Source organism: Bacillus sp. F2HM, assembly GCF_019266135.1.
GTDB classification, from domain to species: Bacteria; Bacillota; Bacilli; order Bacillales; family Bacillaceae; genus Bacillus; species Bacillus safensis.
Genome location: NZ_LRMO01000021.1, coordinates 1 through 55,291 on the forward strand (window position 1 = coordinate 1; position 55,291 = coordinate 55,291).

Annotated in this window: 72 protein-coding genes, 2 pseudogenes and 2 other annotated features (1 of these 76 cut by a window edge); of the genes and pseudogenes, 8 read left to right on the forward strand and 66 right to left on the reverse strand. The window is 40.5% G+C overall.

The genetic code is table 11. The features are described 5' to 3' along the window. Positions 1-271: 271 nt before the first annotated feature. Positions 272-1,036: a polysaccharide deacetylase family sporulation protein PdaB gene (pdaB, locus tag AWT60_RS13535; protein WP_218677373.1), complete on the forward strand. Its 765-nt coding sequence runs from the start codon at positions 272-274 to the stop codon at positions 1,034-1,036. Here the strand turns inward: pdaB and AWT60_RS13540 are convergent. Further along, positions 1,029-1,631, reverse strand: coding sequence for a KinB-signaling pathway activation protein (locus AWT60_RS13540; protein WP_041105692.1), 603 nt, complete (start codon positions 1,629-1,631; stop codon positions 1,029-1,031). The genes pdaB and AWT60_RS13540 overlap by 8 nt on opposite strands. Before the next feature lie 90 nt (positions 1,632-1,721). On the opposite strand from AWT60_RS13540, the gene gerD reads away from it, so the two are divergent. After that, on the forward strand, positions 1,722-2,309 hold the full coding sequence (gerD, locus tag AWT60_RS13545) for a spore germination lipoprotein GerD (RefSeq protein WP_087975190.1): 588 nt from the start codon (positions 1,722-1,724) through the stop codon (positions 2,307-2,309). Positions 2,310-2,346: 37 nt separating this feature from the next. Here gerD and AWT60_RS13550 read toward each other — a convergent pair whose 3' ends face one another. From AWT60_RS13550 to AWT60_RS13560, 3 genes are all read right to left on the reverse strand, one after another. Beyond that, complete coding sequence (locus AWT60_RS13550; protein WP_024425873.1) at positions 2,347-3,405, reverse strand: Mrp/NBP35 family ATP-binding protein; 1,059 nt, start codon at positions 3,403-3,405, stop codon at positions 2,347-2,349. Between the two features lie 103 nt (positions 3,406-3,508). After that, positions 3,509-4,222: an N-acetylmuramoyl-L-alanine amidase CwlD gene (cwlD, locus tag AWT60_RS13555; RefSeq protein ID WP_034283867.1), complete on the reverse strand. Its 714-nt coding sequence runs from the start codon at positions 4,220-4,222 to the stop codon at positions 3,509-3,511. Between the two features lie 58 nt (positions 4,223-4,280). Further along, positions 4,281-4,724, reverse strand: a complete 444-nt coding sequence (locus AWT60_RS13560; RefSeq protein WP_044333888.1) for a DUF2521 family protein — start codon at positions 4,722-4,724, stop codon at positions 4,281-4,283. 331 nt (positions 4,725-5,055) lie between these two features. Here AWT60_RS13560 and AWT60_RS13565 point away from each other — a divergent pair, with 331 nt between their 5' ends. From AWT60_RS13565 to AWT60_RS13590, 6 genes are all read left to right on the forward strand, one after another. Further along, positions 5,056-5,535 (forward strand): hypothetical protein, encoded by a 480-nt coding sequence (locus tag AWT60_RS13565; protein WP_103132736.1) that lies wholly within the window; start codon positions 5,056-5,058, stop codon positions 5,533-5,535. Between the two features lie 87 nt (positions 5,536-5,622). After that, positions 5,623-7,368 carry a hypothetical protein gene (locus tag AWT60_RS13570; protein WP_218677374.1) on the forward strand — a complete coding sequence of 582 codons (1,746 nt, stop codon included), beginning with the start codon at positions 5,623-5,625 and terminating at the stop codon, positions 7,366-7,368. Next, positions 7,361-8,047, forward strand: coding sequence for an ABC transporter ATP-binding protein (locus tag AWT60_RS13575; protein ID WP_017366463.1), 687 nt, complete (start codon positions 7,361-7,363; stop codon positions 8,045-8,047). The genes AWT60_RS13570 and AWT60_RS13575 overlap by 8 nt, the downstream gene beginning before the upstream one ends. Before the next feature lies 1 nt (position 8,048). Beyond that, complete coding sequence (locus AWT60_RS13580; RefSeq protein WP_103132738.1) at positions 8,049-9,242, forward strand: ABC transporter permease; 1,194 nt, start codon at positions 8,049-8,051, stop codon at positions 9,240-9,242. After that, the gene (locus tag AWT60_RS13585) at positions 9,239-10,285 is read left to right on the forward strand and encodes a hypothetical protein (RefSeq protein ID WP_218677375.1); all 1,047 of its coding nucleotides are present in this window, start codon (positions 9,239-9,241) and stop codon (positions 10,283-10,285) included. The genes AWT60_RS13580 and AWT60_RS13585 overlap by 4 nt, the downstream gene beginning before the upstream one ends. Before the next feature lie 24 nt (positions 10,286-10,309). Then, a complete protein-coding gene (locus AWT60_RS13590) occupies positions 10,310-10,876 on the forward strand; it encodes a DUF4825 domain-containing protein (RefSeq protein WP_218677376.1) in 567 nt (188 codons plus the stop codon). Positions 10,877-11,350: 474 nt separating this feature from the next. Here the strand turns inward: AWT60_RS13590 and AWT60_RS13595 are convergent. The 62 genes and pseudogenes from AWT60_RS13595 to gltX form a co-directional block, all read right to left on the reverse strand. Further along, a pseudogene (locus tag AWT60_RS13595) lies at positions 11,351-12,053 on the reverse strand (amidohydrolase family protein). Between the two features lie 132 nt (positions 12,054-12,185). Beyond that, entirely contained in the window at positions 12,186-12,710 is a 525-nt protein-coding gene (locus AWT60_RS13600; protein WP_218677377.1) for a GNAT family N-acetyltransferase, read from the reverse strand. A 171-nt stretch (positions 12,711-12,881) separates the two neighbouring features. Further along, the gene (rpsI, locus tag AWT60_RS13605; protein ID WP_007496354.1) at positions 12,882-13,274 is read right to left on the reverse strand and encodes a 30S ribosomal protein S9; all 393 of its coding nucleotides are present in this window, start codon (positions 13,272-13,274) and stop codon (positions 12,882-12,884) included. Between the two features lie 20 nt (positions 13,275-13,294). After that, positions 13,295-13,732, reverse strand: coding sequence for a 50S ribosomal protein L13 (gene rplM, locus AWT60_RS13610; RefSeq protein WP_003217042.1), 438 nt, complete (start codon positions 13,730-13,732; stop codon positions 13,295-13,297). A gap of 165 nt (positions 13,733-13,897) precedes the next feature. Continuing rightward, positions 13,898-14,641, reverse strand: a complete 744-nt coding sequence (gene truA / locus AWT60_RS13615; RefSeq protein ID WP_218677378.1) for a tRNA pseudouridine(38-40) synthase TruA — start codon at positions 14,639-14,641, stop codon at positions 13,898-13,900. A gap of 11 nt (positions 14,642-14,652) precedes the next feature. After that, complete coding sequence (locus AWT60_RS13620) at positions 14,653-15,450, reverse strand: energy-coupling factor transporter transmembrane component T family protein (protein ID WP_024425607.1); 798 nt, start codon at positions 15,448-15,450, stop codon at positions 14,653-14,655. After that, positions 15,447-16,316: an energy-coupling factor ABC transporter ATP-binding protein gene (locus AWT60_RS13625; protein ID WP_218677379.1), complete on the reverse strand. Its 870-nt coding sequence runs from the start codon at positions 16,314-16,316 to the stop codon at positions 15,447-15,449. Before AWT60_RS13625 ends, AWT60_RS13620 begins: the two co-directional genes overlap by 4 nt. Then, positions 16,292-17,134 carry an energy-coupling factor ABC transporter ATP-binding protein gene (locus AWT60_RS13630; protein ID WP_008356549.1) on the reverse strand — a complete coding sequence of 281 codons (843 nt, stop codon included), beginning with the start codon at positions 17,132-17,134 and terminating at the stop codon, positions 16,292-16,294. The genes AWT60_RS13625 and AWT60_RS13630 overlap by 25 nt, the downstream gene beginning before the upstream one ends. 125 nt (positions 17,135-17,259) lie before the next feature. Next, on the reverse strand, positions 17,260-17,622 hold the full coding sequence (gene rplQ / locus AWT60_RS13635; protein ID WP_003216944.1) for a 50S ribosomal protein L17: 363 nt from the start codon (positions 17,620-17,622) through the stop codon (positions 17,260-17,262). A gap of 75 nt (positions 17,623-17,697) precedes the next feature. Then, entirely contained in the window at positions 17,698-18,642 is a 945-nt protein-coding gene (locus AWT60_RS13640) for a DNA-directed RNA polymerase subunit alpha (RefSeq protein WP_003217009.1), read from the reverse strand. 175 nt (positions 18,643-18,817) lie between these two features. Then, complete coding sequence (gene rpsK / locus AWT60_RS13645; RefSeq protein ID WP_003217231.1) at positions 18,818-19,213, reverse strand: 30S ribosomal protein S11; 396 nt, start codon at positions 19,211-19,213, stop codon at positions 18,818-18,820. Between the two features lie 20 nt (positions 19,214-19,233). Then, entirely contained in the window at positions 19,234-19,599 is a 366-nt protein-coding gene (rpsM, locus tag AWT60_RS13650; protein WP_003217023.1) for a 30S ribosomal protein S13, read from the reverse strand. A 21-nt stretch (positions 19,600-19,620) separates the two neighbouring features. After that, positions 19,621-19,734, reverse strand: a complete 114-nt coding sequence (rpmJ, locus tag AWT60_RS13655; protein ID WP_003156543.1) for a 50S ribosomal protein L36 — start codon at positions 19,732-19,734, stop codon at positions 19,621-19,623. Positions 19,735-19,765: 31 nt separating this feature from the next. After that, positions 19,766-19,984, reverse strand: a complete 219-nt coding sequence (infA, locus tag AWT60_RS13660) for a translation initiation factor IF-1 (RefSeq protein ID WP_003217190.1) — start codon at positions 19,982-19,984, stop codon at positions 19,766-19,768. Beyond that, a pseudogene (locus AWT60_RS18550) lies at positions 19,962-20,268 on the reverse strand (KOW domain-containing RNA-binding protein). Before AWT60_RS18550 ends, infA begins: the two are co-directional and overlap by 23 nt. A 27-nt stretch (positions 20,269-20,295) precedes the next feature. Next, the gene (gene map / locus AWT60_RS13665) at positions 20,296-21,042 is read right to left on the reverse strand and encodes a type I methionyl aminopeptidase (protein ID WP_003217210.1); all 747 of its coding nucleotides are present in this window, start codon (positions 21,040-21,042) and stop codon (positions 20,296-20,298) included. Continuing rightward, complete coding sequence (locus AWT60_RS13670) at positions 21,039-21,692, reverse strand: adenylate kinase (RefSeq protein ID WP_076839358.1); 654 nt, start codon at positions 21,690-21,692, stop codon at positions 21,039-21,041. The genes map and AWT60_RS13670 overlap by 4 nt, the downstream gene beginning before the upstream one ends. Positions 21,693-21,747: 55 nt before the next feature. Next, the gene (gene secY, locus AWT60_RS13675; protein WP_024425603.1) at positions 21,748-23,040 is read right to left on the reverse strand and encodes a preprotein translocase subunit SecY; all 1,293 of its coding nucleotides are present in this window, start codon (positions 23,038-23,040) and stop codon (positions 21,748-21,750) included. A 1-nt stretch (position 23,041) separates the two neighbouring features. After that, positions 23,042-23,482, reverse strand: a complete 441-nt coding sequence (gene rplO, locus AWT60_RS13680; protein ID WP_003216888.1) for a 50S ribosomal protein L15 — start codon at positions 23,480-23,482, stop codon at positions 23,042-23,044. A gap of 30 nt (positions 23,483-23,512) precedes the next feature. Then, positions 23,513-23,695: a 50S ribosomal protein L30 gene (gene rpmD / locus AWT60_RS13685; RefSeq protein WP_003217067.1), complete on the reverse strand. Its 183-nt coding sequence runs from the start codon at positions 23,693-23,695 to the stop codon at positions 23,513-23,515. 13 nt (positions 23,696-23,708) lie between these two features. Next, complete coding sequence (rpsE, locus tag AWT60_RS13690; protein ID WP_007496332.1) at positions 23,709-24,209, reverse strand: 30S ribosomal protein S5; 501 nt, start codon at positions 24,207-24,209, stop codon at positions 23,709-23,711. A 24-nt stretch (positions 24,210-24,233) separates the two neighbouring features. Then, the gene (gene rplR, locus AWT60_RS13695) at positions 24,234-24,596 is read right to left on the reverse strand and encodes a 50S ribosomal protein L18 (protein ID WP_008356544.1); all 363 of its coding nucleotides are present in this window, start codon (positions 24,594-24,596) and stop codon (positions 24,234-24,236) included. Positions 24,597-24,628: 32 nt separating this feature from the next. Beyond that, entirely contained in the window at positions 24,629-25,165 is a 537-nt protein-coding gene (gene rplF, locus AWT60_RS13700; protein WP_024425602.1) for a 50S ribosomal protein L6, read from the reverse strand. Between the two features lie 31 nt (positions 25,166-25,196). Continuing rightward, a complete protein-coding gene (gene rpsH / locus AWT60_RS13705; protein ID WP_007496327.1) occupies positions 25,197-25,595 on the reverse strand; it encodes a 30S ribosomal protein S8 in 399 nt (132 codons plus the stop codon). 31 nt (positions 25,596-25,626) lie between these two features. Then, positions 25,627-25,812: a 30S ribosomal protein S14 gene (rpsN, locus tag AWT60_RS13710; RefSeq protein ID WP_008356542.1), complete on the reverse strand. Its 186-nt coding sequence runs from the start codon at positions 25,810-25,812 to the stop codon at positions 25,627-25,629. Positions 25,813-25,834: 22 nt separating this feature from the next. After that, positions 25,835-26,374: a 50S ribosomal protein L5 gene (gene rplE, locus AWT60_RS13715; protein WP_003217159.1), complete on the reverse strand. Its 540-nt coding sequence runs from the start codon at positions 26,372-26,374 to the stop codon at positions 25,835-25,837. 25 nt (positions 26,375-26,399) lie between these two features. Beyond that, entirely contained in the window at positions 26,400-26,711 is a 312-nt protein-coding gene (gene rplX / locus AWT60_RS13720; RefSeq protein ID WP_008356538.1) for a 50S ribosomal protein L24, read from the reverse strand. A gap of 35 nt (positions 26,712-26,746) precedes the next feature. Then, positions 26,747-27,115 (reverse strand): 50S ribosomal protein L14, encoded by a 369-nt coding sequence (rplN, locus tag AWT60_RS13725; RefSeq protein ID WP_003216882.1) that lies wholly within the window; start codon positions 27,113-27,115, stop codon positions 26,747-26,749. A 39-nt stretch (positions 27,116-27,154) separates the two neighbouring features. Then, a complete protein-coding gene (gene rpsQ / locus AWT60_RS13730) occupies positions 27,155-27,418 on the reverse strand; it encodes a 30S ribosomal protein S17 (RefSeq protein ID WP_012008705.1) in 264 nt (87 codons plus the stop codon). 25 nt (positions 27,419-27,443) lie between these two features. Continuing rightward, positions 27,444-27,644, reverse strand: coding sequence for a 50S ribosomal protein L29 (gene rpmC / locus AWT60_RS13735; RefSeq protein WP_003217155.1), 201 nt, complete (start codon positions 27,642-27,644; stop codon positions 27,444-27,446). Next, positions 27,634-28,068: a 50S ribosomal protein L16 gene (gene rplP / locus AWT60_RS13740; RefSeq protein WP_003156478.1), complete on the reverse strand. Its 435-nt coding sequence runs from the start codon at positions 28,066-28,068 to the stop codon at positions 27,634-27,636. The genes rpmC and rplP overlap by 11 nt, the downstream gene beginning before the upstream one ends. A gap of 1 nt (position 28,069) precedes the next feature. Beyond that, complete coding sequence (gene rpsC, locus AWT60_RS13745; RefSeq protein WP_003217241.1) at positions 28,070-28,726, reverse strand: 30S ribosomal protein S3; 657 nt, start codon at positions 28,724-28,726, stop codon at positions 28,070-28,072. A gap of 3 nt (positions 28,727-28,729) precedes the next feature. Then, positions 28,730-29,071: a 50S ribosomal protein L22 gene (rplV, locus tag AWT60_RS13750; RefSeq protein WP_007496316.1), complete on the reverse strand. Its 342-nt coding sequence runs from the start codon at positions 29,069-29,071 to the stop codon at positions 28,730-28,732. 17 nt (positions 29,072-29,088) lie between these two features. Next, entirely contained in the window at positions 29,089-29,367 is a 279-nt protein-coding gene (gene rpsS / locus AWT60_RS13755; protein WP_003216920.1) for a 30S ribosomal protein S19, read from the reverse strand. A gap of 57 nt (positions 29,368-29,424) precedes the next feature. Next, positions 29,425-30,258, reverse strand: coding sequence for a 50S ribosomal protein L2 (rplB, locus tag AWT60_RS13760; RefSeq protein WP_024425599.1), 834 nt, complete (start codon positions 30,256-30,258; stop codon positions 29,425-29,427). 28 nt (positions 30,259-30,286) lie between these two features. Then, positions 30,287-30,574 carry a 50S ribosomal protein L23 gene (rplW, locus tag AWT60_RS13765; RefSeq protein WP_003217016.1) on the reverse strand — a complete coding sequence of 96 codons (288 nt, stop codon included), beginning with the start codon at positions 30,572-30,574 and terminating at the stop codon, positions 30,287-30,289. Continuing rightward, entirely contained in the window at positions 30,574-31,197 is a 624-nt protein-coding gene (rplD, locus tag AWT60_RS13770; protein ID WP_024425598.1) for a 50S ribosomal protein L4, read from the reverse strand. Before rplD ends, rplW begins: the two co-directional genes overlap by 1 nt. Positions 31,198-31,224: 27 nt before the next feature. Then, positions 31,225-31,854 carry a 50S ribosomal protein L3 gene (gene rplC, locus AWT60_RS13775; RefSeq protein ID WP_024425597.1) on the reverse strand — a complete coding sequence of 210 codons (630 nt, stop codon included), beginning with the start codon at positions 31,852-31,854 and terminating at the stop codon, positions 31,225-31,227. A 37-nt stretch (positions 31,855-31,891) separates the two neighbouring features. Next, complete coding sequence (gene rpsJ, locus AWT60_RS13780; protein WP_003156464.1) at positions 31,892-32,200, reverse strand: 30S ribosomal protein S10; 309 nt, start codon at positions 32,198-32,200, stop codon at positions 31,892-31,894. A gap of 218 nt (positions 32,201-32,418) precedes the next feature. Then, complete coding sequence (locus AWT60_RS13785) at positions 32,419-33,378, reverse strand: alpha/beta fold hydrolase (RefSeq protein WP_076839360.1); 960 nt, start codon at positions 33,376-33,378, stop codon at positions 32,419-32,421. A 109-nt stretch (positions 33,379-33,487) separates the two neighbouring features. Beyond that, positions 33,488-34,678 (reverse strand): elongation factor Tu, encoded by a 1,191-nt coding sequence (gene tuf, locus AWT60_RS13790; RefSeq protein WP_034283892.1) that lies wholly within the window; start codon positions 34,676-34,678, stop codon positions 33,488-33,490. Between the two features lie 118 nt (positions 34,679-34,796). Further along, positions 34,797-36,875 (reverse strand): elongation factor G, encoded by a 2,079-nt coding sequence (fusA, locus tag AWT60_RS13795; protein ID WP_041105661.1) that lies wholly within the window; start codon positions 36,873-36,875, stop codon positions 34,797-34,799. 54 nt (positions 36,876-36,929) lie between these two features. Next, positions 36,930-37,400, reverse strand: coding sequence for a 30S ribosomal protein S7 (rpsG, locus tag AWT60_RS13800; protein WP_008356520.1), 471 nt, complete (start codon positions 37,398-37,400; stop codon positions 36,930-36,932). Between the two features lie 121 nt (positions 37,401-37,521). Further along, positions 37,522-37,941 carry a 30S ribosomal protein S12 gene (rpsL, locus tag AWT60_RS13805; protein ID WP_008356518.1) on the reverse strand — a complete coding sequence of 140 codons (420 nt, stop codon included), beginning with the start codon at positions 37,939-37,941 and terminating at the stop codon, positions 37,522-37,524. Between the two features lie 113 nt (positions 37,942-38,054). Then, the gene (locus AWT60_RS13810) at positions 38,055-38,303 is read right to left on the reverse strand and encodes a 50S ribosomal protein L7ae-like protein (protein WP_024425593.1); all 249 of its coding nucleotides are present in this window, start codon (positions 38,301-38,303) and stop codon (positions 38,055-38,057) included. Between the two features lie 144 nt (positions 38,304-38,447). Next, on the reverse strand, positions 38,448-42,047 hold the full coding sequence (gene rpoC, locus AWT60_RS13815) for a DNA-directed RNA polymerase subunit beta' (protein ID WP_024425592.1): 3,600 nt from the start codon (positions 42,045-42,047) through the stop codon (positions 38,448-38,450). A 61-nt stretch (positions 42,048-42,108) separates the two neighbouring features. Beyond that, complete coding sequence (gene rpoB, locus AWT60_RS13820; protein WP_076839362.1) at positions 42,109-45,690, reverse strand: DNA-directed RNA polymerase subunit beta; 3,582 nt, start codon at positions 45,688-45,690, stop codon at positions 42,109-42,111. A 255-nt stretch (positions 45,691-45,945) separates the two neighbouring features. Further along, a complete protein-coding gene (locus AWT60_RS13825) occupies positions 45,946-46,551 on the reverse strand; it encodes a class I SAM-dependent methyltransferase (protein WP_024425591.1) in 606 nt (201 codons plus the stop codon). 96 nt (positions 46,552-46,647) lie between these two features. Continuing rightward, complete coding sequence (gene rplL / locus AWT60_RS13830) at positions 46,648-47,013, reverse strand: 50S ribosomal protein L7/L12 (RefSeq protein WP_008345418.1); 366 nt, start codon at positions 47,011-47,013, stop codon at positions 46,648-46,650. Between the two features lie 48 nt (positions 47,014-47,061). Then, positions 47,062-47,562, reverse strand: a complete 501-nt coding sequence (gene rplJ, locus AWT60_RS13835) for a 50S ribosomal protein L10 (protein WP_024425590.1) — start codon at positions 47,560-47,562, stop codon at positions 47,062-47,064. Between the two features lie 69 nt (positions 47,563-47,631). After that, positions 47,632-47,772 (reverse strand) — a sequence feature (ribosomal protein L10 leader region). 49 nt (positions 47,773-47,821) lie between these two features. After that, positions 47,822-48,520 carry a 50S ribosomal protein L1 gene (gene rplA, locus AWT60_RS13840; RefSeq protein ID WP_017359164.1) on the reverse strand — a complete coding sequence of 233 codons (699 nt, stop codon included), beginning with the start codon at positions 48,518-48,520 and terminating at the stop codon, positions 47,822-47,824. A gap of 99 nt (positions 48,521-48,619) precedes the next feature. Next, the gene (gene rplK, locus AWT60_RS13845) at positions 48,620-49,045 is read right to left on the reverse strand and encodes a 50S ribosomal protein L11 (protein WP_003216956.1); all 426 of its coding nucleotides are present in this window, start codon (positions 49,043-49,045) and stop codon (positions 48,620-48,622) included. Between the two features lie 171 nt (positions 49,046-49,216). Further along, a complete protein-coding gene (gene nusG / locus AWT60_RS13850; RefSeq protein ID WP_003217197.1) occupies positions 49,217-49,750 on the reverse strand; it encodes a transcription termination/antitermination protein NusG in 534 nt (177 codons plus the stop codon). Between the two features lie 171 nt (positions 49,751-49,921). Continuing rightward, a complete protein-coding gene (gene secE / locus AWT60_RS13855) occupies positions 49,922-50,098 on the reverse strand; it encodes a preprotein translocase subunit SecE (protein ID WP_008345422.1) in 177 nt (58 codons plus the stop codon). 34 nt (positions 50,099-50,132) lie between these two features. After that, the gene (rpmG, locus tag AWT60_RS13860) at positions 50,133-50,282 is read right to left on the reverse strand and encodes a 50S ribosomal protein L33 (RefSeq protein ID WP_008356502.1); all 150 of its coding nucleotides are present in this window, start codon (positions 50,280-50,282) and stop codon (positions 50,133-50,135) included. Positions 50,283-50,358: 76 nt separating this feature from the next. Further along, positions 50,359-51,015: an RNA polymerase sporulation sigma factor SigH gene (gene sigH, locus AWT60_RS13865; RefSeq protein ID WP_008345424.1), complete on the reverse strand. Its 657-nt coding sequence runs from the start codon at positions 51,013-51,015 to the stop codon at positions 50,359-50,361. Between the two features lie 63 nt (positions 51,016-51,078). Continuing rightward, positions 51,079-51,591: a ribosome-dependent mRNA decay endonuclease Rae1/YacP gene (gene rae1, locus AWT60_RS13870; RefSeq protein ID WP_024425589.1), complete on the reverse strand. Its 513-nt coding sequence runs from the start codon at positions 51,589-51,591 to the stop codon at positions 51,079-51,081. Between the two features lie 2 nt (positions 51,592-51,593). Further along, entirely contained in the window at positions 51,594-52,343 is a 750-nt protein-coding gene (gene rlmB, locus AWT60_RS13875) for a 23S rRNA (guanosine(2251)-2'-O)-methyltransferase RlmB (protein ID WP_024425588.1), read from the reverse strand. After that, on the reverse strand, positions 52,327-52,758 hold the full coding sequence (locus tag AWT60_RS13880; RefSeq protein WP_076839365.1) for a Mini-ribonuclease 3: 432 nt from the start codon (positions 52,756-52,758) through the stop codon (positions 52,327-52,329). Before AWT60_RS13880 ends, rlmB begins: the two co-directional genes overlap by 17 nt. A gap of 3 nt (positions 52,759-52,761) precedes the next feature. Next, positions 52,762-54,162: a cysteine--tRNA ligase gene (gene cysS / locus AWT60_RS13885; protein WP_041105656.1), complete on the reverse strand. Its 1,401-nt coding sequence runs from the start codon at positions 54,160-54,162 to the stop codon at positions 52,762-52,764. Then, positions 54,159-54,812, reverse strand: coding sequence for a serine O-acetyltransferase (cysE, locus tag AWT60_RS13890; protein ID WP_034283914.1), 654 nt, complete (start codon positions 54,810-54,812; stop codon positions 54,159-54,161). The genes cysS and cysE overlap by 4 nt, the downstream gene beginning before the upstream one ends. Positions 54,813-54,894: 82 nt before the next feature. Beyond that, positions 54,895-55,125, reverse strand: a binding site (T-box leader). After that, on the reverse strand, positions 55,125-55,291 hold the 3' portion of the coding sequence (gene gltX, locus AWT60_RS13895; protein WP_218677380.1) for a glutamate--tRNA ligase. The gene runs 1,285 nt beyond the window's last position; 167 of the gene's 1,452 nt are visible here — the last part of the coding sequence; its start codon lies beyond the right edge, outside the window; it ends in the stop codon at positions 55,125-55,127. It overlaps the preceding feature by 1 nt.

Sequence of the window (55,291 nt, forward strand, 5' to 3'; positions counted from 1 at the left end):
TTAGTTTTCAAAGATCATCTCCGCCGTTCTTAGCGGCTTTAATAATATAACATTTCGCTTCATCTTATGTCAACAACTTTTTTCAAGTTTATTTCCCGAAGCGTTTTGTGTTTGTCACTGTGTGTCAGCGACGATTAATAATATATCACGAAAACATTCTTTCGGTCAACGCCTTTTCAAAACTTTTTTTGAAATAGTTTTATTAAGCATCTTAAACCCTTGCCCTGCATACAATCAAGTAACAATCTTGGACAAGGCAGGAGTGTTTGAATTGAGTCGATTATATGTGTTGCCTATTAAACGGCTGAAGCAAGTTGTCATTATTCTTGTAGCAGCCCTTGCAGCTGCAACCTTTTTTTATGTACAAAAGGCACCGCCGCTGTCGGTATTTAAAACTGAACATGGACCCCGAGCCATTTATAAAGGCGAGACTTCATCAAAACATGTCTCTCTCACTTTTAATATTGGCTGGGGGGATGAGAAGGCTGTTCCTATTTTAAATGTCCTTCGAGAGTACGGTATAAAGAACGCCACCTTCTTTCTGTCTGCTTCTTGGGCTGAGCGTCATCCTGATATCGTGAAACAAATTAGGGAGGACGGCCACCAGATCGGAAGCCTCGGCTATGCTTATAAAAATTATAGCCAGCTTGAAGATAGTGAAATCAAGCAAGATCTTGTCCGTGCACAAAATACATTTCAAAAGCTTGGACTAGATGACATTCAACTATTAAGACCGCCAACTGGACAGTTTAATGAAACAGCACTGAAAATTGCCACACAGTACGGTTATACCGTTGTTCATTACAGTATCAATTCACAGGATTGGCTGAATCCGGGTGTCGACCAGATTGTTCAGAATGTAAATGATCGAATGAAAAGCGGAGACATTGTTCTCCTTCACGCCTCAGATTCAGCAACCCAAACCGCTCAAGCCTTACCCGCTATTTTGAAACAAATAAAAGAAAAGAATTTAAAAAATGTGACGGTTGGCGAACTGATCTCCAATACGAACACAAAGTCATCAGAAGTTAAGTAGCTTTCGCTTTTGAAAACCGCGGCATCGCTAACAGCTGAAACGCATTACAGCCTAATAGCGGGAATAGCATTAAATACAGCCAGTCCTCTTCATTGACTCTGAGCGCCGGGAACCATTCTAACGACGTGATGACGACCATGAGAAACATTGCGGAAATAAATGTTTTCTTAGAGGACTGCTGCTGTTTAAAGTAAGCCACGATCAATGCAAACACACCAATAAATATAGGCAGCCACAAGTATGGAAGAAATGATTCATTTTCTCCGAAAAACAAAAATCGCAAGTAAGCTAAATCAAACAGCACAAAAATCACAAGGAACAGCTGAATGGTATTCCATAAAGAATGTGACCGGAAAATCTCTAACGCAAACCGGTGCACCGTCAAGAAGACAACAAACCCCATCTGACTAATGACACTAAAAATCATTCCTACACCAATGAACCAAAACAACACAGATGCGATCTCTAGAATTTCAAACGATATAAAAAGCTTCTGATATTTCCCCCACTCCAGCGCAAAGCCTACCACGCTTGTAATGACCGCTCCAACAGCTAGCACAGAGAAGAAAAAACGAACTAAATCCCGACTTTTCATTGAATTGATCCAACCCCTATTTTTGTTATGTATAAATTTACGTGAAACATTCATATTAAAAGTAAGACATGTAACGAAAGGAGCCACAGTATGTCAAAAGGCATCTTGCGTATAATGAGCTGTTTTCTTCTTTTATCTCTAACAGCTTGTGCTCCCAAAACCCAATCCTCATCTAATATGGACTATGACGAAACAAAAAAAATGGTCGTCGATATATTAAAGACAGATGACGGTAAAAAGGCCATTCAACAGTTATTAAATGACGAGGCAATGAATGAAGCTTTGGTAATGGATGAACAAACTGTGAAAAAAACGATAGAGAAAACACTGACTTCTGATAAAGGCAAAGAGTTCTGGAAGAAGGTCTTTGAGGATTCTAAATTTGCCGAGACTTTCGCAAAATCCATGCAGCAACAGCATGAAAGAATGTTAAAACAGTTAATGAAGGACCCTGACTATCAACAGCTGATGATGGATATTCTCAAGGATCCTGAGATGGAAAAAAAATACGGTGAACTGGTAAAAAGCAAAGAGTTTAGAAAGCACTTAGAAAAAGTCATTACGGAAACATTGAGCAGCCCTCTTTATAAGAAGAAATTCGAAGATGAGCTCAAAAAGGCAGCATCTGAAAGCGGCAGTGATTCCGGCTCGCAAGGCAGCGAAGGAAGCGATAGTTAAATATCACCCGAGTGGCGTTCATCCACTCGGGCTTTCATTATGCTTTCACTGCTAATTGTTCAATGACTTTATTCGCAATGTGTTGATACACTTCTCCTGTCGGATGACTTGCATCATAGACAGAAGGCGCGAAATCATCCTCATTCCAATCAGGCTGTCTTAAAGGAATTTGGCCAAGGACTGATACACGCAGCTCTTCAGCCAGCTTGTCCCCACCGCCTTTTCCAAAGACGTATTCCTTCTCACCTGTTTTTTTGCTTTCATAATAGCTCATATTCTCAACGACCCCGAGCACCTCATGATCTGTTTGCAGTGCCATTGCGCCTGCTCTTGCTGCAACGAAGGCAGCCGTTGGATGCGGTGTAGTGACAATGATTTCTTTACAGCTAGGCAGCATTGTATGAATATCAAGCGCTACATCTCCCGTTCCAGGCGGAAGGTCTAATAGTAAGTAATCTAATTCTCCCCACTCAACTTCGTGGAAGAAGTTATTTAACATTTTTCCAAGCATCGGTCCTCTCCAAATAACCGGTGCATTTTCTTCAACAAAAAAGCCCATTGAAATCACTTTGACACCAAAGCGCTCCACAGGAATAATTTTTTCCCCTTTAACTGTTGGTCTGACAGTGATTCCCATCATATCCGGTACACTAAAGCCATAAATATCAGCATCAATCAGCCCGACTTTTTTCCCTAGACGAGCCAGCGCTACAGCAAGGTTAACAGAAACCGTCGATTTACCAACGCCGCCCTTTCCACTCGCAATCGCTAAGAACTCAGGCGGATTTTTAGAGTTAAGCAGGGTTTCTTCCTCATCTTGTGATGGCATAAACTTTTCAAGTGTTTCCTGAGGCAGTTCCTCAAAACGAAGTCCTACTGTGTTAGCGCCTGCTGCTTTCAAGGCTTGTACGATGTCTTGCTGCAGCTTCATCTGCTCAGCAGTGCCTGTTTTAGCAATGGCCACCTTTAGGCTCACATGCTCTTTCTCAGGCTTTAGGCTGATTTCCTTGATGGCATCCAGCTCACCAAGCGGTATATGAAGGAAAGGTTCGTCCATCTTCCCAACTAGTTTTCTCACATCATCTTGTCCGATCATAGCAGAACCTCACCCTTTATTGAATTCGTTTACAATCCAAGTATATCATACATATCCTTACAATGTCTGTCCTGTTTGCCTGCGATCAAAAGGAAAAAGCCCCTTATTCAGGCGGCTCTTTTTGCTCTGTTAAATATCTTAAAATCCCTTTATAAATAGAGGCAGCAATTTGATCCTGATATTTAGGTGTTGCCAGCTGTCCAGCCTCTTTCGGGTTGGAGAGAAACCCAATTTCCACAAGAGCTCCTGGCTTTGTGACATTTTGCATTAAATAAATGCCATTAATCCGCTTCGCCTTTCGATCTGTGTTTTCAAGATTCCTGCGCAATTCATCTTGAATGAACTTCGCTGCCTTTTCATTTTCTTCATACTTTCCGTAAAAAAACGTCTGAGCCCCGCTCCATTTGTTTGATGGTATCGCATTTAAATGAATGCTTAAATAGAGATCCGCTTCAGATTCATTGATGACTTTGACGCGGTTCCTTAAATCCTCCGCTTTCTTTCGGGCATATCCCCTTGTATTCTTTGATGATAAATCAGAATCATCCTCTCGGGTCATGAGAACAAGCGCTCCCTGCTCCTGCAAATAGTCACGTATCTTCATGGATACATCCAGTGCAATCTCTTTCTCAAGCAGCTCTCCCCCTACAGCCCCTCCATCTGGACCGCCGTGACCCGGATCTAAATAGATGATCTTCCCGCTTAGAGGCAAATTCCACGATTTCCATGAATCATCATTTAGAAATTGAAACCTGAATAAGAATAAGAGGACAATAAACCCAATTAAAAACCCTGTCCACTTCAGCTTTCTTTTCATCCCTGTCCCTCCCATACACCATTATTTTATAGATATGGGACAAGGACTGGAAATATGCTTAGTGCAGCCGAAGCTTGTGTCTTTTTTCTGATTCACGAAAGCCTTCCTGCCACCACATGCTTAAAAAATCCTTTGCAAATGGATATAAACATGACATTTTCCGCTCCATACGGAACATATTTCCCCACGATTGCAAGCATCCTGCCAGCTCTTCAATCAGCTCAGCTTCCTCCTGGGAGGACCGCTTTTTGATATCGTCGAATGATTCGCCGTATTTACTCGACTCACCGTATCTCCCGCCAGCTAAGAAAGCTTCAATGGCGAAATCGATGCAGCCATCACTCATTATACCGGCTGGATCATCTGCAAATGGAAACAGCTTCTTTGTGAATTTCTCAGAAGCGGCCGTCACTTGTTGAAGAGACAATGTACGCAAAAGCTTCTTTTCAAGCGTGACATCTCGTTTTGTTTTCAGTTGATAAAATGAAAGCACTTCTGCCATGGACTGAACTCCTTTTTTCTTTGTATTGTTCGTTGGTTTGAACAAAACATGCAGTTCAGTAAAGCACCAAAATTATCCTTATGAATTTAAAACAAGATTATATTAGCATTTATCTATAACATATCTCACAAAATTACACACTATAATTTACTAAATAAATATGTTACATCTCAGATACTTAGGATAAAATCCCCTTTTTCGAAATGTAACTAAACCAAATAATAAAAAATCATAGGTAAAAACCTTAAATTTACTTTAAATCAATTGACAATTTTCCTAAAAAAAATATAATTTGGTATGTGGTTGCAAAAAAAAACATAGGAGGAAAATAATGAAAAGTAAATTTTTCGTCAAATTATCTGCATTTCTAATCATTGGAATATTATCATTAAATCTAGAGGGCACAGTAAATGCTTATTCTGATTCTTCAAAAGAATCTATCCCTCAATTAAAAGGTAACTCGATTCAATCTAATGCTTGGATGAGTAACACAAACTTTTTACAAAAACAAAGCTTTAAAGTAAGCGCAAAATTCCTAGGCAATAACCCTCCAAAAGCAAATTGGGTCAAGACTTCTTACAATATTGAAGCAAACGGTATTGGTGTATCTTTAAAAGGTGCTAGCGCCGGTTCAACTAGTGGCAACTCTCTTTCAGGGACATGGACTAATAAAAATGCATGGATTTCAGACATTGCTGGTTCTTATAAGATTTCTGGAGCACCATTAACAGGAAGCCTAAATAATACTGCAAGTTTCTTAGCTCGTGGTGTAAAACGTTCTACAACAGCTTCTATATTCCGCCTTTACTAAAATTATATATGTGTAACCACAAAAAAAGTGAATACATTTGTATTCACTTTTTAGACTGTAAAAAACTTTATCGGGGATAGATGATAAATGAAAACTTCTCAAAAAATAATCTCAATATTAATAATCTTCATATTGCTGCTCTCAATTTATTTTTTACTTTTTTATAACAAGGGAATCGAACATACGACTAAATTGTCCAATGAACTCTCCTTGGAACTGAAACAGCAACAACAACAAAGTATTCAAAATATACAATATAGTTGGAAAGATGATTCATTATTTACTCTTGTAAATGCAATTAATGGTACAGAAGATGAATATACCTCCTATTATTTCCACCAGTCTGCTTTACTTTTGAATCAACCAACCGACAACAATTACTGTAAGACAATAACAAAGAAACTGGAGGAAGAATCCTTTGCAAGAGATATAACTGATAATATGATATTTACTGGAATTGAACGAGTCTATAGAGCATATCAATCAATACAAAATTGTAAAACAGACGCAATTCCTTTATTAAAAAAACATACACAATATCTTCTTAAAGAATCCTTTTATAAAAACGGGTTTTTTTTATCTGAAGAATTTAAAGAATTCAAAAATAATCCAGATTATCAGGATGTAAAATTGCAACACACTTATATGATGCTAGCATTACTATCGAATCTAAATTTAATCGAAAAAGTGAATAAGCATAAAATAAATATGTGGGTTGATAACATTAAACCAAAGGATTTTGTTACTCTAGAAACACTCCTTGGCATATATGGATTTTTAGGGATTGATAAAAAATTTAATTTGAATAATGAAATAATTAGAAAACGAATAACTAAAAAAACTTTAGACTTTGATGACTTATTAGAGATTAACAGTTATGTGAATATCCATAAAAGTAATATGTTAAAAGCAGATAAACAGTTATTAAAATCAATATCTAATAAAATTAAATACCTATCTATTGAAGTTTCTGACATACAAAGTGAATATTTTAAACTGAATATTTTGAAGAATTTAAATGTGACTATCAATTCAAAAGAGAAAGATGCTTTCTTAAACAAATACTCAACTTTTGAATATAATAACGGTATGTTTCCAACAATTACACCATTTAACAATGCATTTACTCCAATCTTAATTGGTAAAGATCTTTCTCAATTTTCTAATGATCAAACAAAGAAAATAAATACCATCATTAGAAAACATATCGCCAAGGTGACTTTAGACGACTTATTAAAATTAGACGCATTAGAAATTTATAGTTACCTAGCACTTTTAGATCTAACTGGAGCACAACACCCAGATAATCAATTAAGTATGCAATTAAAAAAATACTTAATAAAAAAAACAAGAGAACCTATTAATGTACAAAATGTAATGAATTGGAGTTTTTATACTCGATCTCTTCTAATTTTGGAAAAGGACTTCAATAAAGACTTTCTGCCAGTGAATACAGAAGACAAAATTAACAAAATAACAAAGTATCCTGGAAATTACTTTAACGAAGAGAACAAAATAACTTCACTAATCTTTTTAGATACGTTAGCTAGAACTAATTTATATTCTACCGAATTGAAAAAACTTGAATCTGACATACGTAATGTCTCTATAAATACCAGTCTTGATATTGCAGCCTATTTAATTTACTATAAAGTATCACTAATGGAAAAATTGGATATTCAATACGATAAGAATGAAATCGCCGATCAAATAACAGTACTATATAAGAACACAGGGTACACCTTAAATGAAAAGCAAAATTTCCCTGATATGTACTCTACATATTTAATCACGAGCGTTAACAAAATGGTAATGGGGGAAAAAAATGAGTAATACAATACTAAAATTAAAAGATGTTGAGAAAACTTTTATATTGAAAAACCAGCACCTTTCAATTCTCAAAAAAGTAAATATTGAAGTTAAGGAAGGTGATTTCAGTGTAATAATGGGACCTTCCGGTTCAGGTAAAAGTACATTATTAAATTTAATGGGGCTTCTTGATAGCCCATCAGAAGGGTCTATTTGTTTAAATCAACTATTCACGACTGAACTGAATGAAAGAAGTAGAGCTAAATTAAGATCGGAGTTTATAGGTTTTATTTATCAGGAATTCAATTTATTACCTAATTTAGACGTATTAAATAACGTAACCCTTCCCTTATTGATTCATAAAAATATAAGTAAAAAGGAAAGGGAAGAACGTGCAAAAGAATTATTAAATCTAGTGGGTCTATCACACAGAATTACTCACTTTCCTAGATCATTATCTGGGGGCGAAAAACAGAGAGTTGCGATAGCAAGATCATTGATAAACAATCCCAAATTAATTCTGGCTGACGAGCCTACTGGTAATGTCGATGAAGCTAATGAAATTAAAATTATAGAACTTTTTAAAAAGTTATCTTCATCTGGAGTTGGAATTGTTATAGTTACTCACAACCCAATTTTCACGAAATATAGCGATCATTTCTACACAATGCGATCTGGAATACTTCAGGAGGATACAGTTTAAAATGAGATTAAATGATTATTTAAAACTTAGTTGGAACAACTTTTTGAGAAATGGGTTTAAAAGCATTGCGCCTATTACAATCATTACTCTTAGCATCATTATATTAAATATCATATTATCATTATTTTCAAGCATTACTGCTAGTGTAAATACTACTGTTATTGAAAATCAAAGCCTCAAACTTATAGAAATATCATCAAACTCAGAAAATGAGTTAACTTCTGGTTCTTTTAAGAAATTAAATGAAATAGATAATGTTGTAACAGCATTCCCTAAGATAGAAGCTTTTGTAGGAGTAGAATATAAAAACAGTAAGACCACGACAAATCTCGTTGGGGTTAATGATAAAGGATTAGAGTACTTTACATCCAATAAAGATAAAATGATAAACAATAATCAAATCGTAATTAATTCCTCTTTAGCAGACGAGTTAGCCTCAAATGACCAAATAAAAATTAGTTACACGGTTAAGGTAAAAGAAGGGGAAGGTATTCGGAAAACAAAAAACACTACGATTCAATCAAAGTTTGATCAGTTCTATTTAGATAACTATCCAGATGATGTATCATTAGGTAGTATTGATTTTGTAGAAAAATTTAATGCTGATTTTCTTGGTCTTCCCTTAAAAGATTACAGAAAAAATTTAACCTATGAGTTTGGAACTGTTATTGTAAATGATGTGGAAAATTTAACTCAAGTTGCTAATGATATTGAGAAATTAGGTTATGACACAGGCTATTCATTAAAAGCCTCTCAGTCTATTCCACTAGTAGCAAAAATAATTATTGCTATTGGAGGTATTATCTTAGTTGTACTATTGGTCTTCTCAGGGGTCAGTATTGCATCAGTTATTGGCCAATCTTTAAGAAATCGTTATAAAGAAATTGGAGTTATGAGAACTTTTGGTTATGAAAAGTCTCACCTTATCAAGCTATTCTCTATAGAGGTTTTATTTATATCTTTAATATCTTTTGTTATTTCTATTATTTCAAGTTTTATTATCATTGAGTTATTAAACTCTTACTTAGAAAAATCTATTGGAGTTAACTTTGATTTTTCAGTTAATATGACATGGATACAGATTTTCATTAGTTTTATTTTAATTGTATTAGTTAGTTTTATTTCAAGTTTTAGACCTATTCTTAAAGCATCTTCAATTCATATTACAGAAATTATTAGAGGTAATGATTCATGAAAAGAATTTTAAAGATTATTGCTATCTTGATCGCAATAATTTCAATTATCTATGTAGTTATGTTATTTATTCCTCAAAACACCCAGCTTCAAAACAATAGTGGAGAATCAATTAGTTATTTATCAGAAGACAAAGGTGTTCCTATGATTAATGTATTTAATTTTAATAAAGAGGAAATTATAAAAAAATTTAAAATTCAAAAAGAGAAAGATTTATATTCTTCAACAACTTATAATGAAAAGCAAAAAAAATCAGTTGTAGTAACTCAACAATTAGAGCCGTATGGATACCAGATCTTTGTTCAAGATCAGGATGAAATAAAAAAGATTGGATTAATAAAAGAACCAATACATGAAGCCATAATTATAAATAATTATCTTTATGTACTGGCATATCCTCCAAATCAGGCCAATAAAGTAACACTAAATAAATATAATATTGATAATATAGAAAAACCTATTGAATCTTGGAGTCTGAAAGGTTTACCGGAGAGAATGCTTTTTGATGAAACTTCTAACAATATATATATATTAACAATAAATAACAACACCATTTTATACTCCCTAAATACAAAAACTCAAAAGCTTCAAATGACTCAAGTTTTTGATAAAGCTTATGATTTAAATGCCTTCTTAAAAAATGGTGAATTGTGGTTGCTTCTACAAGAAGAAATAATGGACATAAATATAAAATCTCAAAAAGAAAAAAAACCGGTTAAACTTATAATGACATATAACTTTATAAAAAATAAACTTGAAAAAAAAATAGATACTACTTATCCACCTAAATTCATGCAATTTGATAATAATAAACTCTATATCATTTCGGGAACTTCTAACACTTCTTACCTAGAAATTTATAATACCAATAGCTTTAGTAAACCAAATGCTGAAGTGTTAAAATTAGATGTTGGTAATATCAATGGTTTTATGAACAAAAAATATATTTTCTCTGATAAAGGAGTCTTTAAAATACAAAATGGCACTATCAAGAGGGTTATTAAGGAGAACACCTCATCTGATATAGATTTATTAATTAATTGATTATAATTGAAGGAGCATTATATAATGAAAAAATATTTGATATTGATGTTAATGTTTATTGTTATTTTAAGCACCGGGTGCAGTAATAAAGACGCTAACGATAAACAAGAAAAAAAAGATAATTTACAGCAGCTACTAGAACATAAAGAAACACAGCTTGGAAACAACTCATCTGTTGGCTCTATAATCTCTATACTTCCAGGTGGAGACATGTATAAAGAATTTGAAATAGTAGATGGAAACAAGCTAAAAGTTGTATATGGCTTAAAAGAAAACTCATCAATAAGCGAGGAACAATTCACTGACTATTGGCTCAATAATGATACTATCAAAAAGAACTTTCTATACAATGCTTTAGCTGCCTTTATCTTAATTGAGAACTTAGATGAGGTACAATTTGAATTAGAAGGACCCAGAGAAAATAAAGTGGCTTTTAAGAGAAAGCAACTTGAAAAAAAATTACCACACTCATATATAGAATATAAAGAGAGTGAAACACTTTGGAAAAAAGATTTAGTGGATAATTTAGTTAACTCAAACAAAGCACGAAAAGACCTGTATCAAGATTTAAACTCAACAAAGGATAAATAAATTAAAATACTTTTTAAGTACCTGTGATTCCTGAAACAAAAAAGCACTTTAAGCGAAGAACTCTTTCTCTTAAAGTGTTTTTAATTTTAATAGTTCATAATAAGATTATTAAAAATATAAAATCAAATACAATTAACTAATTATCCTTGATTCGCATCAATTCGTTAAGAATCTTATATTTTAAAAATTCCTTTCCTAATCATCGCAGTAGTCTAGTATGTGTTACACCCAAAATTTTCATCAAAACATTTCATACTTATCTCTTATAAATATATAATCAATGTTTTGATGAAAACAATATCATTATTGTAACTGAAGCAACACTAGTAAAGATATTACGACCTTTGCTAAATGTTGTTTCATTACAAACATTAATTGATAGTGCACTTTTCTAAATTTCGTATGCCTTCTCTACATGCCAATACAATCAACACACCTCCTATAATGGAACGGAAACCTTATTCATTCATCAAATTACCAATTGATAGCGTTTTCATTTAAAATTTTTATCCGCTTCTTCCTCATCAAAAAGATGTTGAATTAATTGAATATCACCGTATTAAATGGAAGTTGCGCCCATGTAGATGGAATGTCTATCTAAACATCACTGCATCAGGATTCGTTTGATAAATGGATGTCAATGTATGTTCGATGTTTAAATCAACACGTCCAAAGCCCGTTTCTTTCAAACGAACACCTTTTTCAACGAGCTTGAGCAAATGCAGCAATTCTTCTTCCGATAAGCCTTAATGATTAAATTGAAAAGGCCGGCAGCTGTTCAAGCGTAGATGAGATGTCAGGGAGATGCTTAAGTCTATGTAGAGTTCACTATGCCAGCCAGCTCATTCACCCTTCTCGCAAAATAATCGAGCTTTGAAATGTCCACCCTCCGAACCGCCCCGCTTCACATTAAATCGTAAAACCTTTACCTCTTGTTGATCCAAATGAACAATCTCATCATCAGTTGCTGTAAAAGGTAATGGGTTACACCGCAAAAAGCCGTTCCCATTTCATCTAGTGCTTTTCAACAAATAGCCTTGATCAAAGCCCTGAAATAAACCTGACACAATTACTCCACCTACAATCCCCAAACAGCTGTCTATCTCCTATAATCATTCACCACATAACTTGGCGGTGTATACCTTTGGTTTTCTTGAATAGGAAAATCACAATCAATGAAATGAAAATGTACATAAAATCAAAAATCCTCATGCCCGCCCCCCTCTTCCGCTTATTTGAACTGACTATATCGATTAAAAAAGCCAGAGAATATTCGGGATGATGAATCACTTTATATCATTAAAACTTATCAATTCTTCTTTACGAACCATTCCTCTTGTAAGATGGCATAGTAAAACTCATCCCACCACTCATTTCCTTGTGGTATACATTTTTTAAAATACCCCTCTCTCCTCATCCCCAATTTCTCCATCACTCTCCACGATGGCACATTTTCAGGCTGACAAGTCGCAATGATTCGATGTAAGTTCAGAGTGTGAAAACCATGATGTAAGACAGCATACGCCGCTTCTGATGCAAAGCCCTTGTTTTGATAGGCAGGATTGAATACCCAGCCAATTTCATATGTGTGCTCACCAAAGTAAGAATGAAACACGATATGCCCGATGCAAATCTGGTCTTCTTTTAATAGAACAGCAAAATTCTTAGCTGTTTTAAGACGATTATTTTTAACAAATTCCTGCGCATTTTCTTTAGAAAAAACACCTTCCGGAATATACTTCATCACTTCCGGATCAGAAGTATATGCATAGACATCCTGCCAATCATCTTCAGCAAATGATCGAATGATACACCTTTCTGTTGTTAGATTCATATGACACCCCCATAGACTTTTTTTAAAAACAAAAACCTTGCTATGATCCTATTTTATATGTTTCCATACAGAAAAACACAAATAAAAAAGCACCAGCAGGATGCTGATGCTTTTCATATATGGTTTGTCTGTAACAAACCTTTGTAAAACGTCCATACAATATAAAATTGATTAACGTTTTGAGAACTGAGGTGCGCGACGTGCGCCTTTAAGACCGTATTTCTTACGCTCTTTCATACGAGAGTCACGAGTAAGAAGTCCAGCACGTTTAAGTGGTGTACGGTACTCAGGATCTACTTCTAGAAGTGCACGAGAGATACCGTGACGAATTGCTCCAGCTTGACCAGAGAATCCACCACCGTGAACATTTACAAGAACATCGTAGCTGTTAGCTGTTTCTGTGATGTTCAAAGGCTGTTTCACGTCTTCGATTAAAGCAGCGAATGGAATGTATTCAGTAATTTCACGATTATTAACGACGATACGGCCTTCACCTGGAACTAAGCGAACGCGCGCTACAGAACTTTTACGACGACCTGTACCGTAATATTGAACCTGTGCCAAATTGTTAACCTCCCTTATAATTAACCGCGAAGTTCGTAAACTTCAGGTTGTTGTGCTTGATGTGGATGCTCAGAACCACGGTACACATTTAATTTTTTGAACATTTGACGACCTAGTGGACCCTTTGGAAGCATACCTTTGATAGCAAGCTCCAACATTTTTTCAGGGTAGTTTGTACGCATCTCAAGAGCAGTTCTTTGTTTCAAACCACCTGGGTGCATCGTGTGACGGTAGTAAATTTTGTCCGTCAATTTCTTACCAGTTAATTCGATTTTCTCAGCATTGATGATGATCACATGATCACCTGTATCAACGTGTGGTGTATAAGTTGGTTTGTGCTTACCGCGCAAAAGTGATGCTACTTCAGTAGAAAGACGACCTAGAGTCTTGCCTGCCGCATCAACAACTAGCCATTTGCGCTCAATTGTGCTTGCGTTCGCCATTGGTGTTGTACGCATGAGTTTCCCTCCTAAATAAATCAATGAATTTTCCTTGAATCAAATGCTACGTTCTATTTCAAAACACAGATAAGTCTTCCGGGGCTTATTTGTGGGGTTGAAATACATACCATATGATATCTTATAACTTTCTGCTTCCTGTGTCAAGAACATGTTACACCTGGTTTAGTTGTCATAGAAAACTTCCCATAAATACAGTCCGTGACTAGGCGCAGTCTTGCCTGCCGCTTCGCGATTTCGGGCGGCAAGCATGGCTTTTATCTCCTCAGGGTGAAATTTACCAGAACCGATTTCAAGCAATGTTCCAGCGATAATCCGCACCATGTTGTATAAAAAACCATTCCCTCTCACACGCATTTCAAGCCCGTCTGAGACGTTTTTCCACTCGAGGGCATAAATAACCCTCACCTTGTCCTGAACCTCTGTATTGGCCGCACAAAAGCTTGTAAAGTCATGTGTCCCAATCAGGTGCTCTGCGGCTTCTCTCATTTTATCGATATCCAGCCGGTAAGGATAGTGGCAGGCATACTGTCTCGTGAATACATTTTGGTGTGTTTCCGTTGAGACCTTATAACGGTACTCCTTCGAAACAACACCAAATCTGGCATGAAACGAATCATCGACCTCCTCAGCCTTTAGAACACGGATATCATCCGGCAGCAGGCTGTTGAGGGCAAAAGGCCATCTCTCCATCGGGATCGAGAGCGGGGTCTCAAAATGAATGACCTGCCCCTTTGCATGGACACCGCTGTCTGTCCGGCCGGAAGCCACAATCGGAATCAGTTCATCCTGTTTGTGCATTCTTGCAAGGGCAGCCTCTATCTCCGTCTGAACGGTTCGCTGCCCTGGCTGCACCTGATAGCCTTTAAAATGTGTCCCATCGTAGGATACGGTACATTTGACCTTCATCTAGGAATCACCTAATTTCTAAGCAGCACAAGGAGTGCTGTTAACAGGATGAATAGAAGCAGCGTGAACGTGTCCTTCATGCCCCAGACAAGCTGACGGTATTTCGTCCGTCCTTCTCCCCCGCGGTAGCCTCTCGCTTCCATCGCGGTCGCCAGTTCCTCTGCACGCTTAAACGCACTGACGAAAAGCGGAACAAGCAAAGGAACGATAGCTTTCAGGCGATCCTTTAAAGGTCCGCTTGTAAAATCAACGCCTCGTGCCATTTGTGCCTTCATGATTTTGTCTGTCTCTTCTAATAACGTCGGAATAAACCGAAGAGAGATGGACATCATGAGAGCAAGTTCATGAACAGGCAGTTTGATTTTACGGAACGGGTGCAGCAGCTTCTCCATCCCGTCTGTCACTTCTATAGGCGTTGTGGTTAACGTAAGAAGTGTCGTCATCATAATGAGATAGACAAAACGGAGTGAAATGAAGATTCCCTGCTTTAGACCTTCTTCATAAATATTCAGAAAACCAAAGTGGAATAGCAAGGCGCCATCCTTTGTCATGAAAATATGCAGAATAAAGGTAAACAGGACAATCCATAGGATCGGCTTCATTCCCTTGAGAATAAAGTATAGCGGCACCTGAGAAACCATCACCACAAGGATGGTAAAGACACCTAAAAGCCCGTAAGTGATGTAATTATTAGCAAAAAAGACGATAAAGACGAAAAAGAAAATTGATAACAGCTTTGTCCTTGGATCAAGACGATGGACAAAGGATGAGCCTGGCACATATTTGCCGATAATCATACTATCCATCATGATGTCGTGTCCTCCTGATAAAGAGCTGTTAAGGCTTCTGCCATTTCATCCATGGTCAGAAGCGGCCTTGGAAACGTAATACCAAGCTTTTCTTCTACAGTCTGCTGGAATTTAATCGTTTCCGGGAGGTCGAGACCAAACGAAGACATGTCTGTACGATTGGCAAACAACTCTCTCGGCGTGCCTGTCGCCTTCACTGTTCCTTTATGCATCACAATCATTTGATCCGCATAATGAGCGGCATCCTCCATACTGTGTGTGACCAGGATCGTGGTGAGGTTTGCCTTTTGATGAAGGTCATAGAACATGTCCATAATTTCCTTCCGCCCGCGTGGATCCAGCCCAGCAGTCGGCTCATCAAGCACAAGCACTTCTGGCTCCATCGCTAAAACGCCTGCAATCGCCACACGTCTCATTTGACCGCCGCTTAGTTCAAAGGGAGATCGAGATAATAGAGTTTCAGGAAGACCAACCAGTTTCAGCATCTCCTTCGCCTTCGCTTCTGCCTTCTCTTGAGGAACACCGAAGTTCATTGGACCAAAACAGATATCCTTGAGGATGGTTTCCTCAAAGAGCTGATGCTCAGGAAACTGAAACACGATGCCTACCTTTTTCCGGAGGGGTTTCATATCCTTCTGCTTTTTATTGGCTTGTAAAATTGTCTCCCCAAGCGCAATGCTCCCCTTCGTTGGTTTGAGCAATCCATTTAAATGCTGCAACAATGTAGACTTACCAGAGCCCGTATGACCAATGACAGCGACATAGCTGCCCTCTTTGATGGAAGCATTGACATCATACAAAGCGAGACGCTCAAACGGCGTTTTCATTTGATAACGATGCTCTAATTCTTTGATCGTAATGTCCATAGCTCTTTCACCAATCCTTCTTGTGTCAAATGGGCATTTGCAAGCGGCACACCTTGCTGCTTCAATTGCTTGCTCAATCGATAGGAGAATGGCAGATCAAGTCCAATCTGAACCAGCTGTTCATCTAGTTCAAATACTTCCTCTGGCGTTCCCTCGGCAAATTTCTTCCCACCATTCATCACAATGACGCGGTCTGCCTTGGCAGCCTCGTCTAAATCATGTGTGATGGAAATGACTGTGACCGTTCCTTGTTCCTTCAATAGTCTAACAGTCTCTAACACTTCTTCACGGCCAATCGGATCAAGCATTGATGTTGCTTCATCCAAGATCATGATGTCAGGGCTTGCGGCAAGCACACCTGCAATGGCGACTCTCTGCTTCTGCCCGCCTGATAGATGGTGCGGCTCTTGATCAAGAAACTCCTGCATATTGACCTGTTTGACAGCCCAATCTACACGTTCTATCATCAATTCCCGCTCAACCCCGTTATTTTCTAAACCAAAAGCCACATCATCACGAACCGTTGAGCCCACAAATTGGTTATCTGGGTTTTGAAAGACCATTCCGACCTTTTTGCGAATATCCCAAACACTTTCTTCTTTGAGCTCAATCTCTCCAACCTTGACCGTACCAGCATCCGGTAAAATGAGCCCATTCAGCACACGGGCAAGTGTGGATTTACCTGAACCGTTATGACCAACTATGGCGAGCCATTCATTTTGATTCACATGCAGTGACACTTGATCTAAAGCGGGCTTGTCCGCATCCTTGTGATAACGAAATACAATGTCTTTTACGTCAATTAATGTCTTCCCCATCTCTACCGGACCTCCTCTCAGCTCAACCTCTTCTTTGCTTATTCCTAAAAAAGCCGTAGTACCTAAAAAAGGGCATAGATCCAGTTATGAACTGTCCCGCCCTTTCTTAGATACACGATATGTGATTAAACTAATTCAATGACAGCCATTGGTGCGCCATCGCCGCGACGAGGTCCAAGCTTCATGATACGAGTGTATCCACCTTGGCGATCTTCGTAGCGAGTTGCAACGTCAGCGAATAATTTTTGAAGTGCATCTTGGTTTGTTTCAGCGTTAGCTACTTCATTACGAATGTAAGCTGCAGCTTGACGGCGAGCATGAAGATCTCCGCGTTTGCCAAGAGTGATCATTTTTTCAACTACAGAGCGAAGTTCTTTCGCACGTGTTTCAGTTGTTTCGATGCGTTCGTTGATGATCAAATCAGTCGTTAGGTCACGAAGCATTGCTTTACGTTGTGCACTAGTGCGTCCTAGCTTTCTGTATGCCATGTGATGTCCCCTCCTTAATTAGAGATGCTGTATGAATAAAAAACACACGAAAATCCTAGTTCACAATGAAACTAGTCAATCGTCTTTACGAAGACCCAGTCCAAGTTCTTCTAGTTTCGCTTTCACTTCTTCAAGAGATTTACGTCCAAGGTTACGAACTTTCATCATATCCTCTTCTGTCTTGTTAGCAAGCTCTTGAACAGTGTTAATACCCGCACGCTTCAAACAGTTGTAAGAACGAACAGAAAGATCAAGCTCTTCAATTGTCATTTCAAGCACTTTTTCTTTTTGGTCTTCTTCTTTCTCAACCATGATTTCAGCATGCTGAGCTTCGTCAGTTAACCCAACGAAAATATTCAGGTGTTCAGTTAAAATCTTAGAACCTAGAGCGATCGCTTCTTTCGGTCCTGTGCTTCCATCAGTCCATACATCTAGTGTTAATTTATCATAGTTTGTGATTTGCCCAACACGGGTGTTCTCCACTTGATAAGTCACACGAGATACAGGTGTATAGATTGAGTCGATCGGAATCACACCGATTGGCTGATCGTCTCTTTTGTTTGCATCAGCAGGATTATACCCGCGACCTCTTTGTGCAGTTAAGCGAACACGGAAGCTCGCATTCTTGCCAAGAGTTGCGATGTGAAGATCTGGATTTAAGATTTCAATATCGCTGTCGTGTGTAATATCAGCAGCTGTTACAGTACCTTCATCTTGTACATCAATTTCAAGCGTCTTCTCTTCTTCAGAGTAGATTTTGAGTGCAAGCTTTTTAATGTTTAAGATAATCGTTGTAACATCTTCAACCACGCCTTCGATCGTTGAGAATTCGTGTAAGACACCATCTATCTGGATCGATGTTACAGCTGCACCAGGAAGTGAGGATAAAAGGATACGACGAAGGGAGTTCCCTAAAGTGGTACCATATCCACGCTCAAGTGGCTCTACGACAAACTTGCCATACTTGGCATCGTCGCTGATTTCAACCGTTTCGATTTTTGGTTTTTCAATTTCGATCATCTAATAAAACCCTCCTTCAAAACGTCGAAACCTCGAATAGAATCATATGAGATTCCATCCGAAATTCCTCATTGTTTAGTCCCGTATGTGCTCAGGCAACGAGTCGTGTATTCGTCTCATAAATAACTGTATCATAACCCATTATTGACAGGGACACAAAATCTATACAAACAAATTACACGCGGCGACGTTTTGGTGGACGGCATCCGTTATGAGGAACTGGAGTTACGTCTCTAATTGCAGTAACTTCAAGACCTGCAGCTTGAAGCGCACGAATTGCAGCTTCACGACCAGAACCAGGACCTTTAACAGTTACTTCAAGTGTTTTAAGACCGTGTTCGATAGAACCTTTAGCAGCAGTTTCAGCAGCCATTTGTGCAGCGAAAGGAGTAGATTTACGAGAACCTCTGAATCCTAATGCACCAGCACTTGACCAAGAAATTGCGTTTCCATGAACATCAGTAATCGTTACAATCGTGTTGTTGAAAGTGGAACGGATATGAGCGATTCCAGCTTCAATATTCTTTTTCACGCGACGTTTACGCGTATTTTGTTTACGAGCAGCAGCCATTCTTTAACTACCTCCTTTACTTATTTTTTCTTGTTAGCTACAGTACGACGCGGACCTTTACGAGTACGCGCGTTGTTTTTTGTGTTTTGTCCACGAACAGGAAGTCCTCTACGATGACGGATTCCGCGGTAGCTTCCGATTTCAATTAGACGCTTAATGTTAAGTGAAACTTCACGACGAAGGTCACCTTCTACTTTAAGTTTGTCAATGATATCACGGATTTTACCAAGTTCGTCTTCAGTTAGATCGCGAACGCGAGTGTCTTCAGAAACACCTGCTTCTTTAAGGACTTGTTGCGCAGTCGTACGACCAATTCCAAAAACATATGTTAAAGAAATGACAACACGCTTATCACGTGGAATATCTACACCAGCAATACGAGCCATGATTTGGGCACCTCCTTGTTATTAGCCTTGTTTTTGTTTATGTTTTGGGTTTTCACAGATCACCATTACTTTTCCTTTTCTGCGAATCACTTTACATTTTTCACAGATAGGTTTAACAGATGGTCTCACTTTCATGTGTTTCCAACCTCCTTCTTCCGGAGTTGCTTTATTTGTAACGGTACGTAATTCTACCACGAGTTAAGTCATATGGAGATAATTCTACCGTAACTTTGTCTCCAGGTAAAATGCGAATGAAGTGCATACGGATTTTTCCTGATACATGAGCCAAAACTGTATGGCCATTCTCTAGTTCAACTTTGAACATTGCGTTTGGCAAAGTTTCTGCTACAGTACCTTCCACTTCAATTACATCGTCTTTCGCCATTCAAGTGTTCTCCCTTCTTCAAATCAGTAACTTGCTCTCTGACAAATGTCCAAATGAGAATCTCTCAATTGTTCATCTATCACCCGACCTGTTTTGAATATACTGTTCTGAACTTCCGGAGATACGCAATCATAAAAGGTTATATGATTGATATTTTTTCTTAGGAGAATGAAATTTACGCTTTTCTCCGTCTGCGATTAGTACATGGCAGCCAACGAACATGCCGATGACACCTGTATACTGATCTTGTTCTTTCTTTGGACTATACAGACAACCTGCCCGATTTGGGCCTGAAAGGCTTCAGTGAAGACCTAAATCTTAGTCAGTATATCAAAACCTGTATCTGTAATCGCAATCGTATGCTCAAAATGAGCACACTTTTTCCCATCAACCGTTACAACCGTCCAGTTATCAGCCAATGTTTTCACATATCGGCTGCCTGCGTTCACCATCGGTTCGATGGCCAACACCATTCCAGGTTTTAGCCGCGGGCCTTTGTTGGGCGGACCATAATGAGGAATTTGAGGGTCCTCATGAAGATCCTGTCCGACCCCATGTCCAACATATTCTCTAACAACTGAAAAATTTTCATTTTCAACATACGTTTGTATGGCATGGGAAATGTTCGACAGACGTTCGCCTGGCTTTGCTTCCTGTAAGCCTTTATATAGAGATTCCTCTGTGACTTCCAGTAGTTTGCGGTCTTCATCACTGATTACCCCAACTGGATAAGTCCAAGCAGAGTCACCATGATAGCCATTTAACTTTGCGCCAATATCGATACTAATGATGTCACCATCACGTAAAACCCGTTTACCAGGAATACCGTGAACGAGTTCTTCATTCACCGAAACGCAAATGCTCCCGCGAAAACCATTATACCCTTTAAAAGATGGGATTGCACCCTGCTTTGTAATAAAACGTTCGGCAATTTGATCCAATTCTTTTGTCGAAATACCTGGTTTTATGTGTTTCTTCAGCTCTTCATGAGTCAGTGCGACAATACGTCCAGCTTCTCTCATAATCTCAAGCTCGCGAGGAGTTTTACAGATAATCATTTATTTAATCCTCCAAGCAGGTCCTTGATATCTGCATATACATCGTTAATGTGCTTCGCACCATCAATGTTTGCAAGATATCCTTTTTCTGAATAGAAGTTCAGTAAAGGCTCAGTCTGCTTTAAGTTTACTTCAAGTCTAGTCGAAACGGTTTCTGCATTATCATCTGCACGTTGATAAAGCTCGCCTCCACACTTGTCGCAAACATTTTCTTTCGCAGGTGGATTGAATACTAAATGATATGTTGCTCCGCAATTTTTGCAAATTCTTCGGCCAGTCAGACGCTCCATCAAAGCATCTTTATCGACTTTAATATTAATGACATAATCAATCGTTCTGCCAAGGTCCTTTAGAATTCCTTCTAAAGCTTCAGCCTGAGCGACTGTTCGCGGAAATCCGTCCAGAAGAAAACCTTGTTCACAATCATTTTTGCCAAGTCTTTCTCTAACAATACCGATTGTGACCTCATCAGGAACAAGCTCTCCTTTATCGATAAAGGATTTTGCTTCGAGCCCAAGTTGTGTCTCCTCTTTCATAGCAGCGCGGAACATATCTCCTGTTGAGATATGAGGGATCCCATAATCATCAACAATTCGTTCTGCCTGAGTGCCTTTACCAGCACCCGGAAGCCCCATTAAGACTAAGTTCATTTCGGATTTCCCCTTCCTTACTTAGAGAGGTTGGGCAGCTGCCCAGCCCTCTGTTTTATTTCATAAATCCACGGTAATTTCGTTTCACTAATTGGCTTTCAAGCTGTTTCATTGTTTCAAGTGCAACACCTACAACAATGAGAAGACTTGTGCCGCCAATTTGTGCAGCGGAAGGTAATCCAGCGAATTGAATGAAAAAGATAGGAAGTATTGAAATCACGGCTAAGAAAATGGCGCCCACAAACGTGAGTCGGTACAAAATGCTCGTAATTCTATCTTGAGTCATTTTCCCTGGACGAACTCCCGGGATATAGCCACCCTGCTTTTGCAGATTTTCAGCCATTTGTTCAGGATTGACTTGGACAAAGGCATAAAAATATGTGAAAGCAACAATCAGTGCTACATAAATCGTCATACCGATTGGCTTAGTATAGTCAAAGTTGTTGGTTATCCAAGTTGTCACATTATTGGTTCCGAAGAACGATGCGATCGTCTGCGGAGTAATAATGAAAGAAACGGCAAAGATGACTGGAATCACCCCTGCTGGATTCACTTTCAATGGAAGGTGCGTTGCTTGACTAGCAGACATTTGTGCACGGCCAGTTCCCTTTGAATATTGAATTGCAATCTTTCTCACTGCCATTTGAATGTAAATAACACCGATAACAATGACAAGAATGGCAATGACAATAAGGGCAATTTTAAGGATTTGCATGAACAGCTGTCCATCTCCACCTACAAATTGTTGAGCGTACACTTGTTTTAATGTTTGAGGGATACCAGCGATGATACCGGCAAAGATAATAATCGAAATACCATTACCAACACCGTGAGCAGTAATCTGCTCACCCAGCCACATTAAAAATGCTGTTCCCGCAGTGAGTACGACCGCAATTAAGAGATACGTTGAAACACCAGGGTTTTCAATCAGCATGCCTCCTGCCATATTATTGAATCCATATGACATTCCTAGCGCCTGGATAAATCCTAGAACAATTGTAAAATACCTTGTGAATTGTGCTAATTTTCGGCGGCCAACCTCTCCTTGCTTTGACCACTCAGTAAACTTCGGAACAACATCCATCTGCAAGAGCTGAATGATGATCGAAGCAGTGATATACGGCATAATCCCCATTGCAAGAATGGAGAATTGGAAAAGTGCCCCGCCCCCAAACGTGTTGAGGATTCCGAAAACACTCATTTGATCCTGTGCCTGGAGAACATCGGCGTTCACATTAGGCACAGGGATGAAAGCACCTATACGAAAGACGACTAACATTAAAAGTGTGAATATAATCTTATTCCGTATATCTTTCACGCGCATAAAATTGGAGATTGTCTTAAACAAGTTAGATCACCTCGGCTGTACCGCCAGCAGCTTCAATCGCTTCTTTCGCAGAAGCAGAGAATTTATTGGCTTTTACAGTTAATTTTTTTTCTAATTTACCGTTGCCAAGAATTTTTACTCCTGCTTTTAACTTGCTTATTGCACCAGTCTCTAGAAGAAGTTCAGGAGTTACTTCCGTTCCTTCGTCAAAACTGTTTAATCTGTCTAAGTTGATTACCGCGTAATCTTTACGGTTGATGTTTGTAAAACCACGTTTTGGAAGGCGTTGGAATAAAGGCATCTGACCACCTTCGAAACCAGGGCGTACACCGCCGCCAGAACGAGCGTTTTGACCTTTATGACCTTTACCAGAAGTTTTACCGTTACCTGATCCAATACCACGACCAACACGGTTGCGTACTTTACGTGAACCTTCTGAAGGCTTCAATTCATGAAGTTTCATTTGGGCACCTCCTTATCGATTAAAAATGTTTTATTGTTCTTTAACAGAAACTAAATGAGACACCTTGTTAATCATGCCGCGGATCGCTGCATTGTCTTCATGTACGACTGTTTGGTTTGTTTTCTTAAGACCAAGAGTACGAACAGTGACACGCTGATCTTCAGGGCGACCGATTACACTGCGTTTGAGGGTAATTTCTAATTTATTTGCCATTATTGTTCCCTCCTTATCCTAACAGGTCTTCTACAGATTTTCCACGAAGCTTCGCTACATCTTCAGCACGTTTAAGCTCACTTAAACCTTGAAGTGTTGCGCGGATCATGTTGATCGGTGTATTAGAACCTAGAGATTTAGAAAGGATATCAGCTAGACCAGCAAGCTCAAGTACCGCACGCACTGGGCCTCCAGCGATAACTCCTGTACCTTCTGAAGCAGGCTTCAATAGAACGTTTCCTGCACCGAATCGACCGATGATTTCATGTGGAATTGTAGTTCCAACCATTGGTACTTCAATTAAATTCTTTTTCGCATCTTCAACAGCTTTGCGGATCGCTTCTGGTACTTCTTGTGCTTTACCAGTACCGAAACCTACATGACCGTTTTTGTCACCGACAACAACTAAAGCTGCAAAACGGAAACGACGTCCACCTTTAACAACTTTCGCTACGCGGTTAACCGTAACTAAGCGTTCTTCTAACTCTAATTTGCTTGGGTCAATACGACTCATTCGGATGTGTCCCTCCTTCTTTTATTAAAATTTAAGTCCAGCCTCACGAGCAGCTTCAGCTAGAGCTTTTACACGTCCATGATATAGGTATCCTCCGCGGTCAAATACCACGTTAGAGATTCCTTTTTCAACAGCACGTTTTGCAACAAGTTCGCCAACTTTCGTAGCAGCTGCAGTGTCAGAACTATTCTCGATCTTTAACTCTTTATCAAGAGTAGAAGCACTTACAAGTGTTACACCGTTAACATCATCAATTACTTGAGCGTAGATATTCTTGTTAGAACGGAAAACGTTAAGGCGAGGTCTTTCAGCAGTACCTGAAAGTTTCGCACGAACACGAGCATGTCTTTTAAGACGAGTAGCGTTTTTGCTAGTTTTCGTAATCATCCGAGTCACTCCTTTCTTCACATTAAGCGATCTTACTTACCAGTTTTTCCTTCTTTACGGCGAACGAATTCACCTTCGTAACGAATTCCTTTACCTTTGTAAGGCTCTGGAGCACGGACAGCGCGGATGTTAGAAGCTAGAGCTCCTACACGCTCTTTATCGATACCTTTAATGATTACTTTCGTTTGAGATGGAACTTCGATTTCAACTCCAGCCTCAGGAACGATTTCAACTGGATGAGAGTATCCAACGTTAAGAACAAGTTTGTTTCCAGATTTAGCTGCACGGTAACCGACACCGATAAGTTCTAAACCTCTTTCGAAACCTTTAGATACACCTTCAACCATGTTTGCAATCAAGCTACGTGTTGTACCATGTAATGCACGGTGTTCTTTATTTTCAGACGGACGGCTTACAGTTAAGACGTTGTCCTCAATTTTAATTTCCATATCAGGGTGAAATGCACGAGTTAGTTCACCTTTTGGTCCCTTTACTGTCACTGTGTTATCGTTGTTTGTCACAGTTACTCCTGAAGGGATCTCGATTAGTTTTTTACCTATACGAGACATACCAAGCACCTCCATTCATCTTAAACTTTTTTTACCATACGTAAGCAAGTACTTCTCCACCAGCTTGTTTAGCACGGGCTTCTTTGTCCGATAAAACACCTTGTGATGTAGAAATAATTGCGATTCCAAGTCCGTTAAGTACACGTGGTACTTCATTTGATTTCGCATATACGCGTAAACCAGGTTTACTGATTCTTTTAAGACCAGTGATAACACGTTCGTTGTTTTGACCGTATTTAAGGAACAAACGGATAATTCCTTGTTTGCTGTCTTCGACGTACTCAACGTCACGGATAAAACCTTCACGCTTTAAGATTTCAGCAATTTCTCTTTTGATTTTTGAAGCCGGTACTTCTAGCTTCTCATGACGTACCATGTTCGCATTGCGAATACGAGTCAGCAAATCTGCAATCGGATCTGTCATAACCATTATTTAATAACCTCCTTCCCATTTATGGGGATTACCAGCTGGCTTTTTTAACGCCAGGAATTTGTCCTTTATATGCAAGTTCGCGGAAACAAATACGGCAAAGTTTAAACTTACGAATAACTGAATGTGGACGTCCACAACGTTCGCAGCGAGTATACTCTTGAACTTTAAACTTTTGTTTGCGTTGTTGTTTCGCAATCATAGACTTTTTAGCCACGATTTCGCCTCCCTTTCATTGATTATTTCTGGAACGGCATACCTACTTGAGTTAATAACTCACGTGCTTCTTCGTCCGTATTGGCAGTAGTAACGATAACGATATCCATACCGCGGACCTTTGTTACTTTATCGTAATCAATTTCTGGGAAGATTAACTGTTCTTTAATACCAAGCGTGTAGTTTCCACGACCGTCGAAAGATTTCTTAGAAATCCCGCGGAAGTCACGTACACGTGGTAAAGACACAGAAATAAGTTTATCAAGGAAATCATACATGCGCTCTCCGCGAAGTGTTACTTTCGCACCGATTGGCATTCCTTCACGTAGACGGAATCCAGCAATAGACTTCTTCGCACGAGTAACGACAGGTTTTTGACCAGCGATAAACGTTAATTCTTCAACAGCAGTATCGATTGCTTTAGCGTTTTGAACGGCGTCACCAACACCCATGTTGATCACGATTTTTTCGATTTTTGGCACTTGCATTACTGATTTGTATTCAAACTTAGAAACTAATGCAGGTGTAATTTCTTTTACATACTTTTCTTTAAGGCGGTTCATGAGAAAGACCTCCCTTCCTTATTTACTATTTATCTAGAACTTGCCCAGATTTTTTCGCTACACGGACTTTCTTTCCGTCCTCAACTTTATATCCAACACGTGTCACTTCACCCGTTTTAGGATCAAGCGGCATTACGTTTGATACGTGAATCGGCGCTTCTTGTTCAGAAATTCCGCCTTGAGGGTTAGCTTGGGTTGGTTTAGAGTGTTTTTTCACAAGGTTAATACCTTCTACTAAAACACGTTCCTTTTTAGGGAAAGCAGCAAGGATGACACCTTGTTTACCTTTATCTTTACCAGAGATAACCACTACTTTATCGCCCTTTTTAACATGCATTTAATCGCACCTCCTTGAGTCGCGGATTGTATTCATTAAAGTACTTCTGGTGCTAGAGAAACAATTTTCATATAGTTGTTTTCACGAAGTTCACGTGCTACTGGTCCGAAGATACGAGTTCCACGTGGGCTCTTGTCGTCACGGATGATGACACATGCATTTTCGTCAAAACTGATGTAAGATCCATCGTTTCTGCGAGCTCCGCTCTTAGTACGAACGATAACTGCTTTCACAACTTCACCTTTTTTGACAACGCCTCCAGGTGTTGCTTGTTTAACCGTACAAACAATGACATCACCGATGTTAGCCGTTTTACGTCCAGAGCCACCAAGAACTTTAATCGTTAGTACTTCGCGTGCGCCAGAGTTGTCAGCTACTTTTAAACGAGTCTCCTGTTGAATCATTAATGTTACCTCCTTTCGGAAAAAGAAATCCGAACTTTATTAGATAATAACGGCTTCTTCGACAACTTCAACTAGACGAAAGCGTTTAGTCGCAGATAAAGGACGAGTTTCCATGACCTTTACGATGTCTCCGATTTTTGCTTGGTTGTTTTCATCATGTGCTTTTAACTTTTTAGAGTATCTTACACGTTTTCCATAAAGTGAATGCTTTTTGTATGTTTCAACTACAACAGTGATGGTTTTATCCATTTTGTCAGAAACAACACGACCTTGATACACTTTACGTTGGTTACGTTCGCTCATGTTTGCGGGGCCTCCCCTCTAATTATTATTTATTAGCAGCGATTTCTCTTTGACGAATCACAGTTTTCATGCGTGCGATTGATTTACGCACTTCACGAATGCGAGCAGTATTTTCAAGCTGCCCAGTCGCTAATTGGAAACGAAGATTGAAAAGTTCTTCTTTAAGAGACTTTACTTTTTGTTCAATTTCAGCAGTGGTAAGGTCACGAATTTCATTAGCTTTCATTTGATTCACCACCAATTTCTTCACGTTTTACGAACTTCGTTTTAATTGGCAATTTGTGAGATGCAAGACGAAGAGCTTCACGAGCAACTTCTTCAGACACACCAGAAATTTCAAATAAAACTTTGCCCGGTTTTACTACAGCTACCCATCCTTCTGGAGCACCTTTACCGGAACCCATGCGGACCTCTAGAGGTTTAGCTGTGTATGGCTTAGAAGGGAAAATTTTAATCCAAACTTTACCGCCACGTTTCATGTAACGAGTCATAGCAATACGAGCAGCTTCGATTTGACGGTTTGTGATCCAAGAAGCTTCAAGAGCTTGGATACCGTACTCACCGAAATGTACTTCAGTACCGCCTTTTGCACGACCACGCATTTTTCCACGATGTTCTCTGCGATACTTCACGCGTTTTGGCAATAACATATTATTTTCCTCCTTCCGCAGTATTCTTCTTAGTTGGAAGGACTTCTCCACGATAGATCCATACTTTTACGCCAAGCTTACCATAAGTAGTGTCAGCTTCAGCAGTAGCATAGTCGATGTCAGCACGAAGTGTGTGCAATGGAACAGTACCTTCACTGTAATATTCAGAACGAGCAATATCTGCACCGCCAAGACGACCAGAAACCATTGTTTTGATTCCTTGTGCTCCAGCACGCATTGTGCGTTGGATTGTTTGTTTTTGTGCACGACGGAATGAAATACGGTTTTCAAGTTGACGAGCGATGTTTTCAGCAACTAGCTGAGCATCAAGATCTGCTCTCTTGATTTCAAGAATGTTGATGTGTACACGTTTGCCAGTTAGGCTGTTAAGAGCTTTACGAAGTGCTTCAACTTCAGATCCGCCTTTACCAATTACCATACCTGGTTTAGCCGTGTGGATTGTGATATTTACGCGGTTTGCAGCACGTTCGATTTCTACTTTAGAAACAGACGCGTCAGACAAACGCTTGCTGATGAATTCACGGATTTTCAAGTCTTCATGTAAGAAGTCAGCGTAATCTTTTCCTGCGAACCATTTAGATTCCCAATCACGAATGACGCCAATACGAAGACCTACTGGATTTACCTTTTGACCCACGGATTATCCCTCCTTCTTTTCTGATACAACGATTGTAATGTGGCTAGTACGTTTGTTAATTGCGCTCGCACGACCCATAGCACGTGGACGGAATCTCTTAAGTGTTGGACCTTCGTCAACGAATGCTTGAGTAATCACTAGGCTGTTAGCGTCCAACTCGTAGTTGTGCTCAGCGTTTGCGATAGCAGATTTTAATACTTTTTCAATAATTGGTGAAGCAGCCTTAGGTGTAAGGTTTAAGATAGAAACTGCTTCTCCTACTTGCTTACCTCGGATCAGGTCCATTACTAGACGTGCTTTACGAGGAGCAATACGGACTGTTCTTGCGACAGCTTTAGCTTGCATTTAAAAGCCTCCTCTCATTAGCGTCTTGTTTTTTTATCGTCACTAGCATGACCTTTGTAAGTACGGCTTGGTGCGAATTCGCCCAATTTATGACCTACCATATCTTCAGAAATGAAAACAGGTACATGTTTGCGTCCGTCATAGACAGCGATTGTGTGACCGATGAATTGTGGGAAAATTGTAGAACGACGAGACCAAGTTTTTACGACTTGCTTTTTGTCAGTTTCATTCAATTTCTCGACTTTAGCCATCAAATGATCATCAACAAATGGTCCTTTTTTTAAGCTGCGAGCCATTGTGGAACCTCCCTTCGTGATTGAACTACGGTCCTAAATGAACCGTAGACAACCCCGTTACTTGTTTTTACGACGACGTACAATGAATTTATCAGACTTGTTGGTTTTCTTACGAGTCTTGAATCCAAGAGTCGGTTTACCCCATGGAGACATTGGTGATTTACGTCCGATTGGAGCGCGTCCTTCACCACCACCGTGTGGGTGATCGTTAGGGTTCATTACAGAACCACGAACTGTTGGGCGTACGCCTTTCCAGCGAGAACGTCCAGCTTTACCGATGTTGATTAATTCGTGTTGCTCGTTTCCAACTTGACCGATAGTCGCACGGCAAGCAGAAAGAATCATGCGAACTTCTCCTGAGTTCAAACGTACAAGAACGTATTTACCTTCTTTACCAAGAACTTGAGCAGAAGTACCAGCAGAACGAACTAATTGTCCACCTTTACCTGGTTTTAATTCAATGTTATGCACAACTGTACCAACTGGGATGTTGATAAGTGGAAGAGCATTACCTGGTTTGATGTCAGCTTCTGGACCAGAAGTAACTTCAGTACCAACTTGGATTCCTTTCGGAGCAAGAATGTAACGTTTCTCACCATCTGCATAGTTTACAAGAGCGATGTTAGCTGAACGGTTTGGATCATACTCGATTGTAGCAACGCGTCCAGGTATACCGTCTTTATCACGCTTAAAGTCGATGATACGGTATTGACGTTTATGACCGCCACCTTGATGACGAACAGTCAATCTACCTTGGTTGTTACGTCCGCCTTTTTTGTGTAGCGGTGCAAGCAACGATTTTTCTGGTTTGTCAGTCGTGATTTCAGCAAAATCTGAAGTAGTCATGCCACGACGACCATTACTGGTTGGTTTATACTTTTTAATCGCCATTTTGAATTTCCCTCCTTCTTTTTAAGATTTACGCTTCAAAAATTTCGATTTCTTTGCTGTCAGCAGTTAATTTCACGATCGCTTTTCTGCGACGGCTAGTCATACCAGTGTAGCGTCCAACGCGTTTTGATTTTCCTTTGTAGTTTTGAACGTTGACTTTCTCAACTTTCACTCCAAAGATTTCTTCAACAGCGTCTTTCACTTCTGTTTTGTTAGCTCTGACATCAACTTCGAACGTGTACTTCTTCTCTGTCATTAGATCAGCAGAACGTTCAGTAATGATAGGGCGCTTTAGAACATCACGAGGATCTTTCATTATGCAAGTCCCTCCTCTACTTTTTCAACCGCTGCTTTAGTGATCAGAAGTTTGTCGTGGTTGACAACGTCAAGAACGTTGATACCGTTAGCTTCAACAACTGTTACTCCAGGGATGTTACGAGCAGATAAAGCAACTGTTTCGTTTGCATCCGCAGTGACGATCAACGCTTTCTTCTCAACAGATAATCCTTTAAGGATGCCTGCGAATTCTTTCGTTTTCACTGCATCAAGAGTCAGATCTTCAAGAACGATGATGTTGTTGTCGATTACTTTAGAAGACAATACTGACTTGATAGCCAAGCGGCGAACTTTTTTAGGTAATTTATAAGAATAACTGCGTGGTGTTGGACCGAATACGATACCGCCTCCGCGCCATTGTGGTGAACGGATAGAACCTTGACGAGCACGACCTGTACCCTTCTGTCTCCAAGGCTTACGACCTCCGCCACGTACTTCAGAACGAGTTTTTACTTTGTGAGTTCCTTGACGTAAGGAAGCTCTTTGCATAAGAATAGCATCGAATACTACGCTTTCGTTTGGCTCGATTCCAAACACAGAAGCGTTTAATTCGATTTCACCGTTAGTAGAACCGTTTTGGTTATATAATGCTACTTTTGGCATGACTTGTTTCCTCCTTTCCTAAGAGAGTTATTTAGATTTAACTGCACTCTTTACAGTTACTAGAGATTTTTTAGCTCCTGGTACGTTTCCTTTGATCAATAGAAGATTGCGTTCTGCATCAACTTTAACGATCTCAAGGTTTTGGACAGTGATTTGCTCTCCGCCCATACGACCTGGAAGAAGTTTACCTTTGAATACACGGTTTGGATCAACAGGTCCCATTGAACCAGGACGACGGTGGTAACGTGAACCGTGAGTCATTGGTCCGCGTGATTGTCCGTGGCGTTTGATAGCCCCTTGGAATCCTTTACCTTTTGATGTTCCTGTTACATCTACGATATCTCCATTTGCGAAAATATCAACTTTGACTTCCTGACCAACTTCATACGCATCTAACTCCGCACCGCGTAATTCTTTTACGAAGCGCTTAGGAGCAGTTTCCGCTTTAGCAACGTGGCCTTTCTCTGGTTTGTTAGAAAGCTTTTCACGTTTGTCATCAAAACCGATTTGGATTGCTTCATAGCCATCCGTGTCAACAGTCTTCTTTTGAAGAACAACGTTAGCAGCAGCCTCAACAACAGTTACAGGGATAAGATCACCGTTTTCTGCGAATACTTGCGTCATACCAATTTTTCTACCTAAGATTCCTTTGGTCATTAGTCACACCTCCTATAATATGTGTTTTCTATTTGAATTAAAGTTTGATTTCGATATCTACACCAGATGGTAAATCTAAACGCATAAGTGCATCAACTGTTTGCGGAGTTGGATTCACGATGTCGATTAGACGTTTGTGAGTACGCATCTCGAATTGCTCACGAGAATCTTTGTACTTATGCACCGCACGAAGGATTGTGTAAACTGATTTTTCAGTTGGAAGCGGGATTGGACCAGATACACTAGCACCAGAACGCTTAGCCGTTTCAACAATCTTCTCAGCAGATTGATCAAGAATTCTATGATCATATGCTTTTAAACGAATACGAATTTTTTGTTTTGCCATTATTTTCCCTCCTTTTCGCCTACTTACGTTAGACAGTTCTCCGTGAGAAAAACCTGATCACCTCGCCATGGCAAAGCGGCCGGGTGTGTCAGCAACCTCTCACTTCATCGCAGTCAAAGACCAACATGCACTATTGTACCAAATTGGCCTGCGTGTTGCAATAATAAATCGGATAAATTTATGATTTGCACACTTTTCATATTATACAGGGATTCAGCCTATAAATCAAGCTTTCCCTGAAGATGATGTATAGCAGTCTTTCTTATGATACGTATAAATTCATCTGGCTCTTCGATATGCGGAGAATGTGCAGAGTCTTTAAAGACAAACCATTCTTTGATTGGTGCTTTTAATTGCTCAACATATGGTTTTGATACAGCAGCTGGTGTTATCATGTCGTGATCGCCAATGAGAAAGTAGCACGGTATTAATATAGTAGAAACTCGGTATTGAATACTCTCATTCATTAGCTGATCCCATAACTTGTCTTGACTAAACTTCTGCCCTTTTATGAACTTCCATTTATCTTTCAGCTGATATTGCTTACTAAAAAGAAACCCTTTTAGTATTTGAAAAACCGGCTTCCATCTATGTGTGAGACCTACGCTCGCAAACTCTTTATATAGAGAAAACAAGGCATGAGCTGATGTCCGTTTCCATGGAGGAGGTGTCAGTAATCGCAGACACCCAGTAAACAGCCGATTGCGACGGTATTTCTTCAAAAGGAGCTCGTACGATACGATATCTTCCTTTAACACATCTACTACCTGACTAATCCCATAATAAGCATGATAAAGATCCGGACGCTTATGTACTGCTTGTATGGCAATTAATGATCCCCACGAGTATCCTGCAATATACAATTTTGAATGACCTAGATAAGATAGAAGCTTCTCTGTCAGTTCAATCGTGTCTTCAATAAATTGCTGAATGGTCATCGATGCATCAGGAAGATTCTCTTGATAGGAAAGTCCTGCGCCACGCTGATCCCAATGGACAACTGTAAAGTCCTGATCAAGTTCCTCGAGAAAGGAATCAATATAACTGATTTGAGCCGAGCCGGGCCCTCCGTGTAAAAATAAAAGTACAGGCTTCGTTTCACTCGTCTGGTCTTCTTTCATCATAATCCATTGGTCAATCCCGCCGATCGACCATTTTTTCAAATATGTCTTTGCCATTCCAGCGATCCTCTCGGTTCCATTTAGATTCTATAGCTTATAGTAGCCGTTCTGATCTGGAAAAGCAAAAAAAGAGACCCTTTTGCAAGGAGTCTCTTTTGTATGTTTATTACTTAATGATAGTTGAAACGACACCAGAACCTACAGTACGTCCACCCTCACGGATAGAGAAACGAGTTCCTTCTTCGATAGCGATAGTAGAGATAAGTTCAACTTCCATCTCAGTGTTATCACCAGGCATTACCATTTCAGTACCTTCTGGAAGATGTACGATACCAGTTACGTCAGTTGTACGGAAGTAGAACTGCGGACGGTAGTTAGCGAAGAATGGAGTATGACGTCCACCCTCTTCTTTAGAAAGTACATAAACTTCAGCTTTGAAACGGCTGTGTGGAGTGATTGTACCTGGTTTAGCAAGTACTTGACCACGTTGGATATCTTCACGAGATACACCACGAAGTAGTGCACCGATGTTGTCACCAGCTTCAGCATAGTCAAGAAGTTTACGGAACATTTCAACACCAGTAACAGTTGTTTTACCGTTTTCTTCTTGAAGACCGATGATTTCAACTTCGTCACCGACTTTAACTTGTCCACGCTCAACACGACCAGTAGCAACTGTTCCACGACCAGTGATTGAGAATACGTCCTCAACTGGCATCATGAATGGCTTCTCAGTGTCACGCTCTGGAGTTGGGATGTACTCATCAACCGCATCCATAAGTTCAAAGATTTTTGCTTCGTAATCAGCATCTCCTTCAAGAGCTTTAAGAGCAGAACCTTTGATAACTGGTACATCGTCACCAGGGAAGTCATAGTCAGAAAGAAGGTCACGAACTTCCATTTCAACAAGTTCAAGTAACTCTTCATCGTCAACCATGTCACATTTGTTAAGGAATACTACGATGTATGGTACACCTACGTTACGAGAAAGTAGGATGTGCTCACGTGTTTGTGGCATTGGACCATCAGCAGCAGATACTACTAAGATCGCGCCGTCCATTTGAGCAGCACCAGTGATCATGTTTTTAACATAGTCAGCGTGTCCTGGGCAGTCTACGTGTGCATAGTGACGAGTTTCAGTTTCATACTCAACGTGTGCAGTTGAGATTGTGATTCCACGCTCACGCTCTTCTGGAGCACCATCGATTTGGTCATAAGCCATAGCTGTACCTTTACCAGATTTCTTATGAAGAACTGTTGAGATAGCAGCAGTTAGAGTTGTTTTACCATGGTCAACGTGTCCAATTGTACCAATGTTAGCATGCGATTTGGAACGGTCGAATTTTTCTTTAGCCATTCTAAAAATCCTCCTTAAAGGTTCATTGTATTTGGTATAGAGTGATAGAAAGTGAAGAGTTACCTCTCACTTTCTGATCTTCAATAGTAGTTATACTTTAGTTTAAAGGCAAAATCAATTATTCACCTTTATTTTTTTTGATGATTTCTTCACTGATGCTCTTAGGCACTTCTTCGTAGTGATCCATGTGCATAGTGAAAGTACCGCGTCCTTGTGTGTTAGAACGGAGTGCAGTAGCATATCCGAACATTTCAGAAAGTGGAACCATAGCGCGAACAACTTGAGCGTTACCGCGAGCTTCCATACCTTCTACACGTCCACGACGAGATGTGATATCACCCATGATGTCTCCCATGTATTCTTCAGGGATAACAACTTCCACTTTCATCATTGGCTCAAGTAGAACTGGGTTACATTTGCTGACAGCATTTTTCAATGCCATAGATGCAGCAATTTTGAACGCCATTTCGTTAGAGTCAACATCGTGGTAAGATCCATCAAATAATTTTGCTTTGATGTCGATTAATGGGAATCCAGCTAATACACCATTTTCAAGTGAATCTTCAAGACCTGCTTGAATTGCTGGGATGTATTCACGTGGAACAACCCCACCGACGATTGCATTTTCAAATTCGAATCCTGCGCCTTCTTCGTTTGGTTCGAATTCGATCCAAACGTGTCCGAACTGACCGCGTCCACCAGACTGACGTACGAATTTACCTTCAACTTTTGCACCAGAACGGAATGTTTCACGGTACGCAACTTGAGGCGCACCTACGTTAGCTTCAACCTTGAACTCACGCTTCATACGGTCAACAATGATATCAAGGTGAAGCTCACCCATACCAGAGATGATCGTTTGACCAGTTTCAGGGTTTGTTTGTGTACGGAATGTTGGATCCTCTTCAGCTAGTTTAGCTAAAGCGATACTCATTTTATCTTGGTCAGCCTTAGATTTAGGCTCGATAGCTACATCGATAACTGGCTCTGGGAATTCCATAGACTCAAGGATAACAAGATTTTTCTCGTCACAAAGAGTGTCACCAGTAGATGTATCTTTAAGACCTACAGCTGCTGCGATATCCCCTGCATATACAGTAGAGATTTCTTCACGGCTGTTTGCGTGCATTTGAAGGATACGTCCAACACGTTCACGCTTGTTCTTAGAAGAGTTCTTCACGTATGAACCAGAATCAAGTGTTCCAGAGTACACGCGGAAGAAAGTTAGTTTCCCAACATAAGGGTCAGTCATAACTTTAAATGCAAGAGCTGCGAATGGTGCGTCATCAGTAGACTCACGAACAACCTCTTCATTTGAATCTGGCAGGATACCTTTGATTGCAGCAACATCAGTTGGTGCAGGAAGGTAGTCAAGCACAGCGTCAAGTACAAGCTGAACACCTTTGTTTTTGAAAGCAGATCCAACAAGAACTGGGTAGAATTCAACATTCAATGTTCCTTTACGGATTGCAGCTTTCAATTCAGGAATTGTGATTTCTTCACCCTCAAGGTATTTTTCCATAAGCTCTTCATCAAGCTCAGCGACAGCTTCAATTAGGCTGTTGCGAAGCTCTTCAGCTTTGTCTTTATACTCAGCAGGGATTTCTTTAGCATCAGAGCGAGTTCCAAGGTCATCTTCGTAGAAGTATGCTACGTTTTCTACAAGGTCGATGATTCCTTCGAATTGATCTTCAGCGCCGATCGGCAATTGAATTGCATGAGCGTTCGCTTGAAGACGATCTCTTAATGTGCTTACAGAGTAAAGGAAGTCCGCACCGGTTTTATCCATTTTGTTAACGAATACGATACGAGGTACTCCGTAAGTTGTTGCTTGGCGCCAAACTGTTTCAGTTTGTGGCTCTACACCTGATTGTGCATCAAGAACAGCAACCGCACCATCAAGTACACGTAAAGAGCGTTCAACTTCAACAGTGAAGTCTACGTGTCCTGGTGTATCGATGATGTTTACACGGTAACCTTTCCATTGTGCTGTAGTAGCAGCAGAAGTGATTGTAATACCACGTTCTTGCTCCTGCTCCATCCAGTCCATTTGTGAAGCTCCTTCGTGAGTTTCACCAATTTTATGGATACGACCAGTGTAGTATAAGATACGCTCAGTCGTTGTCGTTTTACCGGCATCGATGTGAGCCATGATACCAATATTACGAGTTTTGTCTAAGGAGAACTCTCTTGCCATTGGGTAATTTCTCCTTCCTCATTAGGGAATAGTTTTTTTAGTTTGGTATAAATCCTACCAGCGGTAGTGAGCGAATGCTTTGTTCGCTTCTGCCATTTTGTGTGTATCTTCACGTTTCTTAACAGCAGCACCAGTGTTGTTAGCTGCGTCAAGGATTTCGTTAGCAAGACGCTCTTCCATCGTTTTTTCTCCACGAAGACGAGCGTAGTTTACTAACCAGCGAAGACCTAAAGTAGTACGACGGTCTGGGCGAACTTCTACAGGAACTTGGTAGTTAGCTCCACCTACACGACGTGCTTTAACTTCAAGAACTGGCATGATGTTTTTCAAGGCTTGTTCGAAAACCTCCATCGCTTCATTACCAGTACGTTCTTTGATGATATCAAATGACTTGTAGAGAATTGTTTGTGCTTTTCCTCTTTTACCGTCGATCATCATTTTGTTGATCAAACGAGATACAAGTTTAGAATTGTAAATTGGATCTGGCAATACGTCTCTTTTTGCTACAGGACCTTTACGTGGCATCTGAATAGCCTCCCTTCTCTTTTAAAAGGATTTCTATCTGTCTCTCATCTCAATATCATTGTCAGCTTCCTGACTCCACTGATCTGATATCAACTTCTAAAAACCCTTATGTTTGTTTGTATTATTTGCTTTGTTTAGGGCGTTTTGTTCCGTATTTAGAACGTCCTTGCATACGACCGTCAACTCCGGCAGTATCAAGCGCACCACGAACGATGTGGTAACGTACACCCGGTAAGTCTTTTACACGTCCGCCACGGATAAGTACTACACTGTGCTCTTGTAGGTTATGTCCGATACCAGGAATGTAAGCTGTTACTTCAATCAGGTTAGACAAACGTACACGAGCATATTTACGTAGTGCTGAGTTTGGTTTTTTCGGTGTCATTGTACCGACACGAGTACAAACCCCGCGCTTCTGTGGAGATGTTACGTTAGTGTGCTCTTTTTTGAAACTGTTGTATCCTTTGTTAAGTGCAGGAGACTTTGAGTTTTCAACTTTACTCACGCGTCCTTTGCGTACTAGCTGATTAATTGTAGGCATGTTGTTATTCCTCCCTTCATTACTTTTTTTATAACCCACATACCCAGGTGGTTCATCAAAAGGCAAAAAACAATGCTTTTGCATTTTAAGCATGCAAAAACAAAACAAGTACGTTATAACATAATGGCAACAGCTGCTGCCCCAACTTCAATTCCGCAGGCCTTGCCGAGCTTTTTCATGGAATCTACCACTAAAATGTCTACACCCTTCTCTTGCGCTAGTTTCAATACACTAGCAGTTAAAGCAGGATCAGCATCTTTCGCTACGACGACTTCCTTTACTGAATCTCGTTTTAGAGCTTTTACTGTTTGCTTCGTACCAATAATAATGGATTGAGCCTGTGATACTTTATCATAAGACATCGAATATCCTCCAAAGTAACAGGTTTTATTTTGAGCACCTTGGTTATATTATCATCATGGCAGAAGGATGTCAATATCGTATGACAGATTATCTTGACATCCTTCACCATTTTTGATGATTTTATAGGAATCTCACGAGAAAGATTACTCTACAGGAACCATATCGTCAGACGGCTGCACTTGCGATACCGGCTTAACTTTACGGTAGTTTGGCATTCCCGTTCCAGCAGGAACAAGTTTACCAATGATCACATTCTCTTTCAAGCCAAGCAGTTCATCACGTTTTCCTTTGATCGCCGCATCTGTAAGGACACGAGTCGTTTCTTGGAAGGATGCTGCAGACAAGAATGAGTCTGTTTCAAGCGAAGCTTTTGTAATACCAAGAAGAACTGGACGGCCTGTTGCAGGACGTTTGCCTTCGAATAGTACTTTTTTGTTCGCTTCAGTGAATTGATGTACATCAAGAAGTGTGCCTGGTAATACGTCTGTATCCCCTGCATCAGCGACACGCACTTTACGAAGCATTTGGCGAACCATTACCTCTACGTGCTTATCTCCGATTTCTACCCCTTGCATACGGTATACTTTTTGTACTTCATGAAGCAGATATTCTTGAACAGCTGTCATGTCAGTCACTTTAAGAAGTTCTTTCGGATCGATCGAACCTTCTGTAAGTACTTGACCACGAGTAACTGTGTCACCTTCAACAACTTTCAGACGTGCATTGTAAGGAGCTGTGTATGAGCGAGTTTCAACTTCGCCTTGAACCACAATTTCCTGCTGCTTGTCACGAACATCGTTAATTTCAGCAACGACACCATCAATTTCAGAAATTGTCGCTTGCCCTTTCGGATTACGCGCTTCAAATAGCTCTTGGATACGAGGTAGACCTTGAGTGATATCGTCTCCTGCTACCCCACCGGTGTGGAACGTACGCATTGTAAGCTGTGTTCCTGGCTCACCGATTGATTGTGCAGCGATGATTCCAACTGCTTCACCGACTTCAACGTCAGTACCAGTTGCAAGGTTACGGCCGTAGCATCGTTTACATACACCATGAGGCGTGTTACATGTAAATGCAGAACGGATCCATACTTCCTCAATTCCTGCTTCAACTACTTCAAGTGCTTTATCTTCATCAATTAGTTCGTTTTCGGCTACAATGACTTCGCCTGTTTCAGGATGAACAATTGGTTTTCTTGCAAAACGTCCAATCAGACGTTCTTCAAGTTTCTCAATAATTTCATTTCCTTCTTTAATAGACTTCGCCAAGATTCCACGGTCTGTACCGCAATCTGTTTCACGGATAATGACATCCTGTGCAACGTCAACGAGACGACGCGTGAGGTAACCTGAGTCAGCTGTTTTAAGGGCTGTATCGGCAAGACCTTTACGCGCACCGTGAGTGGAAATAAAGTATTCCAATACGGTTAAACCTTCACGGAAACTAGATTTAATCGGAAGTTCAATGATACGTCCAGCCGGGTTGGCCATCAGACCACGCATACCAGCCAGCTGAGTGAAGTTAGATGCGTTACCACGCGCTCCAGAGTCACTCATCATGTAGATTGGGTTGACTTCATCAAGGGACTTCATCAGTTTACCTTGGATCACATCTTTAGAAGAACTCCAGATTGAAATAACTCTCTCATAACGCTCTTCTTCAGTAATCAAACCACGTCTGAATTGCTTCATGACGTTATCTACTTTTGCTTGTGCTTCTTCAAGAATTTGCTGCTTATCATCTAATACGACGATATCAGACACACCAACCGTAATACCGGCTTTAGTAGAGTATCTGAAACCAAGATTTTTCATGCGGTCAAGCATTTTAGATGTCTCAGTGATATGGAATCTCTTAAAGATTTCTGCAATGATTTTACCTAAAATACCTTTTTTGAACGGCGCATTGATTTCTTGTTTCTCGATCGCAGCTTTTACATCCTCACCTTTTTCAAGGAAGAAACGATCAGGCGTTTTTTCTTCAATATTGCTCTTTGTCGGCTCATTCATGTATGGGAATGATTCCGGTAAGATTTCGTTAAAGATCAGTTTTCCAACTGTTGTAATCAACAATTTAGAACGCTGTTCATCAGTGAATGTCACATTCTTCAACGAGCTAGCTGCAACAGCTACACGTGTATGAAGATGCACATAACCATTTTGATAAGCTAGAAGGGCTTCGTCAGTATCTTTGAAGACCATACCTTCTCCGATAGCACCTTTGCGCTCAAGTGTAAGGTAGTAGTTACCAAGCACCATATCCTGAGATGGCGTAACAACTGGTTTTCCATCTTTCGGGTTCAAAATGTTTTGAGCAGCAAGCATTAAGATACGAGCTTCAGCTTGAGCTTCAGCAGACAATGGTACGTGAACCGCCATTTGGTCACCGTCAAAGTCAGCGTTGTAGGCTGTACATACAAGTGGATGCAGACGAATTGCGCGTCCTTCCACAAGTGTAGGTTCAAACGCTTGAATACCAAGTCTGTGAAGAGTCGGTGCACGGTTTAGTAAGACTGGATGCTCACGAATAACTGATTCTAAAACATCCCATACTTCCGGCTGCACGCGCTCAATTTTACGCTTCGCACTCTTGATATTGTGAGCTAATCCTTTTTCAACAAGCTCCTTCATCACGAATGGTTTGAATAATTCAAGAGCCATTTCTTTAGGAAGTCCACACTGATACATTTTCAAATGTGGTCCTACGACGATAACGGAACGTCCAGAATAGTCAACACGTTTACCAAGCAAGTTTTGACGGAAACGTCCTTGTTTCCCTTTCAGCATGTGAGAAAGAGATTTCAATGGTCGATTTCCTGGTCCTGTTACTGGTCGGCCTCTACGTCCATTATCAATCAAGGCATCGACAGCTTCTTGAAGCATACGCTTCTCGTTCTGAACGATGATGCTTGGCGCGCCAAGATCTAATAAACGCTTCAGACGATTGTTACGGTTGATGACACGACGATAAAGGTCGTTCAAGTCAGAAGTAGCAAAACGTCCACCATCAAGCTGAACCATTGGACGTAATTCTGGCGGAATAACCGGAAGTACATCAAGAATCATCCAAGATGGTTTGTTTCCTGAGTTACGGAAGGCTTCTAACACTTCAAGACGTTTGATCGCACGTGTACGGCGCTGTCCTTGAGCAGTTTTCAGCTCTTCTTTCAGTGTATCCACTTCTTTTACAAGATCGATATCTTGAAGAAGTTTGTTGATTGCTTCTGCACCCATAGCCGCTTGGAATGTATTACCGTATTTATCTAAATAAGCACGGAATTCTTTCTCAGAAAGAAGTTGTTTCTTCTCAAGCGGTGTATTGCCCGGATCTGTCACGACGTAAGAAGCGAAGTAAATCACTTCTTCTAACGCACGTGGTGACATATCAAGAACAAGACCCATACGGCTTGGGATACCTTTGAAATACCAAATGTGGGAAACTGGGGCAGCCAGTTCGATATGCCCCATTCTCTCACGACGGACTTTTGCCCGTGTTACTTCTACACCACAACGGTCACATACAACACCCTTATACCGAACGCGTTTATACTTCCCACAATGACATTCCCAGTCTTTTTGCGGTCCGAAGATACGTTCACAAAAGAGACCATCTTTTTCAGGTTTCAGTGTACGATAGTTAATCGTTTCAGGCTTTTTCACTTCACCAAAAGACCAAGAACGGATTTTATCAGGTGATGCGAGACCGATGTTCATATACTCAAAATTGTTCACATCTAGCAAGGGGCCTACCTCCCTTTTAATCTTCGGGTTATACCCTAGTCACTTGCTCTAATCGTTTCTGCTATTCTTTTGTGACTGCGTCACGTTCAAGATCGACAGGTGCGAGGTCTGCAGCTTCTTCGTCATTAGATAACGCTAATCCGTCTGCTTTCTTCGTTTCCTCATCGTCTTCTAAATCTCTCATTTCTATCTCTTCTTCATCGCCAGATAGGATTTTCACATCCATACCTAAACTTTGAAGTTCTTTGATTAACACTTTGAATGATTCAGGGACACCTGGTTCAGGTACGTTATCCCCTTTGACGATGGCTTCGTATGTTTTCACACGCCCCACAACGTCATCCGATTTAACTGTTAAGATCTCTTGAAGTGTATATGCTGCACCGTAAGCTTCAAGTGCCCATACTTCCATCTCTCCGAAACGCTGACCACCAAACTGTGCTTTACCGCCAAGTGGCTGCTGCGTAACAAGTGAGTATGGTCCAGTTGAACGAGCGTGAAGTTTATCGTCAACCATGTGAGCCAGTTTGATCATGTACATGATTCCGACAGATACACGGTTGTCGAATGGTTCACCAGTTCGACCGTCATAAAGGACTGTTTTCGCATCACGGGACATACCTGCTTCTTCAAGCGTTTCCCAAACATCTTCCTCGCGCGCACCATCAAATACTGGTGACGCAATGTGGATGCCGAGGTAACGTGCAGCCATACCCATATGAAGCTCAAGTACCTGACCGATGTTCATACGAGATGGTACCCCTAGAGGGTTCAACATGATATCGATCGGTGTTCCGTCTGGAAGATAAGGCATATCTTCTTCTGGAAGGATTTTAGAGATAACCCCTTTGTTACCATGTCGTCCGGCCATTTTGTCACCTTCAGAAATCTTACGCTTCTGAACGATGTATACGCGGACTAATTGGTTTACACCTGGAGGTAATTCATCTCCATCTTCACGGTTGAAGACTTTTACATCGTGGATAATTCCGCCGCCGCCGTGTGGAACACGTAGTGACGTATCACGAACTTCACGAGCCTTTTCACCGAAGATTGCATGTAATAGACGTTCTTCAGCTGTTAGTTCAGTTACACCTTTAGGCGTTACTTTACCTACAAGAAGGTCTCCGTCTTTTACTTCTGCACCAATACGGATAATTCCGCGCTCGTCAAGGTTGCGTAAAGCATCTTCCCCAACGTTTGGAATATCACGAGTGATTTCTTCAGGTCCAAGCTTTGTATCACGAGCTTCTGATTCATATTCTTCAATATGAATAGACGTGTAGACGTCATCTTTTACAAGGCGCTCACTCATGATGATCGCATCCTCGTAGTTGTAACCGTCCCAAGTCATGAAGCCGACCATGACGTTACGTCCTAGAGCCAATTCACCTTTTTCCATAGAAGGACCGTCTGCAAGGATTTCCCCTTTAACGACTTCATCTCCAACACTTACGATAGGACGCTGGTTGTAGCAAGTCCCTTGGTTAGAGCGGACAAATTTCAGCAGGCTGTATTTGTCAAGGTTTCCTTTGACTTGTTGTCCGTCAACGTCTTCATAACGGCGAACCCAAATATTTTTTGCTTCTACACGTTCTACAACACCTGGGTAGCGGCAGATGACAGCAGCACCAGAGTCTTTACCTGATACGTACTCCATACCTGTACCAACAATCGGTGATTCTGGCTGCATCAAAGGCACAGCCTGACGCTGCATGTTCGCTCCCATTAGAGCACGGTTAGAGTCATCGTTTTCTAAGAATGGGATACATGCTGTCGCTGCAGAAACAACCTGCTTTGGCGAAACGTCCATGTAGTCAACGCGGTTTCGAGGAACAACGGTGTTTTCCCCTCTGAAACGAGCAATGATATTATCATCGATAAACGAACCATCATCAGCTAACTGAGCGTTCGCTTGTGCTACTACGTAGTTATCCTCTTCATCAGCAGTTAAGTAATCGATTCTCGGTGTTACTTTACCAGTCTCAGGATCAACCCGGCGGTAAGGTGTTTCGATAAATCCGAAGCGATTCACTTTTGCAAATGAAGATAGAGAGTTGATCAAACCAATGTTTGGACCCTCTGGTGTTTCGATCGGACACATACGTCCATAGTGAGAGTAGTGAACGTCACGAACTTCCATTCCTGCACGCTCACGTGTCAAACCACCCGGTCCAAGCGCTGACAGACGACGTTTGTGCGTCAATTCAGCAAGCGGGTTTGTTTGATCCATGAACTGAGAAAGCTGAGAGCTACCAAAGAACTCTTTGATAGAAGCGATCACAGGACGAATGTTGATCAGCTGCTGAGGTGTGATCGTGTTTGTGTCTTGAATCGACATTCTTTCACGAACAACACGCTCCATTCTGCTTAAACCAATACGGAATTGGTTTTGCAGAAGTTCACCTACAGAACGCAGACGACGGTTACCAAGGTGGTCGATATCATCTGTGTCACCTACACCATGAAGAAGGTTGAAGAAGTAACTGATTGATGCAATGATGTCAGAAGGCGTGATGTTTTTCACAGCTTCCTCTACATATGCATTTCCAATCACGTTGATCACTTGCTCGCCTTCTTGATCAGTCGGTGCATAAATCTTAATAGATTGAAGTTCTACTTCATCTTCTACTACGCCACCATTAGGATAAAGCTTTCTAAATCCGATGCCGTTTTCTAAGTATGGAAGAACTTTATCAAGAACTCTTCTGTCTAAAATTTGACCTTTTTCTGCTAGAATTTCACCTGTTTCAGGATCAACTAGCGTTTCAGCCAATTTTTGATTGAACAGTCTATTTTTAATATGAAGCTTCTTATTAATCTTGTAGCGTCCAACATTTGCTAGGTCATATCTCTTCGGATCGAAGAAGCGAGAGTCTAGCAAGCTTTTCGCATTTTCAACAGTTGGCGGCTCTCCAGGACGGAGGCGCTCGTAGATTTCGAGAAGTGCTTTATCGGCATTCTCTGTATTGTCTTTTTCCAGTGTGTTGCGTAAGTATTCATTCTCGCCAATGAGGTCAAGAATCTCTTGATCAGAGCTGAAGCCGAGAGCACGCAAAAGAACCGTAACCGGCAACTTACGTGTGCGATCGATGCGTACATAGACTACATCCTTCGCATCAGTTTCGTATTCTAACCATGCGCCACGGTTTGGAATGACAGTCGCAGTAAAACCTTTTTTACCGTTTTTGTCTACTTTACCACTGAAATATACACTTGGAGAACGCACTAACTGAGAAACGATTACACGTTCCGCACCATTAATGATAAAAGTACCTGTGTCTGTCATGATTGGGAAATCACCCATAAACACATCTTGGTCTTTTACTTCTCCAGTTTCTTTGTTAATTAAACGAACTTTTACTCTTAGTGGAGCAGAGTAAGTTACATCACGTTCTTTTGATTCTGCTACAGGATACTTAGGATCCCCTAGGCTGTAATCAATGAATTCAAGAGAAAGGTTACCAGTAAAATCCTCAATTGGGGATATATCTTGAAACATCTCTCTAAGACCCTCATCAAGAAACCACTGATAAGAAGAGGTTTGAATTTCAATGAGATTTGGTAATTCTAACACTTCGCTTATGCGTGCGTAGCTTCTGCGCTGGCGGTGTCGTCCATACTGAACTAGTTGACCTGTCAACTGATTCACCCCTCAAATCATGCGTATTATATGTGTAAAAAGTATTTCTGTCTTTCAAATGTCAGTAAAGAAATACTTTTACAAGACAAAAGAAAAAAGGGTTTCTAAAATAAGAAAACCACATCCAAAAACAAATACCGATTTTATTAGTTTTCCCAAGTATGCATAATTTATACAAAATAGTTGTTTTTTAAGCCTATCAAGCAAAATATACACATTGGCATTTTATAATGTTAACACAGCTAGGAAACTGCGTCAAACTTTTTTAGCTTTGATTATATAGTAGCCCTTTTTTTTCAACACAACCTCGACTTCTCCAAAGAGCTGCTCTAATTTTTCAATCGCAGATGGTCCACCTTGCTTTTTCTGAATAACCACCCACAACTCACCTTCCGGCAATAAATGATCAGCACTTTTTTCAAAGATCGCATGTACAACTTTCTTCCCTGCCCGTATTGGGGGATTGGTCAGTATAGAGGCAAAAGCAGCTGAGGAATGAACATTCGAGAACAAATCACTTTGATAGATGCGAACATTATCAATGCGATTATGTTTAGCGTTTTCCTTTGAAAGTTCGACTGCTCTTTCGTTCACATCAATCATATGAATGGTACGGCTAGTCATTTCGTTTGCTAACGATAAGCCAATCGGTCCATAACCGCAACCGACATCTAAGACATCGCCATCCAAATCAGGTTCTTCGAAAGCTTCAATTAAAAGCCTTGAACCAAAGTCGACTTCTTTCTTAGAAAACACTCCACTGTCACTTGTAAAAGTAAAGGTACGGTTTCTCAAGGTGAAGTCCCATGTCTGTTTATTGCTTTTTACTGATGGCTTTTCCGTATAATAGTGGTCACTCATGGTGAATGGACCTCCTCTGGATTCAATCGTTTCAGGAGATTAGAAAAGAAAAAGCCCGCCAGTAAAAGCGAGCTTTCCCAAAAGGATAGGCGAAGATTACTTAACTTCTACAGAAGCGCCAACTTCTTCAAGCTTAGCTTTAAGTTCTTCAGCTTCTTCTTTAGCAATACCTTCTTTAAGTGGTTTTGGAGTGTTGTCAACAAGTTCTTTAGCTTCTTTCAAGCCAAGACCAGTGATTTCACGAACCACTTTGATAACTTTAATTTTTTGGTCTCCAGCACCAGCAAGTACTAGATCAAAATCAGTTTTTTCTTCAGCAGCAGCACCGCCACCAGCAGCTACAGCTACAGGAGCAGCAGCAGTTACGCCAAATTCTTCTTCGATTGCTTTTACTAAGTCGTTTAACTCAAGTACAGTTGCTTCTTTAACTGAAGCAATGATTTCTTCGATATTTAAAGCCATTTGTAATTCCTCCATTTTAAGTTTTTTTACGTAAACGTAAAGTACGCATTAAGCGCCTTGTTCTTCTTTTTGATCTGCAACTGCTTTAGTAGCAAGAGCAAGGTTACGAACTGGAGCTTGAAGAACGCTAAGCAACATAGAAAGTAAGCCTTCGCGAGACGGAAGTTCCGCAAGAGCCTTCACTTCTTCTACAGTCGCTACGTTTCCTTCGATGACACCAGCTTTGATTTCTAAAGCTTCGTGGCTTTTCGCAAATTCGTTGATGATTTTCGCAGGTGCGATAACATCTTCGTTACTGAATGCGATAGCGTTTGGACCTGTTAAGAAATCGTTTAAACCCGTTAGTTCAACTTGTTCAACTGCACGGCGAGTCAAAGTGTTTTTGTAAACTTTGAATTCTACGCCAGCTTCACGAAGCTGTTTACGAAGTTCAGTCACTTCAGAAACTGAAAGACCGCGGTAATCTACAATGACAGTAGACATACTATCTTTAAATTTAGAAGTAATTTCATCAACGACAACTTTTTTAGTATCGATTGCATTGCTCATGGTTACACCTCCTGTACATTCTTTGTGTAACACTTATACCGATCAGGCCATCACGTTCCTAACGAACGGTTCTCCATATAAAAAGCCTCCATTAAGACATGGAGGCTGTATATACAAGCATACGTTAACGTAAGACTGTGACATATACACCTCGGCGGGTTATTTAAGCCATAAGGCCCCTGCTGTCTACGGTATAAATGGACATTATTCTATTTTACAACATTTTGATATTATCAAAATGGTTGTCATAAGTCAAGAATTATTTTGCAGAGAAAGAAGATGGATCCACTTTCACGCCAGGGCCCATAGTAGATGTAACAGAAACGTTTTTCACGTATACACCTTTAGCCGCTGCAGGTTTTGCTTTAAGGATTGTGTCATAGATTGTTGCAAAGTTCTCAACAAGCTTTTCGTCCTCGAAAGAAACCTTTCCGATTGGCGCGTGGATGTTACCAGCTTTATCAACGCGGTATTCTACTTTACCAGCTTTGATTTCATTGATTGCCTTTTCAACTTCGAACGTTACAGTTCCTGTTTTAGGGTTTGGCATAAGACCTTTTGGTCCAAGTACACGACCGATCTTACCAACTTCACCCATCATGTCAGGTGTCGCAACGATTACATCGAATTCGAACCAGCCTTGTTGGATTTTAGTGATGTAATCAGAATCTCCAACGTAGTCTGCTCCAGCAGCTTCTGCTTCTTTTGCTTTTTCGCCTTTAGCGAACACAAGAACGCGTTGAGTTTTACCAGTTCCGTTAGGAAGTACAACTGCACCGCGGATTTGTTGATCGTTTTTACGAGGGTCTACGCCCAAACGAAAAGCAACTTCTACAGTCGCATCAAATTTAGCTGTATTTGCTTTTTTTGTAAGAGAAACAGCTTCAGCTACATCATACGCTTTCGTACGATCTATCAGCTTAGCAGCTTCTACATACTTTTTACCTTTTTTAGCCATTATAAAAATCCTCCTTATGTGGTTTTAGCGGAATAACCTCCCACGAATAAGGGTTGCGAACTTGTCAAAACCAAACTCGCAACCCAACAAGACAAAAAATTAATCTTCGATGACAATACCCATACTGCGTGCAGTACCTTCAACCATGCGCATAGCTGATTCAACGCTAGCAGCGTTTAAGTCAGGCATTTTTGTTTCCGCGATTTCGCGTACTTTATCACGCTTAACAGTTGCCACTTTATTACGGTTAGGTTCACCAGAACCAGACTCAATACCAGCTGCTTTTTTAAGTAAAACTGCAGCAGGTGGAGTTTTAGTAATAAATGTAAATGAACGGTCTTCAAAAACCGAAATTTCAACAGGAATGATAAGACCAGCTTGGTCAGCTGTACGAGCGTTAAACTCCTTACAGAATCCCATGATATTAACACCGGCTTGACCTAGTGCAGGTCCAACTGGTGGAGCTGGGTTAGCTTTTCCAGCAGGAATTTGCAATTTAACAACTTTAACTACTTTTTTAGCCACGAGACACACCTCCTTAAAGTCCGTGATGTGGTAATAGGGGAATCCCCCTCCCACTCAACAACTTCATTCTTTATATGAATGACGAAATAACTAGCTAGCGATCTTGAGTGAACTCAAGACGTACCTTTGCTATATTACCACTTCTATACACTCATTTCAAGCTCTTTTAAATTACAATTTATCGATCTGCGTGAACTCAAGTTCAACAGGTGTTTCTCTACCAAACATATTAACGAATACTTTGACTTTGCTTTTATCGTAGTCAATTTCTTCAATGGAGCCAGTGAAGTTAGCAAATGGTCCATCGATGACCTTAACTGTTTCTTTCAGTTCAAAGTCGATTTCTGTTTTGCGTTCTTCAAGACCCATTCTCTTCAGAATGGTTTCGGCTTCGCCTGGCAGCAGCGCAGTCGGCTTTGATCCTGATCCAGCTGATCCAACGAATCCAGTGACACCCGGTGTATTACGAACGACATACCAAGAGTCGTCAGTCATCACGATTTCCACTAGGACATAGCCAGGGAACACTTTCTTTTTGACGACTTTTTTCTTACCATTTTTAATATCGGTTTCTTCTTCTTCTGGTACGACGACGCGGAAGATTTTATCCTGCATGCCCATTGATTCAACACGCTTTTCCAAGTTCGCTTTTACTTTGTTTTCATAGCCAGAGTACGTATGCACAACATACCAATTCTTTTCCATTTTCGTTCAGGACTATTTAGTCCTTCCCTCCCCACATTTCATAATGTCTATTTGACGAATCTCGAGTACCGGTAAATATTTTCAAGCAATTGAAAAAACCCGTAAAACGGGTTTTTTGGCAAGTCATATTATGATCTATTATAGCACGTTCAGCAGACCATTATTCAAGTATTAATGAATTAATTCGATTAATTGTGAGATTCCTATATCAAGAAAAGAGAAAAAGATGGCAAAGAACACGACTGTTAAAATAACAGTGATTGTGTAGCGGACCATTTCGTTCTTCTTTGGCCAGCTGACCTTTTTCATTTCTTTTCCGACACTTTTTAAGAAACTGATAATACGCATGTAAAAGACCTCCACAGATTAAAGAACGCAAATCTTACTTCGTTTCTAAATGTGTTTTATGTGAATTACAAGTCTTGCAATATTTCTTAACTTCTAATCTTTCAGCTGCTGAAGCAACACTTTTCATTGTCGTATAATTGCGGCTTCCGCAGTCTTTACAGGCTAGAGTAATCTTTTTCCTCATATTTACACCTATTTTCTCGACATCATTTCATTAGTACCTTATCACAGTGTCGAAAAAGCTGTCAATATAGGTTTGATTAGAGACTAATCTCGCGAAGCTCTAAATATTTCTCTAATTTTCTCTTTACTCTTTGGAGTGCGTTATCAATTGATTTCACATGACGATTTAAATCTTCAGAAATCTCTTGATAGGATCTGCCATCAAGATAAAGCACAAGTACCTTTCTTTCCAGCTCGCTTAGCAGTTCACCCATCTTCATTTCGATATCATCAAATTCTTCTTTGCTAATGATTAAGTCTTCTGGGTTAAGCGCTTTAGCGCCGGAAATGACATCCAATAATGTTCTGTCCGATTCTTCATCGTAGATCGGCTTGTCTAATGATACATAGGAATTTAACGGGATATGTTTTTGGCGAGTAGCTGTTTTAATTGCGGTGATAATTTGGCGGGTAATACATAATTCTGCAAAAGCCTTAAATGAAGTAAGCTTGTCCTCTCTGAAATCGCGGATAGACTTATAAAGTCCGATCATTCCCTCTTGGACAATGTCCTCTCGATCCGCTCCTATCAAGAAATAAGATCTTGCTTTCGCACGTACAAAATTGCGGTATTTCGTTATTAAATAATCTAGCGCATCACTATCTCCGACATGAACCCTTTCAATGACTTGTTCATCTTCCAACTGGCAAAATTGCTCTCTGATGGACTTACCCTTGCTGTTGTTTAGATTCACTTCGATCCCCCCGACCGCACCTAGATAGAAATATTATACATTAATGGTTGAAATATCGTCAAGCTATTCCAGATTCCCGCGCCGCCATTTTTCAAACGTTTTCAATACATCTTCTGACAATTCAATCTTAGATGCTGGTTTATCAGAAGTAATCTTTTTGACCCTCGTTTCAATCTTTCGTTCTATCACTTCAATCTCTCTTAAAAGCTCACGAGCCGACTTCCGAAGAGCTCCTTGTCCAAAAATAGCCCATTGTTCCGTAAAATCTGAGGTTGCCACATGAATTTGCGTCCGGATATTATTCAAATCCTGCGCCAGCTTTTCAATCCGCTCATCCGCCGTTTCATTCTCTCTTGTAAAGATGACCTCTACTCGGTGGTTAGTCCGCTTCTTTTCAATTCCTTTGACCATATGGGCATCGAATACGACAATGACTCGATACCCTGTGTATGCTTGATATTCTGCTAAATGTTGAATCAGCACGTCTCTGGCTTCTTCAAAGCTGTTTTCCTTTAAGTGCTGCAGCTGAGGCCATGCACCTATCATGTTGTATCCATCGACTAAGAGGATATCCATCTCTATTCTCCTAACGGATAACGTTTTCGATACACTTCATACATCAATAGACCAGCCGCAACTGATGCGTTTAACGAAGTAACCTTCCCGGCCATAGGCAGTTTAATCAGAAAATCACACTTTTCCTTAATCAATCGGCCAATTCCTTTTCCTTCACTGCCAATCACAAGAGCCAGCGGCATTGTACCATCAAATTGTCTGTAATCCTGTTTAGCAGACGCATCTGTTCCCGCAACCCAGATTCCTCTTTCTTTCATTTCATCAAGGGCTCTTGAAAGATTGGTCACTTTTGCAACAGGAATATGCTCAATTGCTCCAGTGGATGCCTTAGCAACTGTTGTTGTTAGACCGACCGCTCTCCTTTTCGGAATGACAATCCCGTGTGCACCTACAGCATCTGCCGTACGCATAATAGATCCTAAATTATGCGGGTCTTCAATTTCATCTAAAATCAGAAAGAAAGGCTGTTCATTCCGCTTTTCAGCGATTTGATACAGATCATCTAATTCTGCATATTCATATGCTGCTACTTGTGCAACGATTCCCTGGTGCTGACCTGTAACCATTTGATCAAGCTTTTTCCTCGGAACATACTGAATGGTGATATTTTGCTTTTTAGCGAGTTCAATGACCTGCTGGGCTTGTCCTTTTACAGTGTTTTCTGCCATCCAGAGCTTGTATAACTCCCGATCTGACTTCAGTGTCTCAATCACTGCATTTTTCCCAATGACATAATCATGTTGCTGACTCATTTGTCTTCCTCCCTGACGTTCCGATTTCAATCGCCTGACCAATCAGCTCTTCTAAGCGTTCGTCCTGCTTTTCGATAAATAAATAACCCATAAGCGCTTCAAACGCTGTACTATAACGATACGTTTGAACGTCTGTGTTTTTAGGCACTGTGCCTGATTTTGCGTTTCTTCCTCTTTTCAGCACCGCTTCTTCTGCTTCAGTGAAAAAGCCTTGCTGCTGAAGCGTAAATAAAATAGCAGCCTGTGATTTAGCTGAAACAATTTTGCTTGCTCGTTTGTGCAGCTCATTTGGTTTTGTCGCCCCCGTTTGGAGGAGGTGATGCCTCACATATACTTCAAAAATGGCATCACCTATATAAGCCAGCGCAAGTCCGTTCAGCTGTTTACCGTCTTTCAGCTTTTCAAAATTCAACATTGCCTATTCTCCTCTTTTCCAGCGAGTACCTTGAGGAGTGTCCTCCAACACAATATTCATGTTCTTTAATTGATCACGAATTTGATCAGATAGGGCAAAGTCACGATTTCTTCTAGCTTCATTGCGTTTTTCAATTAACGCTTCTACCTCTTCGTCAAGCGTGTGCTTTTCTTCTAATGAGAAGCCGAGAACAGACGTAATTTCTTGGAACAAGCCGATAAATGCCTTGATCACTTCCTCCGAAGTATGATCATTTTCCATATAATAATTCGCCTGTTTCGCTAATTCGAATAAAACAGAGATCGCATTTGCCGTATTGAAGTCATCGTTCATTTCAGAAATAAATGTCGCACGCTGCTCTTCAATTTTTGCCAGCCATTCAGCATTGTCTTCCGTGATATTTGTGCTGCTCTCTAGACGATGATGTAAATTCGCATACGATGTCTTGAGTCGGTTAAACGCACTCTTTGTACTTTCTAATAAATCCATTGAGTAGTTAATTGGGTGACGATAGTGAACCGACAACATAAAGAAGCGGAGCACATCAGGATCTTGTTCTTTCACAATGTCATGCACCAGCACAAAGTTGCCAAGTGATTTTGACATTTTTTCATTATCGATATTAATATACCCGTTATGCATCCAATACTTCGCAAAAGGCTTCCCTGTCAAAGCCTCAGATTGGGCAATTTCATTCTCATGGTGAGGGAATGTTAAATCCTGTCCGCCAGCATGAATGTCGATCGTATCACCTAAATATTTTTTGACCATTGCCGAGCATTCGATGTGCCAGCCTGGGCGTCCTTTGCCCCACGGGCTATCCCAAGAGATTTCCTGATCCTTTGCAGCCTTCCAAAGAGCAAAGTCCAGCGCATCTCGTTTCTTTTCACCTACACGAATACGAGCACCTGTCTTCAGCTCATCAATTGATTGGTGAGAAAGCTTTCCATAACCTTCAAATGAGCGTGTGCTGTAATACACGTCACCATCTGCTTCATAGGCGTAGCCTTTTTCAATCAATGTCGCAATAAACGCAATGATATCATCCATATTTTCCGTCACTCGCGGGTGAAGGTCTGCTTTTTTGCAGCCGAGCGCACTGACGTCTTCGAAGTAGGCTTGGATAAACCGGTCAGCAATTGTCGGCACATCTTCTCCGAGTTCGTTGGCTGCTTTGATGAGTTTATCATCCACATCTGTAAAGTTTGATACAAAGTTCACATCGTAACCGCTGTATTCTAAATACTTACGTACAGTGTCATAAACAATAGCAGGTCTAGCATTCCCGATATGAATGTAGTTATAAACGGTTGGTCCGCACACATACATCTTGACCTTTCCTGGCTCAAGCGGGACAAATTCTTCCTTCTTACGTGTCAATGTATTATAAATATTGATTGTCATGATTGTTCTTCCTTTCTGCTCAATGAAGCCAGCTCACCTTTTAGCTTTTCCATTTCTCGTTCCAATTCTTTGAAACGATCGGAAATTGGATCTGGCAAATCTTGATGATTGAGATCACGATTGATTTTCTTTCCATTTTGAACGACGACTCGCCCAGGTATACCGACAACGGTGGAATGGTCGGGTACGTCCTTTAACACGACCGACCCCGCTCCAATCTTGGCTCCTTTTCCAACTGTAATGGAACCAAGCACCTTGGCACCTGTCGCAATGAGGGCATCGTCTAAAATGGTCGGATGCCGCTTTCCCTTTTCTTTCCCTGTTCCCCCTAATGTCACGCCTTGGAAAACAGTGACGTTGTCTCCAATTTCACATGTTTCCCCGATCACGACGCCCATGCCGTGATCAATGAAGAACCGCCTGCCAATGGTTGCCGCCGGATGAATTTCCACCCCTGTGAAAAAACGGCTGACCTGAGAAATGATCCGCGCAATAAAATACAGCTTCCGCTTATAAAATGCGTGCGCAATACGGTGAGCCCAAATCGCATGAAGCCCTGAATAGGTTAGCACTACTTCAATATAGCTTCTAGCAGCAGGATCTTGATCAAACACAGTATCAATATCTTCTTTCAGCATTTTGAAAAACACATGCTCCCCCCGTTCTTCCCCATGAATCTCTCTTAGGACTTGCTCTCTTTTTTTGGACAAATAAAAAACGCCTCTGCCAAATGACAGAGACGTTTTGAAAACGCGGTTCCACTCTGTTTAGAAAGCTACTTATCTTTCAGCCTTCTCAACTTAATCCCATAACGGAGGGTACCGCCCTTGCATACTAACGTACGTGTTCCTCAAGGGTCTTGAGGGTGCATTTCCAACGTCTGCCCATAAGTCTCTTTCAGCCGGTGGAGACTCTTTCTGTGATGGACGAGTACATTGTACTTCTCCCTCGCAACGATTTCCTTATATTTGTTTAATGCGGTTTAATACCGTTTCTTTACCTAGTAATTCAATACTTTGCGGAAGTTCTGGGCCATGCGTTTGTCCTGTGACAGCCACACGAATCGGCATGAATAGTTTCTTGCCTTTATGCCCTGTTTCTTTTTGTACCGCTTTAATGGCAGCCTTGA

Bases quoted from the DNA above. Each gene is read 5' to 3' on its own strand.
- rplC (WP_024425597.1), bottom strand. From the start codon at position 31,854: ATGACCAAAGGAATCTTAGGTAGAAAAATTGGTATGACGCAAGTATTC.
- rplR (WP_008356544.1), bottom strand. From the start codon at position 24,596: ATGATTACGAAAACTAGCAAAAACGCTACTCGTCTTAAAAGACATGCT.
- AWT60_RS13570 (WP_218677374.1), top strand. From the start codon at position 5,623: ATGAAAACTTCTCAAAAAATAATCTCAATATTAATAATCTTCATATTG.
- rplM (WP_003217042.1), bottom strand. From the start codon at position 13,732: ATGCGTACAACACCAATGGCGAACGCAAGCACAATTGAGCGCAAATGG.
- rpsK (WP_003217231.1), bottom strand. From the start codon at position 19,213: ATGGCTGCTGCTCGTAAACAAAATACGCGTAAACGTCGCGTGAAAAAG.
- rpmD (WP_003217067.1), bottom strand. From the start codon at position 23,695: ATGGCAAATAAATTAGAAATTACCCTCAAACGCAGTGTAATCGGTCGC.
- AWT60_RS13540 (WP_041105692.1), bottom strand. From the start codon at position 1,631: ATGAAAAGTCGGGATTTAGTTCGTTTTTTCTTCTCTGTGCTAGCTGTT.
- rae1 (WP_024425589.1), bottom strand. From the start codon at position 51,591: ATGGATATCCTCTTAGTCGATGGATACAACATGATAGGTGCATGGCCT.
- AWT60_RS13575 (WP_017366463.1), top strand. From the start codon at position 7,361: ATGAGTAATACAATACTAAAATTAAAAGATGTTGAGAAAACTTTTATA.
- rpsQ (WP_012008705.1), bottom strand. From the start codon at position 27,418: ATGAGCGAACGTAACCAACGTAAAGTGTATCAAGGTCGTGTTGTTTCT.
- rplX (WP_008356538.1), bottom strand. From the start codon at position 26,711: ATGCATGTTAAAAAGGGCGATAAAGTAGTGGTTATCTCTGGTAAAGAT.
- tuf (WP_034283892.1), bottom strand. From the start codon at position 34,678: ATGGCTAAAGAAAAATTCGACCGTTCCAAATCGCATGCTAACATTGGT.
- rpsJ (WP_003156464.1), bottom strand. From the start codon at position 32,200: ATGGCAAAACAAAAAATTCGTATTCGTTTAAAAGCATATGATCATAGA.
- rplP (WP_003156478.1), bottom strand. From the start codon at position 28,068: ATGTTATTGCCAAAACGCGTGAAGTATCGCAGAGAACATCGTGGAAAA.
- gerD (WP_087975190.1), top strand. From the start codon at position 1,722: ATGTCAAAAGGCATCTTGCGTATAATGAGCTGTTTTCTTCTTTTATCT.
- rplJ (WP_024425590.1), bottom strand. From the start codon at position 47,562: ATGAGCAATGCAATCGATACTAAAAAAGTTGTCGTTGATGAAATTACT.
- map (WP_003217210.1), bottom strand. From the start codon at position 21,042: ATGATTATCTGTAAAACTCCTCGCGAGCTTGAGATTATGAGAGAAGCT.
- rplN (WP_003216882.1), bottom strand. From the start codon at position 27,115: ATGATTCAACAGGAGACTCGTTTAAAAGTAGCTGACAACTCTGGCGCA.
- fusA (WP_041105661.1), bottom strand. From the start codon at position 36,875: ATGGCAAGAGAGTTCTCCTTAGACAAAACTCGTAATATTGGTATCATG.
- AWT60_RS13630 (WP_008356549.1), bottom strand. From the start codon at position 17,134: ATGGGGAAGACATTAATTGACGTAAAAGACATTGTATTTCGTTATCAC.
- cwlD (WP_034283867.1), bottom strand. From the start codon at position 4,222: ATGAAAAGAAAGCTGAAGTGGACAGGGTTTTTAATTGGGTTTATTGTC.
- rlmB (WP_024425588.1), bottom strand. From the start codon at position 52,343: ATGAGTCAGCAACATGATTATGTCATTGGGAAAAATGCAGTGATTGAG.
- AWT60_RS13585 (WP_218677375.1), top strand. From the start codon at position 9,239: ATGAAAAGAATTTTAAAGATTATTGCTATCTTGATCGCAATAATTTCA.
- AWT60_RS13580 (WP_103132738.1), top strand. From the start codon at position 8,049: ATGAGATTAAATGATTATTTAAAACTTAGTTGGAACAACTTTTTGAGA.
- AWT60_RS13550 (WP_024425873.1), bottom strand. From the start codon at position 3,405: ATGATCGGACAAGATGATGTGAGAAAACTAGTTGGGAAGATGGACGAA.
- rplF (WP_024425602.1), bottom strand. From the start codon at position 25,165: ATGTCTCGTATAGGTAAAAAACTAATCGAGATCCCTTCAGGAGTAACT.
- AWT60_RS13670 (WP_076839358.1), bottom strand. From the start codon at position 21,692: ATGAACTTAGTCTTAATGGGGCTTCCGGGTGCTGGTAAAGGCACTCAG.
- rplL (WP_008345418.1), bottom strand. From the start codon at position 47,013: ATGGCTTTAAATATCGAAGAAATCATTGCTTCAGTTAAAGAAGCAACT.
- AWT60_RS13620 (WP_024425607.1), bottom strand. From the start codon at position 15,450: ATGATGGATAGTATGATTATCGGCAAATATGTGCCAGGCTCATCCTTT.
- rplW (WP_003217016.1), bottom strand. From the start codon at position 30,574: ATGAAAGATCCTCGTGATGTTCTAAAGCGCCCTATCATTACTGAACGT.
- AWT60_RS13625 (WP_218677379.1), bottom strand. From the start codon at position 16,316: ATGGACATTACGATCAAAGAATTAGAGCATCGTTATCAAATGAAAACG.
- rpsS (WP_003216920.1), bottom strand. From the start codon at position 29,367: ATGGCTCGCAGCTTAAAAAAAGGACCATTTGTTGATGATCATTTGATG.
- AWT60_RS13810 (WP_024425593.1), bottom strand. From the start codon at position 38,303: ATGTCTTATGATAAAGTATCACAGGCTCAATCCATTATTATTGGTACG.
- AWT60_RS13640 (WP_003217009.1), bottom strand. From the start codon at position 18,642: ATGATCGAAATTGAAAAACCAAAAATCGAAACGGTTGAAATCAGCGAC.
- rpsM (WP_003217023.1), bottom strand. From the start codon at position 19,599: ATGGCTCGTATTGCTGGTGTAGATATTCCACGTGATAAGCGTGTTGTC.
- AWT60_RS13560 (WP_044333888.1), bottom strand. From the start codon at position 4,724: ATGGCAGAAGTGCTTTCATTTTATCAACTGAAAACAAAACGAGATGTC.
- AWT60_RS13785 (WP_076839360.1), bottom strand. From the start codon at position 33,378: ATGGCAAAGACATATTTGAAAAAATGGTCGATCGGCGGGATTGACCAA.
- rpmJ (WP_003156543.1), bottom strand. From the start codon at position 19,734: ATGAAAGTGAGACCATCTGTTAAACCTATCTGTGAAAAATGTAAAGTG.
- AWT60_RS13590 (WP_218677376.1), top strand. From the start codon at position 10,310: ATGAAAAAATATTTGATATTGATGTTAATGTTTATTGTTATTTTAAGC.
- truA (WP_218677378.1), bottom strand. From the start codon at position 14,641: ATGAAGGTCAAATGTACCGTATCCTACGATGGGACACATTTTAAAGGC.
- AWT60_RS13600 (WP_218677377.1), bottom strand. From the start codon at position 12,710: ATGAATCTAACAACAGAAAGGTGTATCATTCGATCATTTGCTGAAGAT.
- rplB (WP_024425599.1), bottom strand. From the start codon at position 30,258: ATGGCGATTAAAAAGTATAAACCAACCAGTAATGGTCGTCGTGGCATG.
- rpsG (WP_008356520.1), bottom strand. From the start codon at position 37,400: ATGCCACGTAAAGGTCCTGTAGCAAAAAGAGACGTATTGCCAGATCCA.
- rpmC (WP_003217155.1), bottom strand. From the start codon at position 27,644: ATGAAAGCTAATGAAATTCGTGACCTTACCACTGCTGAAATTGAACAA.
- infA (WP_003217190.1), bottom strand. From the start codon at position 19,984: ATGGCGAAAGACGATGTAATTGAAGTGGAAGGTACTGTAGCAGAAACT.
- secE (WP_008345422.1), bottom strand. From the start codon at position 50,098: ATGCGTATTATCAGTTTCTTAAAAAGTGTCGGAAAAGAAATGAAAAAG.
- rpsE (WP_007496332.1), bottom strand. From the start codon at position 24,209: ATGAGTCGTATTGACCCAAGCAAATTAGAGTTAGAAGAACGCTTAGTT.
- rpsL (WP_008356518.1), bottom strand. From the start codon at position 37,941: ATGCCTACAATTAATCAGCTAGTACGCAAAGGACGCGTGAGTAAAGTT.
- rpmG (WP_008356502.1), bottom strand. From the start codon at position 50,282: ATGAGGAAAAAGATTACTCTAGCCTGTAAAGACTGCGGAAGCCGCAAT.
- rplQ (WP_003216944.1), bottom strand. From the start codon at position 17,622: ATGGCATACAGAAAGCTAGGACGCACTAGTGCACAACGTAAAGCAATG.
- rplO (WP_003216888.1), bottom strand. From the start codon at position 23,482: ATGAAACTTCATGAATTGAAGCCTTCAGAAGGTTCACGTAAAGTACGC.
- cysS (WP_041105656.1), bottom strand. From the start codon at position 54,162: ATGACAATCAATATTTATAATACATTGACACGTAAGAAGGAAGAATTT.
- AWT60_RS13880 (WP_076839365.1), bottom strand. From the start codon at position 52,758: ATGTTGAATTTTGAAAAGCTGAAAGACGGTAAACAGCTGAACGGACTT.
- rplD (WP_024425598.1), bottom strand. From the start codon at position 31,197: ATGCCAAAAGTAGCATTATATAACCAAAACGGTTCTACTAACGGTGAA.
- rplA (WP_017359164.1), bottom strand. From the start codon at position 48,520: ATGGCTAAAAAAGGTAAAAAGTATGTAGAAGCTGCTAAGCTGATAGAT.
- rplE (WP_003217159.1), bottom strand. From the start codon at position 26,374: ATGAACCGCCTTAAAGAAAAGTATGTAAAAGAAATTACACCTGCATTA.
- nusG (WP_003217197.1), bottom strand. From the start codon at position 49,750: ATGGAAAAGAATTGGTATGTTGTGCATACGTACTCTGGCTATGAAAAC.
- rpsH (WP_007496327.1), bottom strand. From the start codon at position 25,595: ATGGTTATGACAGATCCGATTGCAGATTTGCTGACTCGTATTCGCAAT.
- AWT60_RS13565 (WP_103132736.1), top strand. From the start codon at position 5,056: ATGAAAAGTAAATTTTTCGTCAAATTATCTGCATTTCTAATCATTGGA.
- AWT60_RS13825 (WP_024425591.1), bottom strand. From the start codon at position 46,551: ATGAGTGACCACTATTATACGGAAAAGCCATCAGTAAAAAGCAATAAA.
- rplV (WP_007496316.1), bottom strand. From the start codon at position 29,071: ATGCAAGCTAAAGCTGTCGCAAGAACAGTCCGTATTGCTCCTCGTAAA.